General features: G+C 59.5%; 58 protein-coding genes and 1 tRNA gene (1 of these 59 running past the window's edge). 39 read left to right on the forward strand and 20 right to left on the reverse strand.

The window, feature by feature from the left end:
* Positions 1–610 (reverse strand): sugar phosphate nucleotidyltransferase (locus tag PMI16_RS20300; RefSeq protein ID WP_034381579.1); only part of this gene is annotated, 610 nt, incomplete at its 3' end.
* Between the two features lie 269 nt (positions 611–879).
* Between PMI16_RS20300 and PMI16_RS20305 the strand changes: the two genes are divergently transcribed.
* Both PMI16_RS20305 and PMI16_RS20310 read left to right on the forward strand, forming a co-directional pair.
* Entirely contained in the window at positions 880–1,938 is a 1,059-nt protein-coding gene (locus PMI16_RS20305; RefSeq protein ID WP_007883059.1) for a glycosyltransferase family 4 protein, read from the forward strand.
* A gap of 90 nt (positions 1,939–2,028) precedes the next feature.
* On the forward strand, positions 2,029–2,931 hold the full coding sequence (locus PMI16_RS20310; RefSeq protein ID WP_007883061.1) for a hypothetical protein: 903 nt from the start codon (positions 2,029–2,031) through the stop codon (positions 2,929–2,931).
* Positions 2,932–2,969: 38 nt separating this feature from the next.
* Here the strand turns inward: PMI16_RS20310 and PMI16_RS26540 are convergent, their stop codons facing one another.
* On the reverse strand, positions 2,970–4,925 hold the full coding sequence (locus PMI16_RS26540; protein WP_007883062.1) for a glycosyltransferase family protein: 1,956 nt from the start codon (positions 4,923–4,925) through the stop codon (positions 2,970–2,972).
* Positions 4,926–5,242: 317 nt separating this feature from the next.
* On the opposite strand from PMI16_RS26540, the gene rfbF reads away from it, so the two are divergent.
* The 4 genes from rfbF to PMI16_RS20340 all read left to right on the forward strand — a co-directional run bounded on the left by rfbF (position 5,243) and on the right by PMI16_RS20340 (position 9,540).
* Positions 5,243–6,019, forward strand: coding sequence for a glucose-1-phosphate cytidylyltransferase (gene rfbF / locus PMI16_RS20325; protein WP_034381587.1), 777 nt, complete (start codon positions 5,243–5,245; stop codon positions 6,017–6,019).
* 22 nt (positions 6,020–6,041) lie between these two features.
* The gene (locus PMI16_RS20330; protein ID WP_007883065.1) at positions 6,042–6,593 is read left to right on the forward strand and encodes a dTDP-4-dehydrorhamnose 3,5-epimerase family protein; all 552 of its coding nucleotides are present in this window, start codon (positions 6,042–6,044) and stop codon (positions 6,591–6,593) included.
* The gene (locus PMI16_RS20335) at positions 6,590–7,813 is read left to right on the forward strand and encodes a class I SAM-dependent methyltransferase (protein WP_007883066.1); all 1,224 of its coding nucleotides are present in this window, start codon (positions 6,590–6,592) and stop codon (positions 7,811–7,813) included. The genes PMI16_RS20330 and PMI16_RS20335 overlap by 4 nt, the downstream gene beginning before the upstream one ends.
* 62 nt (positions 7,814–7,875) lie before the next feature.
* Positions 7,876–9,540, forward strand: coding sequence for a hypothetical protein (locus tag PMI16_RS20340; protein ID WP_007883067.1), 1,665 nt, complete (start codon positions 7,876–7,878; stop codon positions 9,538–9,540).
* 48 nt (positions 9,541–9,588) lie between these two features.
* Here the strand turns inward: PMI16_RS20340 and rfbD are convergent, their stop codons facing one another.
* The 9 genes from rfbD to PMI16_RS20385 form a co-directional block, all read right to left on the reverse strand.
* Positions 9,589–10,536, reverse strand: a complete 948-nt coding sequence (gene rfbD / locus PMI16_RS20345; RefSeq protein WP_007883068.1) for a dTDP-4-dehydrorhamnose reductase — start codon at positions 10,534–10,536, stop codon at positions 9,589–9,591.
* On the reverse strand, positions 10,533–11,078 hold the full coding sequence (gene rfbC / locus PMI16_RS20350; protein ID WP_007883071.1) for a dTDP-4-dehydrorhamnose 3,5-epimerase: 546 nt from the start codon (positions 11,076–11,078) through the stop codon (positions 10,533–10,535). The genes rfbD and rfbC overlap by 4 nt, the downstream gene beginning before the upstream one ends.
* Positions 11,079–11,088: 10 nt before the next feature.
* A complete protein-coding gene (rfbA, locus tag PMI16_RS20355) occupies positions 11,089–11,994 on the reverse strand; it encodes a glucose-1-phosphate thymidylyltransferase RfbA (protein WP_007883072.1) in 906 nt (301 codons plus the stop codon).
* Positions 11,991–13,070 (reverse strand): dTDP-glucose 4,6-dehydratase, encoded by a 1,080-nt coding sequence (gene rfbB / locus PMI16_RS20360; RefSeq protein ID WP_007883073.1) that lies wholly within the window; start codon positions 13,068–13,070, stop codon positions 11,991–11,993. The genes rfbA and rfbB overlap by 4 nt, the downstream gene beginning before the upstream one ends.
* Positions 13,071–13,160: 90 nt before the next feature.
* On the reverse strand, positions 13,161–14,171 hold the full coding sequence (galE, locus tag PMI16_RS20365) for a UDP-glucose 4-epimerase GalE (RefSeq protein WP_007883074.1): 1,011 nt from the start codon (positions 14,169–14,171) through the stop codon (positions 13,161–13,163).
* A 32-nt stretch (positions 14,172–14,203) separates the two neighbouring features.
* Positions 14,204–15,283: a CDP-glucose 4,6-dehydratase gene (gene rfbG, locus PMI16_RS20370; protein WP_007883075.1), complete on the reverse strand. Its 1,080-nt coding sequence runs from the start codon at positions 15,281–15,283 to the stop codon at positions 14,204–14,206.
* A gap of 373 nt (positions 15,284–15,656) precedes the next feature.
* Positions 15,657–16,640 carry a tRNA 2-thiocytidine(32) synthetase TtcA gene (ttcA, locus tag PMI16_RS20375; RefSeq protein ID WP_007883076.1) on the reverse strand — a complete coding sequence of 328 codons (984 nt, stop codon included), beginning with the start codon at positions 16,638–16,640 and terminating at the stop codon, positions 15,657–15,659.
* 23 nt (positions 16,641–16,663) lie between these two features.
* Positions 16,664–17,059: a dihydroneopterin aldolase gene (locus tag PMI16_RS20380; RefSeq protein WP_007883077.1), complete on the reverse strand. Its 396-nt coding sequence runs from the start codon at positions 17,057–17,059 to the stop codon at positions 16,664–16,666.
* A gap of 67 nt (positions 17,060–17,126) precedes the next feature.
* Positions 17,127–17,891 carry an SDR family oxidoreductase gene (locus PMI16_RS20385; protein WP_034381590.1) on the reverse strand — a complete coding sequence of 255 codons (765 nt, stop codon included), beginning with the start codon at positions 17,889–17,891 and terminating at the stop codon, positions 17,127–17,129.
* A 165-nt stretch (positions 17,892–18,056) separates the two neighbouring features.
* Here PMI16_RS20385 and PMI16_RS20390 point away from each other — a divergent pair, with 165 nt between their 5' ends.
* The 5 genes from PMI16_RS20390 (at position 18,057) to PMI16_RS20410 (ending at position 22,942) form a co-directional block, all read left to right on the forward strand.
* A complete protein-coding gene (locus tag PMI16_RS20390) occupies positions 18,057–19,202 on the forward strand; it encodes a class I SAM-dependent methyltransferase (RefSeq protein WP_007883079.1) in 1,146 nt (381 codons plus the stop codon).
* 22 nt (positions 19,203–19,224) lie between these two features.
* Complete coding sequence (locus PMI16_RS20395) at positions 19,225–19,419, forward strand: DUF2905 domain-containing protein (protein WP_007883080.1); 195 nt, start codon at positions 19,225–19,227, stop codon at positions 19,417–19,419.
* Positions 19,420–19,428: 9 nt separating this feature from the next.
* Positions 19,429–20,085 (forward strand): response regulator, encoded by a 657-nt coding sequence (locus PMI16_RS20400; protein ID WP_007883082.1) that lies wholly within the window; start codon positions 19,429–19,431, stop codon positions 20,083–20,085.
* Positions 20,082–21,380: an ATP-binding protein gene (locus PMI16_RS20405; protein WP_007883083.1), complete on the forward strand. Its 1,299-nt coding sequence runs from the start codon at positions 20,082–20,084 to the stop codon at positions 21,378–21,380. Before PMI16_RS20400 ends, PMI16_RS20405 begins: the two co-directional genes overlap by 4 nt.
* Before the next feature lie 89 nt (positions 21,381–21,469).
* Positions 21,470–22,942, forward strand: coding sequence for a DegQ family serine endoprotease (locus PMI16_RS20410; protein WP_007883084.1), 1,473 nt, complete (start codon positions 21,470–21,472; stop codon positions 22,940–22,942).
* A 119-nt stretch (positions 22,943–23,061) separates the two neighbouring features.
* Here the strand turns inward: PMI16_RS20410 and kefC are convergent, their stop codons facing one another.
* Positions 23,062–24,861 carry a glutathione-regulated potassium-efflux system protein KefC gene (gene kefC, locus PMI16_RS20415; protein WP_007883086.1) on the reverse strand — a complete coding sequence of 600 codons (1,800 nt, stop codon included), beginning with the start codon at positions 24,859–24,861 and terminating at the stop codon, positions 23,062–23,064.
* A gap of 34 nt (positions 24,862–24,895) precedes the next feature.
* Entirely contained in the window at positions 24,896–25,453 is a 558-nt protein-coding gene (gene kefF, locus PMI16_RS20420; RefSeq protein WP_007883088.1) for a glutathione-regulated potassium-efflux system oxidoreductase KefF, read from the reverse strand.
* Between the two features lie 257 nt (positions 25,454–25,710).
* Between kefF and PMI16_RS20425 the strand changes: the two genes are divergently transcribed.
* From PMI16_RS20425 to PMI16_RS20450, 5 genes are all read left to right on the forward strand, one after another.
* A complete protein-coding gene (locus tag PMI16_RS20425) occupies positions 25,711–26,721 on the forward strand; it encodes a gamma-glutamyl-gamma-aminobutyrate hydrolase (RefSeq protein WP_007883090.1) in 1,011 nt (336 codons plus the stop codon).
* A gap of 241 nt (positions 26,722–26,962) precedes the next feature.
* Positions 26,963–27,268, forward strand: coding sequence for a DUF883 family protein (locus PMI16_RS20435; RefSeq protein WP_007883091.1), 306 nt, complete (start codon positions 26,963–26,965; stop codon positions 27,266–27,268).
* 23 nt (positions 27,269–27,291) lie between these two features.
* A complete protein-coding gene (locus PMI16_RS20440) occupies positions 27,292–27,684 on the forward strand; it encodes a phage holin family protein (protein ID WP_007883093.1) in 393 nt (130 codons plus the stop codon).
* Positions 27,685–27,693: 9 nt separating this feature from the next.
* Positions 27,694–28,110 carry a hypothetical protein gene (locus PMI16_RS20445; protein WP_007883095.1) on the forward strand — a complete coding sequence of 139 codons (417 nt, stop codon included), beginning with the start codon at positions 27,694–27,696 and terminating at the stop codon, positions 28,108–28,110.
* An 80-nt stretch (positions 28,111–28,190) separates the two neighbouring features.
* Positions 28,191–28,847 (forward strand): OmpA family protein, encoded by a 657-nt coding sequence (locus PMI16_RS20450; RefSeq protein WP_007883099.1) that lies wholly within the window; start codon positions 28,191–28,193, stop codon positions 28,845–28,847.
* Between the two features lie 128 nt (positions 28,848–28,975).
* Here PMI16_RS20450 and PMI16_RS20455 read toward each other — a convergent pair whose 3' ends face one another.
* Positions 28,976–29,542 carry a c-type cytochrome gene (locus tag PMI16_RS20455; protein WP_007883100.1) on the reverse strand — a complete coding sequence of 189 codons (567 nt, stop codon included), beginning with the start codon at positions 29,540–29,542 and terminating at the stop codon, positions 28,976–28,978.
* 207 nt (positions 29,543–29,749) lie between these two features.
* Here PMI16_RS20455 and PMI16_RS20460 point away from each other — a divergent pair.
* The 10 genes from PMI16_RS20460 (at position 29,750) to PMI16_RS20505 (ending at position 37,171) form a co-directional block, all read left to right on the forward strand.
* A tRNA-Arg gene (locus PMI16_RS20460) sits at positions 29,750–29,825 on the forward strand.
* Between the two features lie 331 nt (positions 29,826–30,156).
* On the forward strand, positions 30,157–30,501 hold the full coding sequence (locus PMI16_RS20465; protein WP_034381534.1) for an ATP synthase subunit I: 345 nt from the start codon (positions 30,157–30,159) through the stop codon (positions 30,499–30,501).
* Complete coding sequence (gene atpB, locus PMI16_RS20470; protein ID WP_007883102.1) at positions 30,498–31,313, forward strand: F0F1 ATP synthase subunit A; 816 nt, start codon at positions 30,498–30,500, stop codon at positions 31,311–31,313. Before PMI16_RS20465 ends, atpB begins: the two co-directional genes overlap by 4 nt.
* A gap of 78 nt (positions 31,314–31,391) precedes the next feature.
* Positions 31,392–31,637 carry a F0F1 ATP synthase subunit C gene (gene atpE / locus PMI16_RS20475; protein ID WP_006461334.1) on the forward strand — a complete coding sequence of 82 codons (246 nt, stop codon included), beginning with the start codon at positions 31,392–31,394 and terminating at the stop codon, positions 31,635–31,637.
* A 76-nt stretch (positions 31,638–31,713) separates the two neighbouring features.
* Positions 31,714–32,184 carry a F0F1 ATP synthase subunit B gene (locus tag PMI16_RS20480; RefSeq protein WP_007883107.1) on the forward strand — a complete coding sequence of 157 codons (471 nt, stop codon included), beginning with the start codon at positions 31,714–31,716 and terminating at the stop codon, positions 32,182–32,184.
* Position 32,185: 1 nt separating this feature from the next.
* The gene (locus tag PMI16_RS20485; RefSeq protein WP_007883108.1) at positions 32,186–32,719 is read left to right on the forward strand and encodes a F0F1 ATP synthase subunit delta; all 534 of its coding nucleotides are present in this window, start codon (positions 32,186–32,188) and stop codon (positions 32,717–32,719) included.
* Positions 32,720–32,778: 59 nt separating this feature from the next.
* Positions 32,779–34,320 (forward strand): F0F1 ATP synthase subunit alpha, encoded by a 1,542-nt coding sequence (atpA, locus tag PMI16_RS20490; RefSeq protein WP_007883109.1) that lies wholly within the window; start codon positions 32,779–32,781, stop codon positions 34,318–34,320.
* 30 nt (positions 34,321–34,350) lie between these two features.
* The gene (gene atpG, locus PMI16_RS20495; protein ID WP_007883111.1) at positions 34,351–35,220 is read left to right on the forward strand and encodes a F0F1 ATP synthase subunit gamma; all 870 of its coding nucleotides are present in this window, start codon (positions 34,351–34,353) and stop codon (positions 35,218–35,220) included.
* Positions 35,221–35,276: 56 nt separating this feature from the next.
* Entirely contained in the window at positions 35,277–36,677 is a 1,401-nt protein-coding gene (gene atpD / locus PMI16_RS20500) for a F0F1 ATP synthase subunit beta (RefSeq protein WP_007883113.1), read from the forward strand.
* 71 nt (positions 36,678–36,748) lie between these two features.
* A complete protein-coding gene (locus PMI16_RS20505; protein WP_007883114.1) occupies positions 36,749–37,171 on the forward strand; it encodes a F0F1 ATP synthase subunit epsilon in 423 nt (140 codons plus the stop codon).
* A gap of 28 nt (positions 37,172–37,199) precedes the next feature.
* Here the strand turns inward: PMI16_RS20505 and PMI16_RS20510 are convergent, their stop codons facing one another.
* Positions 37,200–37,496: a hypothetical protein gene (locus PMI16_RS20510; protein ID WP_034381537.1), complete on the reverse strand. Its 297-nt coding sequence runs from the start codon at positions 37,494–37,496 to the stop codon at positions 37,200–37,202.
* Between the two features lie 2 nt (positions 37,497–37,498).
* On the opposite strand from PMI16_RS20510, the gene PMI16_RS20515 reads away from it, so the two are divergent.
* Genes PMI16_RS20515 through PMI16_RS20525 form a run of 3 tightly spaced genes read left to right on the forward strand, consistent with a single transcriptional unit; the run spans position 37,499 to position 39,561 of the window.
* Complete coding sequence (locus PMI16_RS20515; protein ID WP_007883115.1) at positions 37,499–37,924, forward strand: CoA-binding protein; 426 nt, start codon at positions 37,499–37,501, stop codon at positions 37,922–37,924.
* 57 nt (positions 37,925–37,981) lie between these two features.
* On the forward strand, positions 37,982–38,788 hold the full coding sequence (locus PMI16_RS20520) for a PPK2 family polyphosphate kinase (protein ID WP_007883122.1): 807 nt from the start codon (positions 37,982–37,984) through the stop codon (positions 38,786–38,788).
* Positions 38,789–38,790: 2 nt separating this feature from the next.
* Positions 38,791–39,561, forward strand: a complete 771-nt coding sequence (locus tag PMI16_RS20525; RefSeq protein ID WP_007883124.1) for an SGNH/GDSL hydrolase family protein — start codon at positions 38,791–38,793, stop codon at positions 39,559–39,561.
* Between the two features lie 105 nt (positions 39,562–39,666).
* Here the strand turns inward: PMI16_RS20525 and PMI16_RS20530 are convergent, their stop codons facing one another.
* A complete protein-coding gene (locus tag PMI16_RS20530; protein ID WP_007883126.1) occupies positions 39,667–40,449 on the reverse strand; it encodes a transporter substrate-binding domain-containing protein in 783 nt (260 codons plus the stop codon).
* Positions 40,450–40,612: 163 nt separating this feature from the next.
* On the opposite strand from PMI16_RS20530, the gene hemE reads away from it, so the two are divergent.
* The 9 genes from hemE to PMI16_RS20575 all read left to right on the forward strand — a co-directional run bounded on the left by hemE (position 40,613) and on the right by PMI16_RS20575 (position 51,260).
* On the forward strand, positions 40,613–41,692 hold the full coding sequence (gene hemE, locus PMI16_RS20535) for a uroporphyrinogen decarboxylase (RefSeq protein WP_007883127.1): 1,080 nt from the start codon (positions 40,613–40,615) through the stop codon (positions 41,690–41,692).
* Between the two features lie 724 nt (positions 41,693–42,416).
* Positions 42,417–44,453, forward strand: coding sequence for a primosomal protein N' (locus PMI16_RS20540; protein WP_007883128.1), 2,037 nt, complete (start codon positions 42,417–42,419; stop codon positions 44,451–44,453).
* A gap of 136 nt (positions 44,454–44,589) precedes the next feature.
* A complete protein-coding gene (locus PMI16_RS20545; protein WP_007883132.1) occupies positions 44,590–45,108 on the forward strand; it encodes a DUF6622 family protein in 519 nt (172 codons plus the stop codon).
* 137 nt (positions 45,109–45,245) lie between these two features.
* Entirely contained in the window at positions 45,246–46,973 is a 1,728-nt protein-coding gene (argS, locus tag PMI16_RS20550) for an arginine--tRNA ligase (RefSeq protein WP_007883133.1), read from the forward strand.
* Between the two features lie 8 nt (positions 46,974–46,981).
* The gene (locus tag PMI16_RS20555) at positions 46,982–47,626 is read left to right on the forward strand and encodes an SPOR domain-containing protein (RefSeq protein ID WP_007883134.1); all 645 of its coding nucleotides are present in this window, start codon (positions 46,982–46,984) and stop codon (positions 47,624–47,626) included.
* 87 nt (positions 47,627–47,713) lie between these two features.
* The gene (locus PMI16_RS20560; RefSeq protein WP_007883137.1) at positions 47,714–48,424 is read left to right on the forward strand and encodes a thiol:disulfide interchange protein DsbA/DsbL; all 711 of its coding nucleotides are present in this window, start codon (positions 47,714–47,716) and stop codon (positions 48,422–48,424) included.
* A 135-nt stretch (positions 48,425–48,559) separates the two neighbouring features.
* The gene (locus PMI16_RS20565) at positions 48,560–49,333 is read left to right on the forward strand and encodes an SDR family oxidoreductase (RefSeq protein ID WP_007883138.1); all 774 of its coding nucleotides are present in this window, start codon (positions 48,560–48,562) and stop codon (positions 49,331–49,333) included.
* A 24-nt stretch (positions 49,334–49,357) separates the two neighbouring features.
* Positions 49,358–50,311 (forward strand): methionyl-tRNA formyltransferase, encoded by a 954-nt coding sequence (fmt, locus tag PMI16_RS20570; RefSeq protein ID WP_007883139.1) that lies wholly within the window; start codon positions 49,358–49,360, stop codon positions 50,309–50,311.
* A 43-nt stretch (positions 50,312–50,354) separates the two neighbouring features.
* Positions 50,355–51,260 carry a LysR family transcriptional regulator gene (locus tag PMI16_RS20575; protein ID WP_007883140.1) on the forward strand — a complete coding sequence of 302 codons (906 nt, stop codon included), beginning with the start codon at positions 50,355–50,357 and terminating at the stop codon, positions 51,258–51,260.
* A gap of 62 nt (positions 51,261–51,322) precedes the next feature.
* On the opposite strand, the gene PMI16_RS20580 is transcribed toward PMI16_RS20575, so the two are convergent.
* The 4 genes from PMI16_RS20580 to PMI16_RS20595 form a co-directional block, all read right to left on the reverse strand.
* Positions 51,323–51,772 (reverse strand): cupin domain-containing protein, encoded by a 450-nt coding sequence (locus PMI16_RS20580; RefSeq protein ID WP_007883143.1) that lies wholly within the window; start codon positions 51,770–51,772, stop codon positions 51,323–51,325.
* Between the two features lie 53 nt (positions 51,773–51,825).
* A complete protein-coding gene (locus tag PMI16_RS20585) occupies positions 51,826–52,437 on the reverse strand; it encodes a cysteine hydrolase family protein (protein ID WP_007883144.1) in 612 nt (203 codons plus the stop codon).
* A 193-nt stretch (positions 52,438–52,630) separates the two neighbouring features.
* The gene (locus PMI16_RS20590; protein WP_007883146.1) at positions 52,631–53,416 is read right to left on the reverse strand and encodes a glycosyltransferase family 2 protein; all 786 of its coding nucleotides are present in this window, start codon (positions 53,414–53,416) and stop codon (positions 52,631–52,633) included.
* Positions 53,417–53,559: 143 nt separating this feature from the next.
* Positions 53,560–54,123 carry a phosphorylase family protein gene (locus PMI16_RS20595; protein ID WP_007883148.1) on the reverse strand — a complete coding sequence of 188 codons (564 nt, stop codon included), beginning with the start codon at positions 54,121–54,123 and terminating at the stop codon, positions 53,560–53,562.
* A 162-nt stretch (positions 54,124–54,285) separates the two neighbouring features.
* On the opposite strand from PMI16_RS20595, the gene metH reads away from it, so the two are divergent.
* Positions 54,286–56,297, forward strand: the 5' portion of a protein-coding gene (metH, locus tag PMI16_RS20600; protein WP_007883154.1) for a methionine synthase. Its footprint extends 1,735 nt past the window's final position; the window shows 2,012 of its 3,747 coding nt (coding positions 1–2,012); the start codon lies at positions 54,286–54,288; the stop codon falls past the right edge of the window.

Consider the following 56,297-nt stretch of genomic DNA (forward strand, 5'->3'; position numbering starts at 1 on the left):
CGTCGGCGACCGCCGCTGCGATGACGTCGGTCAGGTAATACTCGCCCTGGGCGTTGTCGTTGGACAGCGCCCCCAGCCAGGCGCGCAGCTTGGCGGTCGGGGCCACGATGATGCCGGTGTTGACTTCCTGAATCGCGCGTTCGGCTTCGTTGGCGTCCTTTTGTTCAACGATGCGGGTGATCTTGCCATGTTCGCGCACGATGCGGCCGTAACCGGTCGGGTCCGCCACGGTCTCGGTCAGCACGGCCAGCTTGTCGTTGCCGGCGGCGGCCAGCAGGCGTTGCAGCGTCGCCGGCCTGGTCAGCGGCACGTCGCCGTACAACACCAGCGTGGCGGCGTTGTCGTCGATGAAAGGCAGCGCCTGTGCGACCGCGTGGCCGGTGCCGAGCTGGGGCTCCTGTTTGGCGAATGACAGCGCCTGGTCGGCAAAGCCGGACGGCACGGCGTCGCCGCCATGACCGTAGACCACGCACAGCGTGGACGGCGCGAGCGTCTTTGCGGTATCGACGACATGAGCCAGCAACGGCTTGCCGGCGAGGGGGTGGAGGACTTTCGGCAGCGCGGATTGCATGCGCTTGCCCATGCCGGCGGCGAGGATGACGACGTTCATACGTTCAGGAATGGTGGCGAAAAGTAAGCTGAAAGTGTAGCACGCGCCTGCCCCTGCGACGGTTGCGAAAGCTTGTCCAAATGCAAAGTTGAGGGTCATTTCCGCATGTTCTCGGCCCTTTGACTGCGACTGTTCTCATTAAGATGGTAGCCGCTGGATGGTGGCCGATGATGCTGCCGCTTGCGCACATGAAGATTCGCCCTCGCAGAAGAAAACGGACAAGCGGGCGGCATCAGATCGCTATCGAAAACAGCTTTTTAAGGTTGTGCATGAAGATTCTCCTCCTGAATGACGAGTTCTATACTACCGGCGCCAGCATCGCCATGTTGCGCCTGGCCGAGCGCCTGGTGCAGAACCATGAAGTCTCGGTCATGGCGCGCATCGACGGCGAAGGCGAGATCAAAAAGAAATTCGAAGCGCTCGGCATCCCCATCGTCAAGGACATCCAGGCGGGAGCGATCGATCTGCTGATCGCCAATACCCTGTTGTCCGGCGCCCATGTCGCCCAAGCCGCGCCGAAAGTCCCCGTCATCTGGTGGATCCACGAAGCCGAGATCGGCCGCGACATGTTGCTGCGCTTTCCGCAGCTCGCCGGCGGTTTCAAGCATGCTTCCCACATCGTGTTTCAGACCGAATTCCAGCGCATCGTGTACGGCAGCTTCCTGTTCGACAGCACGGCCACGGTGCATGTCATGCCGTTCTGGAACGACGCGATCTACCGTCAGGCCGACCTGCAACCCGAGGCGAAGCCGGCAAACAAGAAGCGTATTCTGTGCATCGGCACGATCGAGCCGCGCAAGCGCATCGCCGACACGATCATGGCGGTCGACAGCCTGGAAGCCGACGTGCGCAATCAGATCGAATGCATCTTCATCGGCAAGTACCTGCAATTGCCGGAAGGCGCGCGCAAGCTCGCGGACGCCTTCCCGGAGCGCTATCGCATGCTCGGCGAATTGCCCAACGAAGTGGCCCTGTCTTACATGGCTTCCGCGGACCTGTTCGTGCTGGCCAGCGACAGCGAGTCGCAGCCGCTGACGATCTGGGAAGCGTTCGAACTGGAGGTGCCGGTGTGTCTTTCCGATCTGGAAACCTATCGGCACATCGGCCTGCGCCATGCACGCAACGCCATGATGCATCCGGTCGGCAACATCGACATCCTGGCGACCAACATCCGCACGATGCTGACCAACGACAACCTGCGCAAGAGCATCACCTCCGCCGGCAAGAGCCTGTTGCTGAAGAACCTGACCGACGACTGGACCGACAGGTTTGAACGCCTGGTGTATCGCGTCAACACCGAGATGGAAATCAAAAAGCTCGGCTATTGATCCGGCAGTCGCGCCGGCCGCGATGCTTGCTTCAGTTACCGCTTCAGTTGCCGCCTCAATTGCCATTTCAATCACCTGAACGAGACAACGATGACTTTTAACCAACGCGCGACGACGCTGTTGCAGCTGCCCGTGTCGCCACTGACCTGGGACGGCATTCTGAAAGAATGCCAACGCCTGGAAGAAGATTTCCTGCAGATTCCTTCCGGCTACAAATGGGCGCTGGACTATAAGTGTTTTCAGGTCGAGCAGGCGCGCGGCAACACCGCCGCCTCGCTGGCTTACCTGAAGACGGCGATCGCCACCATGCCCTACAACAGCGACATCATCGGCGACTACAAGGGCGTCGTGAAGAAGGAGTCGGGCGTCAAGAACATGGTGATGATCGTCGCCAGCAAGAAGACGGAAGCAAAGGCCTTGCGTCTGGCGGCGCAGTTTGACAACGCCAACGTCGAATACATGATCGTCAGCGGCGCGGATGCGCCATCCATCAAGCACGTGCGCGCCTTGCAGGTGGATGCCTCGGACGCTTATGAAGGCTTGCCGAAAAAGGTCGCCGCGGCGCTGACCTGGGTGTATGAAAACATCGGCGGCAACGTCGGCGTGCTCAAGGTCGAGGACCGCATGATCCTGCGCGAACCGGAGAAGCTGCGTCAAAGCCTGTCCGCCCTGGCGCAGGAGAATGCCTATGCCGGCGTGCGCTCGGCCAACCTGGATCATGACCGCTGCCTGCACTGGGGCCAGTGCAAGGATCCGCTGCTGAACCGTCGCGTCTACGGCAAGCCGGTACTGCGCCCGTGGGCCAACGGCAGCGCCTATTATCTCGGCGCCGGACCGCTGGAAAAAGTCGTGCTGGCGCTGATTCGCTTCCCCGGTTTGTTCGACGGCGAATACTACGAAGACAAGCTGATCGGCGACGCGCTGGTGTTTGAAGCGGTAGAGCCGAAGTTCCTGAACAGCTACGCCGACTTCGGGCTGGCCGAGGGCATCTGACGGATGCCGCTGCTTCCCAGCAGGGAAGCAGCGACGAATCAGAAAAAGTCGGTCGGCTGCTCGGAAAAATATTCCGTATCGCAGCGTCGCAAAACATCATGCCGCAGGGCGCGGAAGCGTTGCAGGTAGGCGTTGTCTCTCGATTGCTGGTACGCCACCTTGAGTGCATCGAGCGTGACCATTTCGTCGCGGCACGGGTAAAACAGCGGATTGCCTATACGCATGACGCCGATGTTCAGGTTGACGACCTGCAGTTCCGGCATCAATGCCAGCACCAGCGAGGCGATGCGTTCCATGATGAATACCTTCATCTGCACGGTGCTCTTGCCGTAGTCGGTGATCTCGGTCAGCTTCCTGGCCAATGCGCTGTCGCCGGCTTCGGCGATCTCGAACATGCGCTCATTGATGGCAAACCATTTTTCCCAGAAGACCGGTTTGGCGACGATGTAGTTGCAGAACACCGTGGTGCGGAAATCGTTGATCAGATTCTGGATGTCGACTTCCAATCCCACGGCGCGCATCAGTTCGATGGTGATCGGCAGCAGTTCGGGATGGCGCCGGTTGCCTTGCTCAAACACGCTCAGATAGCACGCCGCATCGGACATCGTTGGTGAAAACGTGTAGACGTCCGCGCCGGGATTGGCGTCCATGAGCGCATGCACCTGATGCGCCTGCAGGCCGCTCTTGTTATGGAACTGCGGCGACAGGAAGCCGTAGTATTCGTCGGCGTTGAGCGCATTGCTCAGGAAGTAGTCGCGGATGGCCCAGAATTCGAACCAGTCGGGACGCGGATTGCCGACGACTTCCAGTGGAATGAAACCGGGATCCAGCGAGCGGCGGGTGGCTTCGTTGTAATGGATTTGCAGGATGTTCTTTTTCATGATGACGGCATCCGTTGTTGATGTTGCGGCGGCAGGAGCGGCAGGAGCGGCGGAAACCGCCGGGGTAGCCGGAGCAATGGATTCGCGCTTGTCGGTAAGGCTGCCGTAGACGGTGTCGTACAGCGTCGCCTTGGCGCGCAGGTCGAAATCTCTGCGGACTTCGTCCTGTCCTGCCTCAGCAATCGCCTTCCTCTTCTCCGGGGATTCGATCAACTGCGTAATCGTGTCCAGCCAGGCCTGATCGTCGTTGGGCAGCAGGAAACCGGTCCGGTCATGCGTGACGACCTGGTTGTAGACCGTGACGTCGCTGAAGACCGAGGCGATCCCCGCCGCCGAATAATCGAGCCACTTGATGTAGCTCTTGCATTGGTTGTATTCGTCGCTGGCCAGGGGGATGAGCGCGATGTTCCATGCCCATTGCTTGAGCTGCGCGGCGTAGTCGACGTATTCGTGGATAAAGCTCTGGAAGATGGCGTTGGGATGGTTTTCCCAGCCCTTGGGGCATTCCCATCCGACAAAATGGATTTTCAGCCGCGCGCCGTAACGTTCGCACAGCGCCTGCAGCGACTTGTTCACCAGCGCGAAATTGGACGGCTGGATCGACGAGCCGAGCAGGCCGATGGTGATCGTGTCGCCCGGCAGCGGCGCCGGCACCGGCCGGAAAAACAGGTCGAAGTCCAGGTAGTTCGGCAAGACATGGACCCGCGGATTGAGCGGACGGTATTTTTCCGCGAGGAATTCGGTCGACACGACAATCGCCCTGGCGCGGCGCGCGGTGTATTCGATGCCTTCTTTCCAGCTCGCGCCGGCGGCTGCTTCCGGGTGGTCGTGGGGGATGTCGTTGAGCAGGTCGTCGGACTCGTAGACCACCGGCTTGCCGAGGTTGAAAATGGCCTCCAGCGCCGAAATCGGCAGCAGGCCGGGCGTGAAGCGATGCATCAGTATCAGGTCTGCGCCGTCCACGGCGTCGGTCATGATGACGCCGTTGCGTATGCCCCAGATCAGTTCCCATTCATCTTCCAGATGCGCGAACGGACGGATCAGGCGGATTTGCGGGCAGGGGCTCCAGGTCGATTCGACGGTGTAGATCAGGATGCGTTTCTTGCGGGTCACAGCTGTTTTCCTCGTTGTTGTTGCTGCGCATGTCCGGAGCCGGCGCGATCGCGGTCATGATGTCCCGGACATGGCAAAACCCGGCTGATATGAAGCTCGCCGGCGGAGAAGCATTTTGCCAAAACACTGAATAGTCGTATGAAAACCAACGTTTTGCGGCGCTTTCGCCGCCAAATATAACGTACAATTTTCCACAGAGTCGCCCGCCGTCGCACTGAAAATGCAGCTGGAACGGGCTCTGCGTAAAACGAAAACCATATTATGCCGCCGTCGGCGTCGGCGCTATCCGTTGAAATGACCTATGTTTGGGGGTGTTTGTGAAAGTTGTGATTCTTGCAGGCGGTATGGGAACGCGTCTGGGCGAAGAAACCGATGTGCGTCCGAAACCGATGGTGGAAATCGGCGGCAAGCCCATCCTGTGGCACATCATGAAGAGCTATTCGCACTTCGGCTTCAATGAGTTCGTGATCCTGCTCGGGTACAAGGGCTTCCTGATCAAGGAATATTTCGCCAACTACTTCCTGCACCAGGGCGACGTCACCATCGACCTGGTCGACAACAAGGTGGAAGTGCACCGCAACAAATCCGAACCCTGGAAGATCACGCTGCTGGAAACCGGCCTGCACACCCAGACCGGCGGTCGCCTGCTGGCGGCGCGCGATTATCTTGGGGAGGAGGATTTCATGCTGACCTACGGCGACGGCGTCGCCGACGTCGACATCAAGGCGCTGGTGGCGCATCACGATCAGCACAAGGCGCTGGTCACCATGACCACGGTACAGCCGGAAGCGCGCTTCGGCATGGTCAACACCGATGAAAAAGGCTACATCAACGATTTTCGCGAAAAGCCGCCGGGAGACCTGGGCTGGATCAACGGCGGTTTCATGGTGTGCCGCGCCGGCGTGTTCGACTACCTGCAGGACGGCGAAGCCACCATTTTCGAGCGCGCGCCGCTGGAAAACATCGCGCGCGACGGCATGCTGCTGAACTGGCAGCATCAAGGTTTCTGGAAGTGCATGGACACGCTGCGCGACAAGATCCAGCTCAATCAATTGTGGGACAGCGGCGCGGCGCAATGGAAGAAATGGGCTTGAAAATGGAGCGAAATTCGCGCACATGAAGACCTTGCCCACAGACCTGCCCGGCGTACTGCTGATCGAAACGGATCGCCGCCGCGACGAGCGCGGCGGGTTTGCCCGCTGGTTCTGCGACGCCGACCTGGCCGACGCGCTGCAGGGCGCGACCATCCGTCAGATCAACCATTCCCACACGGTGCAACGCGGCAGCGTGCGCGGCATGCATTTTCAGCATGCGCCGCATGCCGAGAAAAAAATCATCCGTTGCCTGGCCGGGAAGATTTTCGACGTCGTCGTCGACCTGCGCCGCGGCTCGCCGACCTTTCTTGCCTGGCGCGGCTTCGAACTGGAGGCAGGCGACGACCGCGCCCTGCTGATTCCGGAGGGATACGCCCACGGTTTCCAGGCGCTGACCGATGAAGTGCAGATGCTGTACCTGCACACCGCGCCGTACACGCCGGCGGCCGAGGGCGCGTTGCGCTTCGACGATCCTCGGGTTGCCATTGCGTGGCCCTTGCCGCCACAGAATTTATCCGAACGCGACCTGCAGCATCCTTTGCTGGGCGCCGATTTTTCCGGGATCAGCTTATGAAATGCCGTCATTGCCAGACCGAGTTGCACGACACCTTTATCGACCTGGGTTTTTCGCCGCCGTCCAACGACTACCTGCGTCCGGAAGACCTGATGCGGCCGGAAACCTGCTATCCGCTGCGCGTGATGGTATGCCGTTCCTGCTGGCTGGTGCAGACGCAGGATTACGCGCACTATGACCAGTTGTTTGAGTCCGATTACGCGTATTTTTCGTCGACGTCGACCACCTGGTTGAAGCATGCCGCCGATTATGTCGAGATGATCACGGCGCGCCTGGCGCTGGACAAGAACTCCAAGGTGGTCGAGATCGCGGCCAACGATGGCTATCTTTTGCAATACGTGCAGCAGCGCGGCATTCCCTGCCTCGGCGTGGAGCCGACCACCAGCACCGCCGACGCCGCGCGCGCCAAGGGCATTCCCATCATCGAAGAATTCTTCGGCGTCAGGCTGGCGCAGGACATCGCGGCGCGCGACGGCAAGGCCGATCTGATCGCGGCCAACAACGTGCTGGCGCACGTGCCGGACATCAACGATTTCCTGGGCGGCATGGCGGTGCTGCTGAAGGATGAAGGCACCATCACGATTGAATTCCCGCACCTGCTGAACCTGATCGAACAGAGCCAGTTCGATACGATTTATCACGAACATTTTTCCTACCTGGCGCTCGGCAGCGTCGACCGCATGATGCACGCATTGGGTTTGCGCGTGTACGACGTGGACCAGATCCCTACGCACGGCGGCAGCCTGCGCGTATATGCCTGCCATGCGCAGGCCGCGCATCAGCCAACTGCGGCATTGCGCCGCGTGCAGCAACAGGAACTGGATTTCGGCCTGGAAAAGATCGACACGTATCAAGGCTTCCAGGCGCGCGCCGAAACAATCAAGCTGGACTTGCTGCAATTCCTGCTGGAGCAAAAGCGCCTGGGCAAAAAAGTCATGGCCTACGGCGCCGCCGCCAAGGGCAATACCTTGCTGAATTATTCCGGGGTGCATGCCGACCTGTTGCCGCTGGTGGCCGATGCCGCGGCATCCAAGCAGGGCAAGTACATGCCGGGCAGCCATGTGCCCATCGTCGCGCCGGCAGCCTTGCTTGCCGCGCGTCCCGATTACGTGCTGATCCTGCCGTGGAACCTGAAGGCCGAAGTGGAGGCGCAGCTCGCCGAAATCCGCGGCTGGGGCGGCCGCTTCGCGATTGCCGTGCCGCACATGCAGGTGTGGTAACGCCGAAGTTCCTGTAGCGCTCGCCCGGGCGCATGAATGCACTGACACGTACTGACCATTCCATGAACATTTACCTGTATCAGATAGCGCGCAACGCCGAAGCCGGCTTCATGGCTTTGCCTCGCGAGGGTCTCGAGGGGAGCGAGGACTGGGGCGACTATGCCGCCATTCGCGCCTATTTCACGAGCGAAGCCGTCGACGAAGAAGCCTTGTACGGTTTCGTTTCCGCAGATTTTATTCAGCGCACAGGTCTGAACGCCGATGATATTGCACGTTTCGTCGATCAGCAGCCCGACAACGAGGCGTATCTTTTCTTCCCGTTCGCCCGCGATGCGGCATGTTTTCTGAATGTGTTTGAAGAGGGCGAATTCCGTCATCCCGGTTTGCAGCAGCTTGCTCAGGACTATCTGGACGCAGTTGGTCTGTCGCTCGATCTGCGCGAGTTCGTCACGGATTTTCGCGCGGTTGCACATACCGGCTATGTCGTCGCAAAACCGCTGTTCTGGAAGACATGGTTCGATCTGACGGAGAAAGTCTTCGAGCTGGCGGAATCCGGCAACGATGCGTTGGCGGCGCGACTCAATGCAGCGTCTGCCGGCACGCCGCAAGTGACGATGAAGTCTCTGCTGACGGAGCGCATCGCGTCGCTGGTGCTGGCGCTGGATCAGCAATTGCATATCGCCGTGTTCGATCATACGAAGTTGCCGTTGGCCGATCTGGCATTGCTGACCTATCAGGACAAGTTGTCCGAGCTCGACGCCATGAAGCGGGATTATCTTGCGACAGGCGACATCACGCACATCGATAGGTTTCTGGTGCTGCGAAACAGCATTCTGCAGGTTAGCAAGCTGGAGAAAGCATCGACGCCGGAACCGGCAACGCCACAAGCCGTCGCCGGCGGGCATGATGCCGAACTGGTCTACGGATGCATCACGCACGTCGAATTGCCGATCCGTTTTCCCGATTTCGTCACGCCGATCTACCTCGGCGAATCGCAGGTGGAAGGTCGTCTCAATCTGCGCGAGCTGGCGCCGCAGTGGGTGCCTTACCACCCTATCGTCGGCGGCATGGTGGGCAACTTCGCCTTGCGCAATCACATCCTCAAGAACTACCCGAACGTCAAACGCATCGGTGTCTGCATGTACCGGAAATTCATCTCGCGCGATCGCATCAGCGGCGTGCCGGCGGAAGACAACTGGATGATGGACGTGGTGTCGAACAAGGACCTGGCGCAGCGGACTTTCGACAGCATGCTCGATCCCGGTTCAAGCGCGTTGCTGGTTGGAAAAACCTGCGGCTTTCTTGCCGATGGCCAGAGTGCGGGATATTTGAAGCACTATGCGCGCGCGCATCATGTGGAGGACATGCTGCGTTTTGCCGCGGAGGCGGTCGAGCTTGGCGTCCTGCACGGCAACGAGGTGGAACTCTTCTTCGATGAACGCGTGTTCTTCATGGGCGGCGTCGAACTGGGCGTGTTCCCGGCCGATTTCTGGCTCAAGAGCATTGCCGATATCGAAGCGGTGGCGTGGGCTTGCGTGCAGCGCTATCAGGTCAAGCGCGAGGGATACCAGTCGCGCGCCTGGGCGTTCTGTGCGGAGCGTCTTGGAAGCTATCTGTTGTTGCGTTACCTGCGATCGATTTGCGGCGGCGACAACTTTGAACAGTTCATGGGGCAACTGAACCTGATCACGCAAGGTGATCAGACGCTGTACGTGCCGAGCAACTGACATCATCACCCTGCCAAAAATTCTTCCGGCAGGCGTGTCTTTTTTCTCTTAAGCCAGCTTGCGCCCATCAGCCAGACTGTATTCGCGGACGATTTCGTCCAGGCAGGCTGCAACATCGGTCTGCCACTGCGGCATGGCCACGGCGAAGGTCGATTCCAGTTTTGCGCCGGACAAGCGGGAATTTTGAGGGCGATGCGGCGGCACCGGATAGGTGCTGGACGGCACCGGCGTAATGGCGCCGGCGCCACCGACTTTAATCGGCACGTTCAAGGCTTGCAAGCGATCGACGATAAATGAAGCATAGCCATGCCATGAAGTTTCGCCTGCGGCAGTGAGGTTGTAGATGCCGCTGGTGCGGCGCAGGTGATCGAGGTCAATCCGTGTGCCGGGCGTCGTTTGCTGATTGACCAGCAAGCGGCGCGTCACGTCGCTGATGGTTTTCGACCATGTCGGTGCGCCGAACTGGTCGCCGACGATGGTGAATTTTTCCTGCTCTTGCGCCAGCCGAATCACGGTCTTGAGGAAGTTGCCGCCGCCGACGCTGTAGACCCAGCTGGTGCGCAATATCCAATACGCTTCGCAGTGGCGCGCAATGGCTTCTTCGCCGGCGCATTTGCTCTGGCCGTAGACATTGATCGGATGCGTCGGCGCGGCCTCGTCGTAGGGCGTATCCCGCGTGCCGTCGAAGACATAGTCGGTCGAGTAGTGCACCATCGGCGCACCCAGACGCTGGGCTTCCTCCGCGATGACGCCGGGCGCTTCGCCGTTGATGCGCATGGCCAGTTCCGGCTCGCTCTCGGCCTTGACCACTGCAGTGTAGGCGGCCGGATTGACGATCAGGTCGGGGCGCGTGGCGCGGATGGCGTCGCGAATCTGGTCCAGGTCCGCCAGATCCATTTGCTGGCGCGAGAATGAAATGATTTCTCCGAGGCCTTGCAAACTCAGCGCCAGTTCATTGCCGATCTGGCCGCTCTGGCCGGTGAGCAGGATTTTCATGCAAATACCTCGGCGTTCGCCAGCAGGGTTCCGTTGACGTCCTTGGCCGACAATAAGGGAGCCGCTTCCGCGCGCCAGTCGATGCCGATTGCCGGATCGTTCCAGAGGATGCAACGTTCGTGCTCGGCCATCCAGTAGTCGGTGGTCTTGTAGAGAAACTCGGCATACTCGCTGCGCACCAGAAATCCATGGGCGAAGCCGGGCGGAATCCACATCTGCAGTTTATTTTCCGCCGACAGAATGGTGCCCGTCCATTTGCCGAAGGTCGGGGAGTTCTTGCGGATGTCGACGGCGATATCGAGCACTTCACCGACGGTAACGCGCACCAGTTTTCCTTGCGGGTGCTGGATCTGATAATGCAGTCCGCGCAAGACGTTGCGCGCCGAGCGCGAATGGTTGTCTTGTACGAAATTGGCCGTGATGCCGGTCAGTTCTGCAAAGCGGCGGGTATTGAAGCTTTCGAAGAAGAAGCCGCGGGCGTCGCCGAACACGGTCGGTTCGACAATCATGACGTCGGGAATTTCGGTGGGGATGATTTTCATGTCGGAAAGCTCAGTAACTCATGTCTGTCAGCAAGCGCAGCAGGTATTGACCGTATGCGTTCTTCTTCAACGGCGCGGCCAGTGCTTCCAGTTGCTCTGCATTGATGTAGCCGCGTCGATAAGCAATCTCTTCGGGGCAGGCAACCTTCAGGCCCTGGCGTTTTTCGATGGTGGCGATGAACTGGCCGGCTTCCAGCAGCGAGTCATGGGTGCCGGTATCCAGCCATGCGATGCCGCGCCCCATCAATTCCACTTGCAACTGGTTGCGTTCCAGATAGGTGCGATTGACGTCCGTGATTTCGAGTTCGCCGCGTGCCGATGGTTTGATGCTGTCGGCAATGTCGCAGACCTGGTTGTCATAGAAGTACAGGCCCGTCACCGCGTAATTCGATTTCGGTTCGACCGGTTTTTCGACGATGCCGATGGCGCGGCGCTGGCGATCGAATTCGACTACGCCATAACGCTCCGGGTCGGTCACGTGATAGGCGAAGACCGTCGCGCCATCTGGTGTTGCCGCTGCTGCGCGCAATTGGTTTTCAAAATCGCGGCCGTAAAAAATATTGTCGCCGAGGATCAGCGCCGACGGCGCATTGTCGATGAAACTGCGGCCGATGATGAAGGCTTGCGCCAGGCCGTCCGGCGACGGCTGCACCGCATAGCTGAGGTTCAGTCCCCACTGCGCGCCGTCGCCCAGCAGCTCGGCAAAGCGCGGCGTATCCTGCGGCGTCGAGATGATCAGGATGTCGCGGATGCCGGCCAGCATCAGGCTGGTCAGCGGGTAGTACACCATCGGCTTGTCGTAGATCGGCATGAGCTGCTTCGACATGACCGTCGTGGCAGGATACAGGCGCGTGCCGGATCCGCCGGCGAGGATGATGCCTTTGCGGTCCGGCATCGGGCGGGTGTTGGTGTTCATGCGTTCTCCTCGTCTGCATCCTCGGCGCCGTAGTGCAACTCCAGCCATTTCAGGTAACCGCCGGTGCGGATGTTGGCGACCCATTGCGGATGATCGAGATACCAGCGTACGGTCTTGGCGATGCCGGTCTCGAAGGTTTCCGCCGGCTTCCAGCCAAGTTCCCGCTCCAGTTTGCGGGCGTCGATGGCATAGCGGCGGTCGTGTCCGGGACGATCCTGCACGAAGGTGATCTGGTCGCGGTAGCTGCCGGCGGCTTTCGGTTTTTGCTGGTCGAGGATGTCGCACAATGTGTGGACGACGTCGAGGTTGGCCTTCTCGTTCCAGCCGCCGATGTTGTAGGTTTCGCCGACCTTGCCGCGCGCCAGCACCTGGCGGATCGCGGTGCAGTGATCGCTGACGAACAGCCAGTCGCGGATCTGCTGGCCGTCGCCGTAAATGGGCAGCGCCTTGCCGTCGAGCGCGTTGAGAATGACCAGCGGAATCAGCTTCTCGGGGAAATGATAGGGGCCGTAATTGTTGGAGCAGTTGGTGGTCAGCGTCGGCAAGCCGTAGGTATGGTGATAGGCGCGCACCAGATGGTCCGACGCCGCTTTGGAGGCGGAGTAGGGACTGTTGGGCGCGTAGGGCGTGGTTTCGCTGAACGGCGCATCGTCCGGTCCCAGCGTGCCGTAGACTTCGTCGGTCGATACGTGCAGGAAGCGGAACGTCTCCTTGTCTTCGGAACCGAGGCCGGACCAGTAGGCGCGCGCCGCTTCCAGCAGGCTGAACGTGCCGTTGACGTTGGTATGGATGAATTCGCCGGGACTATGGATCGAACGATCGACGTGGCTCTCCGCGGCGAAGTGAATGATCGCGCGCGGCCGGTGCTGCTCGAACAGCCGGGCGATTTTTTCGCGATCGGCGATATCGGCCTGCACGAAATGATAGCGTTCGTCGCCGTCGAGGCTGGTCAGGTTGTAGGGATTGCCGGCGTAGGTCAGTTTGTCGATATTGAGGACGTGCTCATCCTGGCCCGCCAGAAAATCGAGAATGAAATTGCTGCCGATGAATCCGGCGCCGCCTGTTACAAATATCATGGCCTAGTCCGTATTTTGTTCGTCTCGTGTTGATTTTCCACCCTGTTCACGCAGGCAGGGCATCCGCATGCGCCATGTGCACCGTGTGCATCATGCGCGAAAGCCGTTCGGATTGCCCATTTGCCAGCGCCAGCTGTCGGCGCACATGGTTTCCAGCGAACGTGTCGCTTCCCAGCCCAGCAAGGATTTCGCCAGCGTGACGTCGGCATGGTAAGCCGGCAGATCGCCGGAGCGACGCGGTCCGATGGTGTAGGGAATGTTCTTGCCGCTGGCTTTTTCGAATGCCTTGACGACGTCCAGTACGCTGTGGCCGCGGCCGCTGCCCAGATTGAGGGCAAAACATTGCGGCTGCCGGAGATATTCCAGCGCCTTGACGTGGCCGACCGCAAGGTCTTCCACGTGGATGTAGTCGCGCACGCCGGTGCCGTCGGGCGTATCGTAATCTCCGCCCCAGATGTTGAGCTTGTCGCGCTTGCCGATGGCGACCTGCGTGACAAAGGGCATCAGATTGTTTGGCGTACCCTGAGGGTCTTCTCCGATCAGGCCGCTTGCATGCGCGCCGACAGGATTGAAGTAGCGCAGCAGCGCGATGCGCGTATCCGGCTGGGCGACATGCAGGTCGCGCAGAATGTCTTCCGCCATGAGCTTGCAGCGTCCATAAGGGCTGGTGGACGACAGCGGATGATCTTCGGTATAGGGGAGAAATTGCGGGACGCCATAGACCGTCGCCGATGAACTGAAGACGATGGTCTTGACACCGCTTGCCTGCATCGCTTCCAGCAAGCGGACGGTGCCGACAACATTGTTGTCGTAATAGTCCAGCGGCTTGGAAACAGATTCGCCGACAGCCTTCAGGCCGGCGAAATGGATGACGGCGTCGCATCGATATTCGCGTAGCGCGTGCTCCAGTGCCGCACGGTCGCGGACGTCGCCTTCGATCAGCGTCAGCGTTTTGCCGGTGATCTTCTCGACGCGGCGTGTCGCTTCGGGGAAACTGTTGCAGAAATTGTCGAAAACCACGACCTGGTGTCCGGCGTTGAGCAACTCCACGCAAGTATGCGATCCGATATAACCTGCGCCGCCTGTGACGAGAATATTCATCTTCATTCCGACTTGATTGATATAGCCCGGAATTATGTCAGATTCTGGTAGAACTCAATCTGGCTTTCGCTCAGGTCGCGCATGTCCTCGTTGTTGATGTAACCGCTATACCATTGCGCGGTCAGTTCCAGGGCCGTATAGAGCTCCATCTTCGGAATCCAGTCCAGGCGCTGGCGCGCCTTGGAAATGTCCAGGCGCAGGAAGGCGGCTTCATGCGGTGCGTTGGCCTGGCTTTCGAGTCGTACTTCGACCGGCGTCACATCGTTCTTTTGCAGCGAATGGTTGAAGGTCGCACACAACTGGCTGACGGTTTGCAGGTCGGTGTCGGCCGGGCCGAAGTTCCAGCCCTCGGCAAACTGCTGTCCGGATTCGAACAGGCGCTGGGCCACGCACAGGTAACCCGACAGCGGCTCCAGCACGAACTGCCACGGGCGGATGGCGTGCGGGTTGCGGATGCTGACGGCTTCTTCTTTTTCCAGCGCGCGGATGAAGTCGGGAATCAGGCGATCATTGGCGAAATCGCCGCCGCCGATCACGTTGCCGGCACGCACGCTGGCGATGGCTGCCTGCGATTCCTTGCCATGCTGGAAATACGAGCGGCGATACGCCGAGGTCACCAGCTCCGCGGCGCCTTTGCTGCTGCTGTAGGGGTCATGGCCGCCCATCGGGTCGTCTTCGCGGTAGCCCCACAGCCATTCGCGGTTCTCATAGCATTTGTCGCTGGTGACGACCACCACCGAGCGCACGCTCGGCGTATGGCGCACGGCTTCGAGCACGTGCGCGGTGCCCATCACATTGATGGCGAAAGTGTCGATCGGTGAATTGTAGGAATCGCGCACCAGCGGTTGCGCCGCCAGGTGAAACACGACGTCCGGCTGCACCGCCGCCATGGTTTCGCTCAGGTGTTTCAGGTCGCGCACGTCGCCGGTGGTGGTTTGCACGCAATTCTGGATGCGCGCCAGATGGAACAGGCTCGGATTGGTCGGCGCCGGCAGCGAATAGCCATAGACCTTGGCGCCCCAGCGGTGCAGCCATAAAGTCAGCCAGCTACCTTTGAAGCCGGTGTGGCCGGTAATGAAGACGCGCTTGTCGCGCCAGAATTGTGCTGCCATCAAACTTCCTCATGCACGAAATAAGCAGTGTCGGGCATGTGCAGAGGTGTGGATGCTATCCATCACGGCGGAGGAAGTCCTGAATATCCGGCTTCCTTTTCTGAGGTTTGCTACCTCAGCCCCCTGCGGCTGTCGCGACTTTCTTGATTTGATTGATATCGTCGTCCGGGTACGCATTTCAAAAAATGATGCGAATTACGTATCCGACGAGCAAATTAAATCATGATGCTCAGTCGCTTCAAGCGATGATCAGGAGGGTATTTGGCATCTAATCCGTGCGACTATCGGCTTTGTAAATTTTATTTACATGTGTCGCCGGGAAAAAGCACGCGGGCTTGTCCCGCGTGGATTTGCGCGGCGAACTTAATCGGCATCAATCGGCGGGATGCAGCGAGATGACATTCTGCGCAGTAGGGTTGCTCGTGGCGCAAGGATCTTCATCGAAGGCGATATCGCCATCCGCATCGGCGATGCCGGTTGCTTTCAGATTGGCGAAATCGAACAAATTCCTGTCCATCAGATGGGATGGCGCCACGGTCGACAGCGAAGCAAAAATATTGTCGACGCGGCCCGGGAATTTCTTTTCCCATTCACGCATCAGGCCCTTGATCTGCTTGCGTTGCAGGTTTTCCTGGCTGCCGCACAGGTCGCACGGAATGATAGGGAATTCCTTGACCTCGGCATAGCGGGTCAGGTCGGCTTCCTTCACATAAGCCAAAGGGCGAATCACGATCTGCTTGCCGTCGTCGGACTGCAGTTTGGGCGGCATGCCCTTGAGTTTGCCGCCGAAGAACATGTTCAGGAAGAAGGTTTCCAGGATGTCGTCGCGATGATGTCCCAGGGCAATTTTCGTCGCGCCCAGTTCTGTTGCAACGCGGTATAAAATGCCGCGGCGCAGGCGCGAGCATAGCGCGCAGGTGGTCTTTCCTTCCGGCACGACGCGTTTGACGATGCTGTAGGTGTCCTGGTTTTCGATGTGATACGCCACGCCCAGTTTTTCCAGATAGGCGGGCAGCACGTCGGCCGGGAAATTCGGCTGCTTCTGGTCCAGGTTGACGGCGATGATGTCGAAATGGATGGGCGCGCGCTCGCGCAGGGTCAGCAGGATGTCGAGCAGGGCGTAGCTGTCCTTGCCGCCGGACAGGCAGACCATGATCTTGTCGCCGTCCTCGATCATGTTGTAGTCGCCGATGGCCTGGCCGGTCAGGCGGCACAGGCGCTTGTGCAGCTTGTTGTTTTCGTAGGCGATTTTCTCGGCCTGTTTGACCGACGTCGCGGTTGCCGGCGTTGCCGGCGTGGCGTCCGGGGCGACCGAAGCATCTTCGGCGAGTTTTGCGTGTTCGAGCAGATCGTTCATCTTGGGTCCTGCGAATAAAGTAGTCAGTTTGCTTCTTTGATGCGGAAGACTTCCACGCCGACCGAATCGCAATCCGGATAGACATCGGGTTTCTCCGTGGAAACGCGAACGGCGCGCACCTTGGGATGCGCCAGCATGGCCTTGATGACGTCGTCGCACAGCGTTTCCTGCAAATGGATATGGCCTTGCGCCATGCGATTGGCGATGGTGCTGCGGATGAAGTCGTAGTCGACGACTTCGTGCAACTGGTCTTTTTCCGGCGTCGACATGGCCAGTGGGATGAACAGGTCGACATTGACCAGGATGCGTTGTTCGCCTTTCTTTTCGAATTCATGCACGCCGATGTTGATCAGCACTTCATAGTTGCGCAGGAATAGGCGGCGGCAATCGTTTAAGGCTGGGTGATAGAGAGAGAACATAATTTCCGAAAAGAAAGGTAAAGACCGGTTTGCCGGCCTGTGCAAAATAATTGGGCAGCGGGCTTGGCTATTTGGCCAGGAACATCACATCGCGCTGCAGCGGTATCAGATGCTGGCCGCCGTCCACCAGAATCGTCGTGCCGGTAATGGCCGGCGCCACAGCGACAAAACAGACCGCGGCGGCGACGTCTTCCGGCGTGCTGCTTTTTCCCAGCGGCGTGACGCGATGCGCTTTTTCGAACTCCGCCGCACTCTGGTCGCCCGATGCCATGGTGATGCCGGGCGCCACGCCGACCACCCGGACGCGCGGCGCCAGCGCCTGCGCCAGCAAGGTGGTGGCGCTTTGCAGCGCCGCCTTGGACAAGGTGTAAGACAGGAAATCGGGATTGGGATTGTACAGCTTCTGGTCCAGCAGGTTCACCACCACGGCTTGCCCATCGGCGGGCGTCGCCTCGTACAAGGCTTGCGCCAGCAACACCGGTGCGCCGACATTGGCGCGCATGTGCAGGTCCAGCGCGTCCATGGTGAAACTGTCCGCCTGGTCGTTGCGGAACAGGGAGGCGTTGTTCACCACGCAAGCCACTGGTCCCAGCTGTTGCGCCTGAGCAATCAGCGAGCGTACCTCGGCTTCATCCGCCAATTCGCATTGCAGTGCAACGGCGCGGCGGCCCAGGGCGGTGATTTCATTGACGACCGCCAGCGCTTCATCGCGCGACTGGCCGTAGTGCACGGCGATATCCCAGCCGTCGCGCGCCAGCGCGAGCGCGATCACGCGACCGATGCGCCTGGCGGCGCCGGTGACGAGTGCGACTTGTTGGCGTGAGGAAGTCATGGCATTCATATCATCAGAAACAGATGGATCCGGGCCAGGCGGTTGGCCGATCCGTTGGCAAATCGTTCAGTAAATTCGGGCAAAACGGACAAAAGCGGACGAGCCGGCCGCCGCCGGGCGGACGCAGGAGCAAGGCTGCGACGTATTTCAAATACAATACCGCCCATGCAACTGCAATTACCCGAACCATCCGCCGACGCGCTTGCCGCTTCCCGCTCCCTCCAGCATCTGATCGCCGACGAGATCCGGCGCAGCGATGGCTGGGTTTCATTCGCACGCTACATGGAACTGGTGTTGTATGCGCCCGGACTGGGTTATTACAGCGGCGGCGCCGCCAAATTGGGCAAAGAGGGTGATTTTACAACCGCGCCGGAAATTTCGCCGCTTTTCGGCGCAACTTTGGCGCATTTGGCGACAGAATTGTTCGAGCAGACCGACGCCGCCATCATGGAGTTCGGCGCCGGCACCGGCAAACTGGCTTTCGACATCCTGAGCGAGTTGCGCACGGCAGGTCGTCTGCCGACCCATTATTTCATCGTTGAGATTTCGACACAGTTGCGCGCGCGACAACAGGAAACGCTGCGCGATTTCCCGCAAGTGCGCTGGCTCGACAGCCTGCCGGCATCGTTCTCCGGCGTGGTGATCGGCAACGAGGTGCTCGATGCCATGCCGGTGCAACTGGTCGTGCGCGGCGAGCACGGCTGGCTGGAGCGCGGTGTCGCGCTGGACGCCGCAGGCGCCTTCGCTTTTTCCGACCGCGCCTGCGACGCCGGCCTGGTGGCGCAGATTCCCGAGGCCGACGCGCTGCCTCCCGGCTACCTGAGCGAAGTGCATCCGATCGCCGCCGGTTTCATGCAATCGCTGGGCGCGATGTTGCAAGACGGAAAGGGCGCCGCCTTGCTGTTCGATTATGGATTCCCCGCGCATGAGTACTATCTGCATGAACGTGGTCAAGGCACGCTGATGTGCCATTACCGCCATCACGCGCATCCGGATCCCTTCTACCTGCCGGGTTTGCAGGACGTGACCGCGCACGTCGATTTCACCGCCATGGCGAAGGCGGCGATCGACGGCGGCTTGGATGTACTGGGATATACCAGCCAGGCGGCCTTCCTGCTCAGTGCCGGCATCGGCGATCTGCTGTTGCGCACGCCGCCCGAGCAGGCGCGCGCTTACCTGCCGCAGGCCAATGCGGTGCAAAAACTGATTTCTCCGGCCGAGATGGGCGAGTTGTTCAAGGTGCTGGCCGTGGGCAAACATATCGACTGGCCGCAGCGTCTGTACGCGCACGACCGCAGTCATCGTCTATGAACAAAACAACAAGAGTCCGCACATGATTCGTTGGGTCGTCGTCATTTTTCTCGCTGTCATCGTTTTTTCCAGTTTGTTGCCATGGCTGGAAAAACTCGGCATCGGCCGTCTTCCGGGCGATCTGCGCTTCAAGCTGTTCGGGCGCGTGTTCTCTCTGCCGTTTGCATCGACCATCCTGATCTCGCTGGTGGTGTTCTTGCTGGCGCGCTTCCTCTAGGAAACCGACATGCGCATCCTGCTGGTCGAAGACGATCTGATGGTGGGTGAGGCGGTGCGCAAGGGCCTGCGCCAGGACGGTTTTGCCATCGACTGGGTGCAGGACGGCAAAGCGGCCGAACTGGCTCTGGCGCAGGAGGAGTACGCCATGGTCCTGCTCGATCTCGGCCTGCCGCAAAAGAACGGCCTGGTGGTGCTGCAGACGCTGCGCGCCGGCGGCAACACTATTCCCGTCCTGATCACGACCGCGCGCGACGCCGTGGCCGATCGCGTTGCCGGGCTGGATGCCGGCGCCGACGACTATCTGATCAAACCTTACGACCTCGAAGAACTTTCGGCGCGCATGCGTGCCTTATTGCGCAGGCAGTCGGGCCGCGCCGACAGCCTGATCCAGGTGCGCGAAGTGACGCTGAATCCGGCCACGCATGAAGTGTTCCTGCAAGGACGGCCGGTGAACTTGTCGGCACGCGAATTCGCTTTGCTGCGCGCTTTCCTGGATCGTCCGGGCGTCGTTTTGTCGCGCGCGCAACTGGAAGAAAAACTGTACGGCTGGGAAGACAGCATCGACAGCAATGCCGTCGAAGTGCACATCCATGCATTGCGCAAAAAACTCGGCAGCGACTTCATCAAAAACGTGCGCGGCATTGGCTATCTGGTTCCCAAATGAATTCGATACGACGACAACTTTTGCTATGGCTCGCGGTCGGTCTGAGCGGCGGCATTTTGCTGGCAGGCATCGTGCTGTACTTTCAGGCGCGCGACGAAGCCAACGACATCTTCGATTACCAGATGCGCCAGATCGCCGCGTCGCTGCCGCGCCAGGCGTTTGCGCCGATTGCGCCGGGACAGGATTTGCCCGGCCTCGACGACGAAATCATGATGCAGATCTGGGACAGCACCGGCACCGTCATCTATCACTCGCACTCGCGCAGCGTCATGCCGCAGCAGGCCGAACTCGGTTTTGTCGACGTGCCGGGTCCGGGCGGCATGTGGCGCGTCTACAGTGCGCAGATCGGCAATACCGTGGTGCAGGTGTCGCAGCCGCAGAGCGCGCGCAAGGAGGTCGCCGCGCAGATGGCGGTGAAGACGGTGATGCCTTTGCTGTTGCTGTTTCCTTTTCTTGGAGCGCTGGTCTGGGTGGCGGTCGGCCATGGACTGGCGCCGGTACGGCGCGCGGCGGCCGACGTGCAGTCGCGCGACATGCACACGCTGACGCCGATTGCCGATCAAAGCCTGCCGCAGGAAATCCGTCCGCTGACGCAGGCATTCAACGATTTGCTCGATCGCCTGCAACAAGCGATGCAGGCGCAACGCGCGTTCGTCGCCGATGCCGCGCATGAGCTGCGCACGCCGTTGACGGCCTTGCGCTTGCAGGCGCAACTGGCGGAGCGTGCCGGCAACGATGACGAGCGCCGCGCTGCTTTCGCCGATCTGAAAAATGGCCTGGAGCGCGCCACCCATCTGGTGCATCAGTTGCTGACGCTGGCGCGCCAAGAGCCGGGCGTGCAGGAGCATGCGCCGGTCGAACTGGCGGCGCTGCTGCGCAGCGTCGTGCTCGATCTGTCGCCGTTGGCGGAACACAAAGGCATCGATCTCGGCATCGTCGAAGAGATCGGCGGCAAGGTCGCCGGCAATGCCGACGCCTTGCGCGTCCTGTTCGGCAATCTGCTGTCGAACGCCGTGCAATACAGTCCGTCCGGCGGTACCGTCGACGTTTCCATGCAGGCGCAGGACGATAGTGTGACGGTGACGATTCAGGATAGCGGCCCGGGGATTCCGGAGAAGGATCTGGCGCGCGTATTCGATCGTTTTTATCGCGCCGACAACGTTCAATTGACGGTGCTCGGCAGCGGCCTCGGCCTGGCCATCGTCAGGCAGATTGCCGATTTGCACGACGCCACGGTGTCGCTGCAAAACACCGCCAAGGGTTTGCAGGCGCAAGTCGTCATGCGACTCTTGTAACAATTTGTTTCCTTAAGTCTGTCTTAATTTTCGCGATCTACGATGCATTCCATCGGGTGAGAGGTTACCCATACTGCAAGGAGTGCTCCATGAATCGCCGTACCGTCTTTGTTCGCAATACGCTCGCCGTCATGCTGGCCGCTATCGTCGGCGGCAGTTATGTGTATTTCCGCGGCGCCGACATTCCTGCCGCACAGGCTGCCAATTTACCGGCGCAGGCTGCCGCGCCGCTGGCGGCGGCAACTTCCTCGCTGGCGACGCCGACCGATTTCTCCGGCATCGTCGAGCGCGCCGGTCCTGCCGTGGTGAACATCAGCGTCACCGGCAAGGCGCAACGCAATACCGATCAGGCTGCCGAGATCGATCCCAATGATCCGTTCTACGAATTCTTCAAACGTTTCGGACCGCAGTTCCAGCAGCAACCGCGTAGTCCGCAAATCATGCGCGGCCTGGGTTCCGGTTTCATCATCAATTCCGACGGTTTGATTCTGACCAATGCCCACGTCGTTGACGGCGCGCAGGAAGTGACGGTCAAGCTGACCGACCGTCGCGAATTCAAGGCCAAGGTGCTGGGCGTGGACAAGCAGAGCGACATCGCCGTGATCCGCATTGCGGCCAAGGATTTGCCGACGGTGCAGATCGGCAATCCGGCACTGATGAAAGTCGGCGAGCCGGTGCTGGCGATCGGTTCGCCCTACGGTTTCGACAACACCGCGACCGCCGGCATCGTCAGCGCCAAGTCGCGCAGCCTGCCGGACGACAACTACGTGCCGTTCATCCAGACCGACGTCGCGGTCAACCCCGGTAACTCGGGAGGACCGCTGTTCAATCTGAAGGGGCAAGTGGTCGGCATCAATTCGCAGATCTACAGCCAGACCGGCGGCTACCAGGGTTTGTCGTTCTCGATTCCTATCGACGTGGCGATGAAAGTGGAGCAGCAGCTGGTCCAGCACGGCAAGGTAACGCGCGGCCGTCTCGGCGTCTCGGTGCAGGAAGTGAATCAGGCCTTGGCGGAGTCCTTCGGACTGAAGAAATCCGAGGGTGCGCTGGTGAGTTCGGTCGAGAAGGGCAGTCCCGCCGAGAGAGCCGGCGTGCAACCGGGCGACGTGATCCTGCGCTTCAACAACCAGCCTATCGATCATTCGGTCGACTTGCCGACACTGGTCGCCGATGCGACGCCGGGCACGACGCAAAAGATGGACGTCATGCGCAATGGTTCGATCAAATCGCTGAACGTGGTGGTGGGCGAGATGAAGGTGGCGAAAGATACTTCAGGTAAAAACGGCGCCGAGCAGCAAGGTCGCCTGGGGCTGGCGGTGCGTCCGCTGGACAAGGACGAGCAACAGCAGATCGGCGTGCATGGCGGCCTCGTGGTGGAAGACGTCAACGGTCCGGCAGCGATTGCCGGCATCCAGAGCGGCGACGTGATCCTGTCGCTCAACGGCAATGCCGTGACCAGCGTCGAACAGTTGCGCAGCCTGGTGAGCAAGGCCGGCAAGAGCGTTGCCTTGCTGGTGGAACGCGGCGACGACAAGATCTTCGTGCCGGTGTATCTGAATTAAACGGTGTTTCTCGTGGGTGTAGTGGCAGTTGCAGTAAGCAAGTGTAGTAAGTGCAGTAAATAAGTGAAGTGGGCAGGACGGCCGGACAGAAGTTTTGTCCGGCCTTTTTTATTTCAGCATCAATCCCAGCGATGTTTGTCGCCGCTGGCGATGGCGTCCTTGTCGCTGGCGAACATGGCTTCCAGTTCTTCGCGCGCCTGCACCGCCATCGACACCAGCTGCTGCTGGTCCTTGTAGTGCGGATACAGCTTGTTGAGCGTCTCGATATTGTGGGCGCGGAATTTCATCGCGGCACGATGCGCGCGGTAGGCGCCGAAGTCGAGCTGGCGCAGGACCTGGCGTCCCATTTGCAGGGCGCTTTCGAAGGTTTCGCGTTCCAGCACGGTGACGCCGCGATCCATCAGGTCGTACAGGTGGGTGACGTTGCGCGCGCGTGCTGCGATCTTCAGATGCGGGAAGGCGCGTTGTACCGCTTCCACCAGTTGCAGGCTGGCGGGCGCGTCGTCGATGGCAATCAGCAGCAGCCGCGCCTTGTCGGCGCCGGCAGTGCGCAGCAGGTCGATGCGTGTGGCGTCGCCATAGAACACTTTGAAGCCGAACTTGCGCAGCGATTCGATCTGGTCCGGATCATGATCGAGAATTGTCAGGCCGATGCCGTTGGCGTGCAACAGGCGGCCGACGATCTGGCCGAAGCGGCCGAAGCCGGCGATGATCACGGGATTGTCTTGCGGTTCTATCTCGTCTTCGGCGCGTTTGCCTTTGGCCAGCAGACGCGGCAGCAGCACGCGGTCATGCAGCAAGAGCAGCAATGGCGTGATCACCATCGACAGCGCGACGACCACGACCAGGATCGATGAGATGCGCGGCGTCAGCACCTGCGCCGTGGCGGCGGCGCCGAACACCACAAAGGCGAATTCACCGCCTTGCGACAACAGGAAGGAAAAAAATACCTGCTGGTCGCGCGGGATGCGGAAGGCCTTGGCCAGGCCGAACAGCACCGCGATCTTGATGACGAGGAAGCCGACAACGAGGCCGAGGATCAGCCACGGCTGTTCAAGGAAAATACCGAAGTCGACCGACATGCCGACGGCGATGAAGAACAGGCCGAGCAGCAGGCCCTTGAACGGTTCCAGGTCGCTTTCCAGCGCGTGGCGATATTCCGAATCGGCCAGCAGCACGCCGGCCAGGAAGGTGCCGAGCGCCATCGACATGCCGACCGATTGCATCAACAGGCAGGTGGCGATCACCAGCAACAGCGCGAAGGCGGTGAAGATTTCGCGCATGTCGGTCTTGGCGATGATGCGCAGGATGGGACGGATCAGGAAGCGACCGCCGAAGATCAGCAGCGCGATCACGGCAACCACTTGTCCGGTGTGCAGCCAGCCTTGCCCGCTGCCTTGCGCGACGGCCACGCCAAGCAGCGGCACCGCCGCCATCATCGGGATCGCGGCGATATCCTGGAACAGCAAAATCGCAAAGCCGGCCGAGCCTGCCGGTGTCGCGCTCAGCTTGCGCTCGCCCAGCGTCGCCAGCGCAATCGCGGTGGACGACAGCGACATGCCGAGCGCGCCGATCAGCGCGACGCGCCAGTCGATGCCGCAGGCCAGCGCCGCGCCGAACAGCGCCAGGCTGACCAGTACGACTTGCGCGCCGCCCCAGCCGAAGATGCGTTGGCGCAGCGACCACAGGCGTTTCGGATCGAGTTCCAGTCCGATCAGGAAGAGCAGCAGCACCACGCCGAATTCGGAGAAGTGCAGGATGTCTTCGACCTCGCTGATCAGACCAAGCCCCCATGGACCGATGGCGATGCCTGCGAGCAGGTAGCCGAGCACGGCGCCGAGTCCCAACTTCTTGGCAATCGGTACGGCGATGACGGCCGCCAGCAGGTAGATCAGCGGATTGAGCAGATGTTGTTCCATGGTGTCGTTGTATGGTTGATCTTGGTCGGTGGCTTTATTGGGAAGCGGCGGCAGGCCAGTCGGGATAGCTGTCGAGCAGGGCGCGGTAGTTGGCGGCATGCATGGTCAACGCCTCCTTGCTCCGATGGTGGGCGCCATGCAGGATGTTCGGTTCCAGCCAGCGCATGCCGCACAGGCGCGCGGTCTGCTGGTAAGGCGGCAGGAAATCGGCAAACGGATGGCCGTGCCGTCCGCTTTCCTGATAGGCGTCGGCATCGCCGCCGGTGGTCGCGACCAGCCAGAAATCCTTGCCGCGCAAGGCATCGCCGCCGGGGCCGAAAGCCCATCCGCGTTGCAGCACCAGATCGATCCATTCCTTTTGCAGCGCCGGCATGCTGTACCAGTGAATCGGATGGTGCAGTACGACCAGGTCGGCTTCACGCAACTGGGCCTGTTCGTATTCGACGTCGATATGGAAGTCGGGATAGCACTCGTACAGATCGTGGATGCGCACCTGCGGCAAGCTGCGGGCCGCTTCGATCATGAGGCGGTTGGTGTAGGAGTGCTCGCCGCCCGGATGCGCGTAGAGGATAAGGATGCGTGAAGTGGTCATGGTGGAGCATGCCTGAGGATGAAAGAAGTCAGGGGAGATTGGAACATATATTGCGTCTTTGCTGTCTGGATTCATGGAGATAAAAGCAGGAGCAGAAACGAAAGCAAAGACAGGAGTAATCACTGCGCTGCTCCATGCATTCCATGAAGCGGGCATCGCCAAGGTGCCAAAATCAAATCAATGCGCTTATACTTTGGCAATCCTGTTCGCGGGTGTTGCATCTGGACCGCCATTGATTTCAACTCTACATAGCCGCCATGTCCGATATTAGCGATTCCGAAGCCAATCAGTCGAGTGCTCCCCCACCGCCGCGCCAGGGCGCGGCACAGCCTGGCGCTCAGTCAACGCCTCAGCCTGCAGCGCAGGCGACACCGCAGCAACCACATTACCCGTCATTCTCCCCGCCGCCATTGGAAACGCCCTGGGCGCAAACCTGGAAGCTGCTGGCGGCGCGTTTCAAGGCGATGTCGGACAAGGCCGGTCGCCGCATCATGCAGCGCACGCTCAAGATCGGCATCTCGGCCCGCATCTTCCATCCGGAAACCGGCGCCAAGGGTTTGCGCGGCAAGACCCTGCAATATCTTGAAGAATCGATCGCGCAATGGGTGATGTCGCGCGACGTGCTGGTGTTCATGATCCCGACCGTCAATACCAACGGCCTGGTCCATCCCAGCAATATCCGCCTGCGCGATTATGCCAAGCATCTGGACGGACTGGTGTTGCAGGGCGGCGCCGACGTATCGCCGCAAAGCTATGCCGAGGCGGCAACCCGGCCCGAATGGAACGGCGACCGCGTGCGCGACATGTACGAACTGGAGCTGCTGCACGAATTCATCGAAGCCGGCAAGCCGGTGCTGGGGATTTGCCGTGGTTGCCAGTTGATCAATGTCGCTTTCGGCGGCACGCTGTATCAGGACATCGCGACCGACGTGCCGACGGCGATCGCCCACGTCAACGATTTGTACGACAGCAATTACCATGAGCTGACTTTCCCGGCCGGCTCGACGCTGGCATCGCTGGTGAATACGCAAAGCGCACTGGTCAATTCCATTCACCATCAGGCGGTCAAGGACCTCGGACGCGACCTTTCGGTAGAGGCCGTATCGGGCAACGACAACATCGTGGAAGCGATCCGCTATCGCAAGGCGCCGTTTGTCATGGGCTTGCAGTGGCATCCGGAGTTCCACCGCGCCGGCGGCTCCGAATTGCTGGATTGCATGCCCATCCTCGACAGCTTCCTGCGGACGGCGCGCGAGACGCGCTTCTGATATTGGCGGAATTGAACGTTTATAGAGAGAAGCTATCAAAAGAGCCTGCGTTGCTGAGTTTTTTACCGGTGTTGCGGATGAAATCGGAGGGCCGGACAGCACGCAATGTCGTCAACGTAGTCGTATCGGCGTTATTTTTCCGTAACGCCATGCTTGGGATGACGCTATACCGGTTGGCCGTCAAGTCGGTCGCATGCATCGCTTTCACCCGCCTGAGCATTTCAAAAAAGGAGAATTCCCCATGACAAAGTCTGCCTATAAAACAGTGAGAAACGATATGAAAACTCTGGTCAAAGATGCGCAAGAACTGTTCCGCGAAGCTGCCTCCGCCACCGGCGACAAAGCCGATGAGCTGCGAAGCAAGGGTTTGACCATGCTGGAGGCCGCTGTCGAGGCTGCCCAGAATGCACAGGCGGTAGCCATCGAAAAAGGCAAGGAAGTCGCCGCCCGCACCGACGACTACGTCCACGAAAACCCATGGCGCGCCGTGGCGATTTCAGCCGGCGTCGGTTTGCTGGTCGGCCTGGTCATCGGTCGCAGCAAATAAACGCCGCCCGCATCGGAACCGACATGGATCACAAACACGAGCAGGCTCAACCGGCCAATTCCGGATTGACGGCCGGATTGCTGGGCATCGCCAGGAATCTTCTTGGTCTGATTATCAACCGCATCGAACTGGCTTCCCTTGAGCTGTCCGAGATCGGCGGCAATCTGATCAGGTTCCTGACGCTGTTCACGCTCGCAGCGATTGCTTTGTGGTTCGCGGTGGCGTTCTGGACGGTGCTGGCGGTCTACCTTGCCTGGGATTCCTGGGGCTGGAAGGTGCTCATTGCATTCGGCATCTTCTTCACCGCGCTGACCGCCGTCATCATCTGGTACGCCTATACCATTCTGCGCCAGGGCAAGTTGTCCCTGCCCGCCACCATGGCCGAGCTGCGCAAAGACCGCGACGCCTTGCTATAAAGGGAAATCATGGCGCAAACCGATTGGAAACCCGATGTCCCGCTGGAAGAACGCAAGCGCAGATTGCTTGCGGAAGGCGCGTTGTTCCGTATCGGCATCCTGGAAGGGCGCAGCACCGTGCGCGCCAACCTGAATGCCGAATCGCTGGCCAAGGGCGCGCTCAATCGCATCGTCGGCGCGGTGTCGTCGACCCTCGCCGGCGCATTTTCCGGCAAGGGCGGCGGCAACCTGCAATCCTTGTCGCCGTTGCTGATCGGCGGTATTTCGCTGATCTCCAAGCGCTATCTGCGCAAGCCGCTGTTGTACGGCACCGTCATCAGCGCCGGTGCGGCCTTCGCCTATTATCTGACGCGCAGGCAGGACAGGGCGCGCAGTGCGGAAGCGACCCCGGACTCTCGGGAGGCTTCCACGCCGGATGGCGAATAATCGCATCGAAAGTGCATGATCTCCGGCGACGAACATCCGTGCTTGTCGCCAATAAATAAAGAAGAAAGAAGGAAACGAATATGCGTAAATTGACTATCGGAGCATTGGCGCTGACCCTTGCTGCAACCGGTTGCGCCGACATGTCGGCCACTCAGCGCGGCACGGCGACCGGCGCCGGCGTAGGTGCAGGTCTCGGCGGCATCCTCGGAGCGGCCACTGGCGGCGGTGGCGGCGGCCGTACTGTTGCCGGTGCAGCTATCGGCGCCGGGCTTGGCGCGGTGATCGGTAATGTCTGGTCGACGCACATGGAAAATCAAAAGCGCGCCATGGAGCAGGCAACCCAGGGTACCGGCGTGCAGGTCACGCAGACCCAGGATAATCGTCTGAAGCTGGAAATCCCGAGCGACATTTCTTTCAATACCGGTCGCGCAGACATTCAGCCTAACTTCCGTTCCGTGCTGGACAAGTTTGCCGCCACGCTGAACGAAAACCAGGCGACAACAGTGACCATCATCGGCCACACCGACAACACCGGCAGCGACGCCATCAACAATCCCCTGTCGATGGAACGCGCTGCCCGTACGCGAGATTACCTGACCGCGCGCGGCGTCTCGCCGGGACGTTTCAATATCGATGGCCGCGGCTCGCATGAGCCGTTGGTGGCAAACACCACGGAAGCCAATCGCGCCAGAAACCGTCGCGTTGAAATCTTCGTCGCGGAGCCGCAGCAGCGTTGATCGGACCTGGCTGCTGATTGAGTCTTTCAAGACGATTTCAGCGACAGCAATAAAAAGCCCCGCATTGCGGGGCTTTTTTTGATGCCGACATCAGCGCGATCTGGCCGCGCAAGATGAGCGACGACCGATTATTTCTTTGGTTCTGTTGCCGGTGCTGCTGCAGCATCCGCTGCCGGGGCAGCAGGAGCCGGGGTGGCAGGTTCTTTGAATTGGGCGCCGGATTGATTGGCCATGTAGACCACGGTGCGGGCGATTTCGACATCATCCAGATCAGGATTGCCGCCTTTGGCTGGCATCGCGTTGAGGCCGTTGAGCGCATGCGACAGCAGTTTTTCGTAACCTTCGCCGATGCGTGCTTTCCATGCAGCCGGATCGCCAACCTTGGGGGCGCCGGCAATACCTGCGGCATGGCAGGCGGCGCAGGTGGATTTGAATACTTCTTCGCCGCTCAGCAGTTGTTTCGGTGCGCTGGCGTCGCGGAAGGTGAATCCATCGTCGGCCACCGGCTTGATGCGGGCAGCGACCATCTCAGGCGTCTGACTGGCCGAACCGGCGCCGGTCTTTTGAGCGTTCGTTACATATTGCACCAGGAGTACGATGCAGACGATGGGGACCAGAAAACCGGCCAATACAGCGGCAATCAGTTGTTTTGGCGTCTTGATTGCGGATTCGTGTTCTTGATGTGCGTCGCTCATAGTTCCCTCAGTGCAATATTCTTCGAAAGCGTTATCCTGATTTTGTGCTGCAAATCAGTGTCTATTACTGTTTAGAGAAGCGTTGTCTCGCCCAACCTTAGATTATAGACACAATGTAATTCGTTGGGAACGGAAAATAGTTGCCATGCGTGGACGCGCAAGGGGAAAAACTGTATCCTTCATCCCTCTTCGACGTTCGCGTCCGATGCGGCTGTAGCTCAGTGGATAGAGTATTGGCCTCCGAAGCCAAGGGTCGTGGGTTCGATCCCCGCCAGCCGCGCCAACCTGACGTGTTGCGATTCAAACAATGGTCTCGTCTGTATTTTAGTTATCGTTTTTCTTGCCGAATGATCGCGTTTTTGTCAGTCGGGTGTCAGATTATTCGGTGATCTTCGTAGTCGTCCGCATTACCTTGCAGGTAATCGCGATTTCCCCAATTTTGCCCCATTGTGCAGCTGTGTGTTAAAGCTCACATCTGACATGCAACTTGACGATATAACGCCTTGATCGTGCGTTAAAAGTTTGACGAATCCTGACGCAAGCAATTATAATCGCCGGGCTTCTAAACCGCCGTCTGCTCATAATGAGTGCGGCTTGCACGATATTGGATATATATGCTGCGCATCATCCTTCTGCAGCTTGTGGCCATGGTCGTCGCTGCATGTACAGCTGGTTTGTTGGGCGGCGTATCTGCGTTGTGGTCGGCACTGCTGGGAGGAACTTGCTGTTTCGTTCCCAATGCTTTGTTCGCCCTTCGTCTCTATACAAGTGCTCGCAAACCTGGTGGGGCTGACCCGATGACGTTTTTGTTCGGGGAATTTATCAAGATTGCTACGACTCTTGCGCTCATGGGCGCAGTTGTTTGGTTGTATCGCGATGTGAATTGGCTCGCATTTGTGCTGAGCTTCATCGTGGTGCTTAAAAGTTACTTAATTTTACTGTTTAGACATCGACCATGACCGCAGCCGATCACGCGCCCACAGCTTCAGAATACATCGTCCACCATCTCGGACATTTCTCTTCGCAACACCAAAGCAAGATCGTCGATTTCTCTATCGTCAACATGGACACCATTTTCTGGTCGGTGTTCTGTGGCGTGCTCGGTTGCCTGTTGATGTATCTGGCTGCGCGCAAGGCGACTTCGGGCGTGCCCGGCCGCTTCCAGGCATTCGTCGAAATGGTCGTCGAAATGGTCGAGGACCAATCCAAGGCCATCGTGCACGGCGACCGTACTTTCATCGCCCCGCTCGCATTGACCGTGTTCGTCTGGGTGGCCCTGATGAACTCGCTGGACTTTCTGCCGGTCGACCTGGTGTCGGGCGCCATGCGTCTGTTCGGCATGGAAGAAATCCATCACCGCATCGTTCCTACCGCCGACCTGAATGGTACGCTGGGCATCGCACTGGGCGTGCTGGCGCTGATGCTGTATTACAGCGTCAAGATCAAGGGCGCGGGCGGCTTTGTCCACGAATTGTTTGCTGCGCCGTTCGGCATCTGGCTGGCGCCTTTCAATCTGCTGCTGAATATTATCGAATTTGCTGCAAAAACCGTGTCGCTGGGCATGCGGTTGTTCGGCAACATGTATGCGGGTGAGCTGTTGTTCTTGCTGATCGCATTGCTGGGTTCGGCTGCTACGGCGTTCGGCTTTGTCGGCCACGTCATCGCAGGTTCGATCTGGGCAATTTTCCACATTCTGATCGTGTTGCTGCAAGCATTCATTTTCATGATGTTGACACTGGTTTACCTCGGCCAGGCGCATGAGGCGCATTAACAAGGCTGCTGTACGGTTTTAGCTTTTCGGTTTGTTTTTTGATTTTTGTATTAACTTTTAACTTTCTAAGGAATTGTCATGACTGATGTCTCTTTCGTTGCTTTGGCTTGCGGTTTGATCATTGGCCTGGGTGCTATCGGTGCTTGTATCGGTATCGCTATCATGGGCGGTAAGTACCTCGAAGCATCTGCACGTCAGCCAGAACTGATGAACACACTGCAAACCAAGATGTTCCTGCTGGCCGGTCTGATCGACGCCGCGTTCCTGATCGGTGTTGGTATCGCCATGTTGTTCGCATTTGCAAATCCTTTCATCGCGAAGTAATTCGGGCGGCATAGCCGATTCTCACTTTTGCCGGATTGCTTGATTCGGCACACGATATTCTGAGAAGGAAATTACCGTGAACTTAAATGCAACATTGTTTGCGCAGTTCGTGGTCTTCTTCATCCTCGCCGGCTTTACGATGAAATTCGTTTGGCCGCCGTTGATCAAGGCGCTCGACGAGCGCGCGAAGAAGATTGCGGACGGCTTGGCTGCGGCTGACCGCGGCAAGGCTGACCTGGCTGCCGCTGAAAAGCGCGTTCAGGCAGAGCTGGCGACAGCACGCGACGAAGGCCAGAAACGTATCGGTGACGCTGAAAAGCGTGCTCAGCTGATTATTGAAGAAGCAAAGAAGACCGCTTCCGAAGAAGCAGCGCGCATCATCGCCAACGCCAAGGCGGATGCGGAGCAGCAAGTGACCAAAGCGCGTGAAGGCTTGCGCGGCGAAGTTGCGACCCTCGCGGTCAAAGGCGCCGAGCAGATCCTCAAGCGTGAAGTCAATGCAGCGGCGCATGCCGAATTGCTGAACCAACTGAAAACAGAGCTGTAATATGGCCGAACTCGCAACGATTGCTCGCCCTTATGCAGAAGCCCTGTTCCGCGTGGCCAAAGCCGGCAGCCTGTCGGCCTGGGCCGATCTCGTTTCCGAGATGGCACAAGCTGCAGCGCATCCGGACGTGAAAGCAATTGCGCAAAACCCGGCACTGTCGGATGCGCAGGTTGTTTCCACGTTTGCAGCCGTTCTGAAAACACCATTGAGCGTCGAAGCGCAAAACTTCGTCGGCGCACTGGTGGCGAACGGCCGTCTGACGCTGTTGCCCGAAATCGCCACACAATTCCATACGCTGAAAAACGCACAGGAAGGCGCCGCTGATGCAGAAATCACCAGCGCGTTTGAATTGTCCGATGCGCAGCTGAAGGATGTGGTCGCCACGCTGGAAAAGAAATTCGGTCGCAAGCTGACGCCAACCGTCAAGGTGGACAATGCTTTGATCGGCGGGGTGCGCGTAGTGGTCGGTGACGAAGTATTCGATACCTCGGTGCGCGCGAAGCTGCAACAGTTACATGTTGCTTTGGCTGCGTAATTAATTGCCAGGGCCTTGGCGTAACAGCCTAAGCGATAGAAAAATTTTTAGGAGTTAGTATGCAACTCAACGCATCTGAAATCAGCGAGCTGATCAAGAGCCGGATTCAAGGCCTTGGCGATACCGCTGAGATTCGCAATCAAGGCACGGTTATTTCCGTGTCCGACGGTATCTGCCGTATCCATGGTCTGTCTGACGTGATGCAAGGTGAGATGCTGGAATTCCCGGGCAACACTTTCGGTCTGGCGCTGAACCTCGAGCGCGATTCCGTTGGCGCCGTTATCCTGGGCGAGTACGAACACATTTCCGAAGGCGACACTGTCAAGTGCACAGGCCGTATTCTGGAAGTGCCTATCGGTCCCGAACTGCGCGGCCGCGTGGTCAATGCGCTGGGTCAGCCGATCGACGGCAAGGGTCCGGTCAACGCCAAGCTGACAGCCCCGATCGAAAAAATCGCTCCTGGCGTTATCGCGCGTCAATCGGTTTCCGAGCCAATGCAAACCGGCCTGAAGTCGATCGATTCGATGGTGCCTATCGGCCGCGGTCAACGCGAACTGATCATCGGCGACCGTCAAACCGGCAAGACCGCTGTTGCGATTGATGCGATCATCAATCAAAAGGGCCAGAACGTGACATGTATCTACGTCGCGATCGGTCAAAAAGCATCGTCGATCAAGAACATCGTGCGTTCGCTGGAAGCGCACGGCGCGATGGATTACACCATCGTCGTGGCGGCTTCGGCTTCCGAATCGGCAGCGATGCAATACGTGTCGGCCTACTCCGGCTGCGCAATGGGCGAGTACTTCCGCGATCGCGGTCAAGACGCGCTGATCGTGTATGACGATCTGTCCAAGCAAGCGGTTGCCTACCGTCAGGTTTCCCTGCTGCTGCGCCGTCCGCCAGGCCGTGAAGCATACCCAGGCGACGTGTTCTATCTCCACAGCCGTCTGCTCGAGCGCGCAGCACGCGTCAACCCCGACTACGTTGAGAAGTTCACCAACGGCGAAGTCAAGGGCAAGACCGGTTCGCTGACGGCGCTGCCGATCATTGAAACACAAGCCGGCGACGTGTCCGCATTCGTTCCGACCAACGTGATTTCGATTACCGACGGTCAGATCTTCCTGGAAACATCGTTGTTCAACGCCGGTATCCGTCCTGCGATCAACGCCGGTATTTCGGTGTCGCGCGTCGGTGGCGCTGCTCAAACCAAGGTCATCAAGGGCCTGTCCGGCGGTATTCGTACCGACCTGGCGCAGTACCGTGAACTGGCTGCGTTCGCGCAGTTCGCTTCCGACCTGGACGAAGCAACCCGCAAGCAGCTGGACCGCGGCGCCCGCGTGACCGAATTGTTGAAGCAGTCGCAATACTCGCCGCTGTCGATTTCCCTGATGGCCGTGACATTGTTCGCCGTCAACAAGGGTTACCTGGACGACGTCGACGTCAAGAAGGTGCTGGCATTCGAAGCAGGCGTTCACAGCTTCATGAAGACCAGCCACGCTGCCCTGCTGCAAAAGATCGAAGACACCAAGCAACTCGATAAAGATGCTGAAGCGGCATTGGCTGCTGCGATTGCCGATTTCAAAAAATCCGGCGCGTACTAATCTCAACTGAAGCTATAAGGAGTCAATCTCATGGCTACAGGTAAAGAGATACGTGGCAAGATCAAGAGCGTAGAAAATACGAAGAAGATCACCAAGGCGATGGAAATGGTCGCTGCATCCAAAATGCGCAAGGCGCAGGACCGGATGCATGCGGCACGTCCCTACAGTGACAAGATTCGTAATATCGCTTCCAATCTGTCGCGGGCCAATCCGGAGTATACGCATCCGTTCATGGTCAAGCAGGACAGCGCCAAGAAGGTGGGTTTCATCATCGTCACGACCGACAAGGGTCTGTGCGGCGGCATGAACACCAACTCCCTGCGTCTGACCACTGCGAAGATCCGTGAACTGGAAGCGCAAGGCAATGCAGTCGAAACCGTTGCGATCGGCAACAAGGGTTTCGGTTTCCTGAACCGTATCGGCGCCAAGGTGGTGTCGCATGTGGTTCAGGTCGGCGATACGCCGCATCTGGAAAAGCTGATCGGCCCCGTCAAGGTGCTGCTCGATGCTTACCAGGAAGGCAAGCTGGATGCGGTCTATTTGGTCTACACCAAATTCATCAACACGATGCGCCAGGAACCAACCTTGCAGCAACTGTTGCCGCTCTCGAGCGACCAGTTGCAGGCAGACGAAGGCGCGCATTCGTGGGACTACATCTACGAACCCGACGTGCAAAGCGTGGTGGACGAGTTGCTGGTGCGTTATGTCGAAGCACTGATCTACCAGGCGGTGGCTGAAAATATGGCGTCCGAACAATCGGCCCGTATGGTGGCGATGAAGGCAGCAAGCGATAACGCCGGTAACGTGATCGGCGAGTTGAAGTTGGTGTACAACAAGACTCGTCAGGCAGCGATTACCAAGGAACTGTCCGAAATCGTCGCCGGTGCGGCAGCGGTCTAACGACGTAATGCAGAGATGCGTAACAGTATTTAATTTTATATATTGAAGGAACGAAAATGGCTGATGGCAAAATCGTTCAGTGTATCGGCGCTGTTGTGGACGTTGAATTTCCACGCGACGCGATGCCTAAGATTTACGACGCCTTGAAGATGGACGGCTCGGAACTGACGCTGGAAGTGCAGCAACAGCTCGGCGATGGTGTCGTTCGTACCATTGCACTGGGTACTTCGGATGGTCTGCGTCGCGGCATGACAATCAAGAACACCGGCAAGGGCATCACCGTGCCGGTCGGTAAGGCCACGCTGGGCCGTATCATGGACGTGCTGGGCAACCCGATCGACGAATGCGGTCCGGTAAGCCACGAGCACACGGCAACGATCCACCGCAAGGCTCCTGCATACGACGAACTGTCGCCATCGCAAGAACTGCTGGAAACCGGCATCAAGGTGATTGACCTGGTTTGCCCGTTCGCCAAGGGCGGTAAAGTTGGTCTGTTCGGCGGCGCGGGTGTGGGCAAGACCGTGAACATGATGGAACTGATCAACAACATCGCCAAGGCGCACAGCGGCTTGTCCGTGTTTGCCGGTGTCGGTGAGCGTACCCGTGAAGGTAACGACTTCTATCACGAAATGGCCGACGCCAAGGTCGTGGATCTGGAAAACCCGGAAAACTCCAAGGTTGCCATGGTCTACGGTCAGATGAACGAACCGCCGGGCAACCGTCTGCGCGTGGCGCTGACCGGTCTGACGATCGCCGAAGGTTTCCGTGATGAAGGCAAGGACGTTCTGTTCTTCGTCGACAACATCTACCGTTACACACTGGCCGGTACCGAAGTGTCCGCGCTGCTGGGTCGTATGCCTTCCGCCGTGGGTTACCAACCGACGCTGGCTGAAGAAATGGGCCGTCTGCAAGAGCGTATTACATCGACCAAGACCGGTTCGATCACGTCGATCCAGGCCGTCTACGTTCCAGCGGATGACTTGACCGATCCGTCGCCTGCCACCACGTTTGCCCACTTGGATTCGACCGTCGTTCTGTCGCGTGACATCGCTTCGCTGGGTATCTACCCTGCGGTCGATCCACTCGATTCGACATCGCGCCAGCTGGATCCGCAAGTCGTTGGCCAGGAGCACTACGAAACAGCCCGTGCTGTTCAAGGTACTCTGCAACGCTACAAGGAATTGCGCGACATTATCGCGATTCTGGGTATGGACGAACTGGCTCCGGAAGACAAGCTCATCGTTGCCCGCGCACGTAAGATGCAACGTTTCCTGTCGCAACCGTTCCACGTTGCTGAAGTGTTCACCGGTTCCCCAGGTAAATACGTTTCGCTGAAAGACACGATCAAGGGCTTCAAGATGATCGCTAGCGGCGAACTCGATCACCTGCCGGAACAAGCGTTCTACATGGTTGGCACGATCGAAGAAGCAATCGAAAAGGCCAAGAAGATCAACTAAGATCTCTTGATTCTCGTGATGTCGTCCTTGCCTGAAATCCGGGCGGGGCGGCTGAACGGATAGGAAACGACATGGCACATACTATTCACGTTGACGTAGTCTCCGCCGAAGAAGAAATCTTCTCCGGCGAGGCGGAATTCGTCGCGTTGCCGGGTGAAGCGGGTGAGCTGGGGATTTATCCTCGCCACACTCCCTTGATCACGCGCATCAAGCCAGGTGCGGTACGCATCAAGATTCCTGGCCAGGCGCAAGACGAATTCGTTTTCGTCGCCGGCGGTTTGCTGGAAGTGCAACCTGACACCGTGACCGTTCTGGCCGATACCGCAATCCGCGGTTCGGATCTGGACGAAGCCAAGGCAAGCGCTGCGAAGAAACTCGCGGAAGAAGCACTGGCAAATCGCGATTCCAAGATCGATTACGCAGCAGCACAAGCCGAACTGGCGACTGCGGTGGCGCAATTGGCAGCGATTCAACGTCTGCGTCAGAAGCGTTAATTCGCCAGGCACTGCAAGCATTTCGCGATCAGTCATCAGCATCAATGAAAAGGGCAGCTTCGGCTGCCTTTTTTATTTCCGGCGGCCACGCCAGGCTTTTCACCAAACACATTCGTCTCTTCGGATACCTCTCCATGCAGCCTTTTCTTTGCGCGTACGCCAGGCGCGCAAGAGAAGTCAGGCGACAGCACAGCAAGCTCATTGTTGATGAGGTAAAGTGGAACACCGGAGTGCGCGCATCGGGCCAATGCACAGGCTTGTGCAAGATCAGCGTCGATTCAGATGCTCCCTTCGCTCCGCCCATGATCAGGAAGAAAGCCGTCATCCATGCATGCAAGCACCACATCCAAGCCCATCATCGCCGTCGTCGGGCTCTCGAATCGCCCGGATCGCCCCAGCCATGACGTCAGCGCCTACATGCAGCATCAGGGTTACCGCATCGTCGCCGTCAATCCCATGTACGCCGGCACGCAGATACTGGGCGAATATTGCCATGCGAATTTGCAGGAGGCAGCTCAGGCGCTTGCCGGCGCCGGCCTGAAAATCGACATCGTCGATTGCTTCCGCAAATCGGCCGACATCCCGCCTATCGTCGACGAGGCGATCGCCATCGGCGCCGGCTGCGTCTGGATGCAGCAGGGGATCGTCAACGAAGCCGCAGCAGCCAAGGCGCAGGCGGCAGGGCTGGTCGTCGTCATGGACCGCTGCATCAAGATCGATCATGCAATGGGAGTGACACACGGCGTGTTGTAGTCCAAGAACTGCCAAAGTTGGAATGACCCGAATTCACCCGCAATCAAGGAGACAAGTGTGAGCATCCGCGAGCAATTCAGAGCGACGACGAAAATCGACATCAAGGACGAGAACGCCGCCCTCAAACCCTTGTCCAGCGGCGACAAGGCCGCCGACAAATTGCAGGTCCAGGGCATCGCCGCACAGATCGGCGAATTGCAGGCCACGCTGTACGCCGCCAACGACAGAAAAGTGCTGGTAGTGTTGCAAGGGATGGACACCAGCGGCAAGGATGGCGCCGTCAACGGCGTGTTCGGCGGCGTCAATCCGCAAGGGATACGCGTTGTCAGCTACAAGGCGCCCAGCACACTGGAAAAGCAGCACGACTATCTCTGGCGCATCCACCAGCAAGTGCCGAAACAGGGCGAGCTCACCGTCTTCAACCGCAGCCATTACGAAGACGTGCTGATCACGCGCGTGCACGACTGGATCGACGCCGCGGAATGCAAGCGCCGCTACGCGCACATCAACGACTTCGAGCGCATGCTCAGCGAGACCGGCACGGTCATCATGAAGTTCTTCCTGCACATCTCGAAAGAAGAGCAGCGCCTGCGCCTGCAGGAACGCGTCGACGACCCGACCAAGCACTGGAAATTCGAGATCCAGGACCTGGAGGAGCGCAAGAGCTGGGACGACTATCAGAAGGTCTACAGCCAGGCGATCCAGGCCACCGACGCCGACCACGCGCCGTGGTACGTGATCCCGGCGAATTCCAAGACGCATCGCAACCTGGCGATTGCAAACATCGTGCTGGAGACGCTGCAAGACATGAAGCTGGCCTATCCGCCGGCCAAGGAAGAACTCACCGGCCTCAAGGTCAAGTAAGCATGCGACGCTGGCTGCCGGAGCTTCTTGCGCTGCCCTTGTTGCCCTGGCTGCTGGCGCAGGGCAGGCACACACGGCGCGTTACGCCGCGCATGCCGGAAGCGGCAGGCGAACGTCATGGCATTTGTAGGCCTTCGCACATCGCATCGCCTGAAGCGCTTCCTTTTACGCTGCTCGCCATCGGCGAATCACCGGTCGCAGGTGTCGGCGTCGAGACGCAGGACCAGGCAATTACCGCGCAACTGGCGCACAAGCTGGCGACGCGATGGCAGCGCCCGGTAAGCTGGGCGGCTTTCGGCAAGAACGGCGCGACGGTGTCGGACGCCCTTCGCGACGTGGCGCCGCAATTGCCGGACGAGAAAGTGAATGTGGTGCTGATCGCTTTTGGAGTGAACGACAGTACGGCTTTCCGCAGCAGCGCCCGCTATCGGCAGGATCTGGAGACGCTGGCGGATCAGGTGCGGCAGCGGCTGCGACCCGACTTGCTGGTGATCGCCGGCGTGCCGCCGCTGCATTTGTTCCCGGCCTTGCCGCAACCGTTGCGGCATGTCCTGGGGCTGAAGGCGAGCACGCTGAGTGCGGCGGCACAAGCGCTGGCGTCGACGACGCCGCAGACGATTTTCGTGCCGGTGCACAGCAATGCGCGCGACCGCTCCCTGATGGCCGTCGATGGATACCATCCGTCGGCGTCGGGCGTGGTTCTGTGGGCGGAGCAATTGGTTGCCGCCATCGATGATGGCTTGGACGGAAAAATCCATCGCAGGACAAACTGACAGGCGGTTTTGCAGAAGCCGCCCGGCGTCAGGCGGCTCCGTTGGCCCCGTTTGCGACGAAGCGGCGAATGATCCTTCACTCACCGCAACCGACTCAATATCAACTCAATGCAGCCACTTGTTGACCATGCGATCATAATCGCCGGTCGCTTTCAGCATGTGCATCCAGGCGTCGACGAATTCCTTGAACGCGACATCCGCGCGCGGCAGCATGAAGGCTTTCTCGGCAAACTGCAGGGGTTTGTCCGGATTGATCGGGCAAAGTTCTGGATGCAGCTTGGCCTGCCACAGTACTTCGCTGGCGTCGGTCACCATCACGTCGGCCTTGCCGTCGACAATCTGCTGGAAGATCGTCACGTTGTCCGGATGCAAGACCAGTTGCGCCTGCTTGAAGTTGGCGCGCGCAAAACGTTCGTTGGTGCCACCCGGATTGAAGATCGCGCGCGTGGCCGGCTTGTCGATCATCTCCAGCGTCTGGAATTTGGCCGCATCCGCGCAGCGCACGATAGGCGCCTTGCCGTCCACCATGTGCGACACGGCAAACGAAGCCTTCTTCAGCCGATCCATCGTGACCGAGACGCCGCCCATGGCGATGTCGCATTTGGCGAGGAAGTCGTTCATCAGCGTCGGCCAGCCGGTCTTGACGAACTGCACTTCGACGCCGAGCGCCTTGCCCAGCGACTGCGCCAGATCGACGTCGATGCCTTCAAAGCTGTTGTCTGTCCTGAAATAAGTGAACGGCTTGTAATCGCCGGTCATGCACACGCGCAGCTTGCCGTTCTTGAGCACCTCGTCCAGGCGGCTGCTTTCCACAACTTGCGCAGCTTGCGTTACGTGAACAGACAGGCAAGCGCACAGCAAGCCAAATGCAATCAACCATTTCTTCATGTCATCCTCCTGATTATTTTATTGAGCGAAGACGATATCACGCAGGTTTCCCGCCATCAATCCACCGCGCCGAAATGATTGCGTCGGCGGGCGGTACGGAACATCTGATTTCCGGTTTGGGTGCGATAATAGCGGATTGCCGACTTGCTCCACACGATCGCTCATGTCTCAATTTGCTCCGCTGAAAAACGATACCTTCCTGCGCGCCTTGCTGCGTCAGCCTACCGATTACACGCCGCTGTGGCTGATGCGCCAGGCCGGCCGTTATTTGCCCGAGTACCGGGCCACGCGCGCGCGCGCCGGTTCGTTCCTGGGACTGGCGAAGAATCCCGACTACGCCACCGAGGTCACGCTGCAACCGCTGGAGCGCTATCCGCTGGATGCGGCCATCCTGTTCTCGGACATCCTGACCGTGCCGGATGCCATGGGGCTGGGCTTGTACTTCGCCGATGGCGAAGGTCCCAAGTTCGAGCGTCCGTTGCGTGACGAAAAAGCGGTCATGGCTTTGCAGGCGCCGCAGCTGGACAGCTTGCAGTACGTCTTCGATGCGGTGACGCAAATTCGTACCGAGCTCAATGGTCGCGTGCCGCTGATCGGCTTCTCCGGCAGCCCCTGGACGCTGGCGTGCTACATGGTGGAAGGCGGCGGCTCGGACGACTTCCGCACCGTCAAGACCATGCTCTACGATCGTCCGGATCTGATGCGTCACATCCTCAGGACCAACGCTGCCGCGGTGGCGGCCTATCTGAATGCCCAGATCGACGCCGGTGCGCAGGCAGTGATGATCTTCGACACGTGGGGCGGTGCGTTGGCCGATGGCATTTACCAGGAATTTTCCCTGCAATACATGGCCGACGTCATGCGCCAGCTCAAGCGCGAGAAGGATGGCGTCGCCATTCCCGCGATCGTCTTTACCAAGGGCGGCGGCCTGTGGCTGGAACAGATCGCCGCGATCGGCGCCGATGCCGTCGGTCTCGACTGGACGGTCAATCTGGCCGATGCGCGCCGCCGGGTCGGCGACAAGGTTGCCTTGCAAGGCAACCTCGATCCCAACGTCCTGTTTGCCGGTCATGCGCAGATCGAGGCGGAAGTGCGCAAGTTGCTGACTTCGTTCGGCAAGCCGGCGGCCGGCAATGGCCATGTCTTCAACCTCGGGCACGGTATTTCGCAATTCACGCCGCCCGAAGCCGTGACCGTGCTGGTGGACGCTGTCCACAGTATCAGTCGGGAATTGCGCCAATAAGGTGAAGATTCCTGCGGGAAGCGGGAAATCTACCCGGGCGCATGCAAAAAGAGCGAATTTTAATAATTTGCCATCACTTATGCACAAAGCAGGCGCTTTTTTTAGTAGGAATCATTCATATCCATATTTATAATTTGATGGATTTTGATTTCTCTCAAGTCATTGATTTTAAATGTGTTTATTTCTTGCATCGGTTTTGTGCAAACTATCGAGACCCGCATGAAATGTGGGCCGCGGGGCTGTCAAGAGGGACTTGCCCACAAAGTTATCCACAGGATTTGTGGATAGTTGAAAAAGCACTTATGAAACCGTGAGTTACGCATACTTTTCAAGTTCTACTTGAGAAACATTCTAGAATTCCTGCGACCGTGTCAGGAGTTGCCTGACAAATTTTTCTTGACAGAAACTGGTGCGAACGATCTCGCTGCGATGCCGTTTCGGTGCGAAATATCGGGACTTATGCACAAAATTGCTTTTGTGCGCGGCAATAATAAAAAATTAAAATTTTTTTTCAGGTTCTCGCCTGGCTTTTATAAGTCTTTGATTTTAAACAAACTAAATTTTGCTTTTGATTTAGGCAATTTATTGAAACCCGCGTCCAGACTGGCGAAAAACTTGTCAAGGCCGAGTTGTGCACAAAGTTATCCACAGCTTATGTGGATAGCTGAAAAAGTAGTTATGAAACCGTTAGTTAGGTCACCTTTTCAGGAATTACATTAAGTTCGTGGAACAACGCATACTTCAGATCGCACTCGATACCCCGCTTGACAGGATTTTCGACTATCGCTGGCGCGCCGGTGCTGACGAGGCCGAGCCGCAAGTCGGGCAACTGGCGATCGTGCCTTTCGGCCGGCGCGAAGTGGCGGGGTTGATCGTCGGGATGGCCGATCAGACCGATGTGCCGGCGGACAAACTCAAGGATGTCATCGCCGTGCGCAGCCAGCTGTCGCCGTTGTCGGCGCAATGGCGGGCGTTGTGCAGTTTCGCCGCCGATTATTACCAGCGTCCTCTGGGCGAGGTCGCGCTTCCGGGCCTGCCCAAGAATCTGCGCATGCTCACCACGACCGCATTGGATCGGGCCCTGAAAAAGCTGGGCAAGCTGAGCGCCGGCCATGACGGCAGCCCCGTCAATACGCCGCAACTGAAACCCGAGCAGCAAGAGGCGGTCGACGCCATCGCCACGGCGCAGGGTTTTGCGCCGCTGCTGCTGTATGGCGTCACCGGCAGCGGCAAGACCGAGGTCTACCTGCAGGCGGCCGCGCGCATTCTGGCGCAAAGCGAAGCTGTCGGCGAGGTTGCACAGATCCTCGTGCTGGTGCCGGAAATCAACCTGACGCCGCAGCTTGAATCGAATATCCGCGCGCGTTTTCCCGGCGTGCACGTGGTCAGCCTGCACAGCGGCCTGGCCGAAGGCGAGCGCACGCTCAACTGGCTGGCGGCGCATCAGGGCCAGGCGCGCATCGTGCTCGGCACGCGCCTGGCGATCCTGTCCTCGCTGCCGCATCTCAAGCTGATCGTCATCGACGAAGAGCACGACCCGTCCTACAAGCAGCAGGAGGGCTTGCGCTATTCCGCGCGCGACCTGGCGGTGTGGCGCGCGCATCAACTGGGGATTCCGGTAGTGCTGGGCTCGGCCACGCCGTCGCTGGAAACCTGGCAGCACACGCAAGCCGGGCGCTATCGCAAACTGCAGCTGCGCGAACGCGCAGTGCGCGACGCCGTGCTGCCCACCGTGAAGATGATCGACATGGAGCGCGACCGCCCCAACGACGGCCTGACCTCTACGCTGGTCGCGGCGCTGAAGCTGCGCCTGGAGCGCGGCGAGCAGTCGCTGCTGTTCCTCAACCGGCGCGGCTATGCGCCGGTGCTCAATTGCGACGCCTGCGGCTGGATCAGCAACTGCATGCGCTGCACCTCGTTCATGGTGCTGCACAAACCGGAGCGGCGCCTGCGTTGCCACCATTGCAGCCTGGAACTGTATATTCCAAAAGCTTGTCCGACCTGCGGCAACGTTGACCTGCAGCCGCTGGGTCGCGGCACCCAGCGCGTCGAGGAAGGCTTGCAGGCGATGTTCCCCGAGGCGCGCGTCTTGCGCATCGATGCCGATTCGACCCGACTCAAGGGCGCGGCGCAGAACGCTTTCGACAGCGTGCATCGCGGCGAGGTGGACATCCTGATCGGCACGCAGATGGTCGCCAAGGGGCACGACTTCAAACGCCTGACCCTGGTCGGCGTGATGAATCCGGACACGGCGTTGTTTTCGCATGACTACCGCGCCAGCGAGCGCCTGTTCGCGCAGCTCATGCAGGTTGCGGGCCGGGCCGGCCGCGCCGGGCAAAAAGAGGGCGGTTCTCCCAGCGAAGTGCTGATCCAGAGTCGCTATCCGCATCATCCCTTGTACGGCGCGGTGGCGGCGCACGACTATGACGGCTTTGCCACCCAGTTGCTGGAAGAACGCCAGCAGGCAGCGTTGCCGCCATTCATCTATCAGGCGCTGTTACGTGCCGAAGCCGCCGAAATCGATACCGCCCTGACCTTCCTGAAGGACGCGGCCGGTTGTCTGGAACATCCCGGCATCACCATCAACGATCCGATTCCCATGACCATGACGCGCGTGGCCAATGTGGAACGCGCGCAATTGCTGATCGAATGCGCCTCGCGGCCGGCGCTGCAAGCCTTTCTGCGCGACTGGCTGGATGTGTTGCGGCAGATGAAGACGCGCGCCAAATGGTCGCTGGAAGTCGATCCAGTCGATATTTGAGCTGCTCCTCAACGCTCGTTCATCGCGCAAAACCCGCCGTATTTCCCGCAATCCCGCCGTTCGTCGCATGGCAATGGAAACGGCCGCCTGCGTTGCCTAGCATGGCGCCATTCCTTTCAATTCTTCAGGAGTTGCCATGCCGTATCAAATCATCGTTCATACGCCCCTGTGGGTCTGGGCCATGCTGGCCTTTCTGGTCTATCGCGGCTGGTCGGCTGCCTCGGATCGCGAAGCGGCGATCATCAAGGTCGCGACGGTTCCGCTGCTGATGCTCGGCTTGTCGGGGCTCGGACTGTACGAGCTGGCGCATGCCGATGCACTGGCATTGGGCGCGGCTTTGCTGGCTGCCGTCGCCAGCGGTGCCGGCAGCTGGCGCGCCGCCGGCAAGGCCGGCACGGTCGCTTATCCGGAGCGTGGCACGGTCTTCATGCGCGGCAGCTGGTTTCCGATGCTGATGATGGTGGGCGTTTTTGTCGTCAAATATGCAATGGGCGTGTTGCGGGCGATGCATTCGCCGTACGTGCAGGACGCATCGGTGGTCGTCGTGGTCAGCCTGCTTTACGGCCTGTTTATCGGCGTTTCGGCAGGACGCATGTTGCGAATCTTGCATCTTTACCGGCAGGCGCAACTGCCGGCGGCGCGGTTAAGCGCATGATCGCTTGCGTTTCCCTTTCGCCTTCCCTGAATACGCCTTCAATCTGAGCACGGCAAGCCGGTATAATCCGGGGTTTATATATTCATCAATGTGCGGTGAGTGTGCTGTCAGCCTCGCCGCCGACCCCATCTGTTCCCATGCTTGCTCAACAAAAACAACGCATCACCGAATTATTCCAGGCCGCGCTGGCGCCGCTGATCGCCGGCACCGACCTGACGCCGACCGTCACGCTGGAGCGTCCGCGCGACCCGTCGCACGGCGACATCGCCTGCAACCTGGCCATGCAACTGGCCAAACCGCTCAAGAAAAATCCGCGCGAACTGGCGCAGGCGCTGGTCGACGGCGTGCTGTCCCAGCCTGGCCGTGAAGAGCTGATTTCGTCGGCCGACATCGCCGGCCCCGGTTTCATCAACCTGCGCGTGGCCGACGCCGCCAAGCAGGCCGTCGTCAAGACCATCCTGGCCGAGGGCGCCGAATACGGCAAAAGCAAGGCCGGCGCCGGCAAGAAGGTGCTGGTCGAATTCGTCTCCGCCAATCCGACCGGCCCGCTGCACGTCGGCCACGGCCGCCAGGGCGCGCTCGGCGACGCCATGTCGGCGCTGCTGCAATCGCAGGGCTACGACGTCTTGCGCGAGTTCTACTACAACGACGCCGGCGTGCAGATCGCCACGCTGGCCACGTCCGTGCAGGCGCGCGCCAAGGGCTTCAAGCCGGGCGACGCCGAGTGGCCGGAATCGGCCTACAACGGCGACTACATCGCCGACATCGCAGACGACTTCAAGGCAAAGAAAACGGTTTCCGCCAGCGATGGCGAACCGGCCACCGCCAGCGGCGACGTCGAGGATATCGAATCGATCCGTCGTTTTGCCGTGGCCTATCTGCGCCGCGAGCAGGATCTGGATTTGCAGGCCTTCGGCGTCAAGTTCGACAACTACTATCTGGAATCTTCGCTCTACACCGAGGGCAAGGTGACTGCCGCCGTCGAGGCGCTGATCAAGGCCGGCAAGACGTATGAGCTGGACGGCGCGCTGTGGCTCAGGACCACCGACTACGGCGACGACAAAGACCGCGTCATGAAAAAGACCGACGGCACCTACACCTATTTCGTGCCCGACGTCGCCTATCACATCACCAAATGGCAGCGCGGCTACGGCAAGGTCATCAACGTCCAGGGCAGCGATCACCACGGCACCATCGCGCGCGTGCGCGCCGGCCTGCAGGCGGCCAATGTCGGCATTCCGCAAGGCTATCCCGACTACGTGCTGCACAAGATGGTGACCGTGATGAAGAACGGCGAAGAGGTGAAGATCTCCAAGCGCGCCGGTTCTTACGTCACCTTGCGCGACCTGATCGAATGGTCGAACGGTAGCGAAGCCGAGGCCGGCGATCTGACCCGCGGAAGAGACGCCGTGCGCTTTTTCCTGATCTCGCGCAAGGCCGACAGCGAATTCGTGTTCGACGTCGACGTCGCGCTGACCCGTAACGACGAAAACCCGGTCTACTACGTCCAGTACGCGCATGCGCGCATCTGCTCGGTGCTGGCGCAATGGGCCGGCGACGAAAGCACGCTGGACCAGGTCTCCGACCTGTCGCCGCTGACCGCTCCGCGCGAAGTCAGCCTGTTGGCCAAGCTGGCCGAATATCCGGAAGCGCTGGCGCATGCCCTGCAAGAGCTGGGGCCGCATCAGGTGGCTTTCTACCTGCGCGATCTGGCAGGCGAGTTGCATAGCTACTACAATGCAGAACGCGTGCTGGTCGACGACGTCCCCACCAAGATGGCGCGTCTGGCATTGATGAGCGCCACGCGCCAGGTGTTGCGCAATGGTCTGGCGCTGATCGGCGTATCCGCTCCGTCAAGAATGTAACCCTGCAGATGAATACACAAGTGAAACAACACCAACCGAATCTTCGCAAGCAAGCCGGCGGCACCTTTCTCGGTCTCATTCTCGGTCTCATCGTCGGCCTCGGCATTGCCGTCGTGGTGGCGCTGATGATCACCAAGTCGCCGATCCCCTTCGTCAACAAGGTGACCAAGCAGGAACGCACCGAACTGTCGCCGGGCCAGGCCGCCGATCCGAACAAGCCGCTCTACGGCAACAAGGACGTCGCCAAGGAAGCGCCGCCGGCGCCGAAGGATCCGGATCAGAAGCCTGCTCCCGACGCCAAGAAGCCGGACACGCCGGCAGCGCCGCCAAAGACTGCCGACGTGCCGAAAGACAAGGACAAGCTGGCCGCCATCACCAAGGATCAACCTGCCAAATCCGAGAACGCCGCCGACGACAAGTGGACCTATTTCCTGCAGACCGGCGCCTTCCGCGAGCAGGCCGACGCCGAGAATGCGCGCGCCAAGCTGGCGCTGCTGGGATTCGAAGCCAAGGTCAGCGAACGTCCGTCCGACAACGGTACCTTGTACCGTGTGCGTATCGGCCCCATCGGACAATCGGAAACAGTGAACCGGATGCGCAGCAAGTTGTCTGACAGCGGCATCGATGCCGCCATCGTGCGCATTCCAAAATAATTTTTATTGATCGTTTATTTGCGCTTCGCCACTGTCGTTTTTGTTTGTTTCGACAGCGGCTGCGCACCTTGAGAAGGGGTTAAGTTCATGCGTTTGTTCCGTCATGCTCTCGCTGCCATCAGCCTGGGTTTGCTGGCCGTTTCGGCCGGCGCGTCTCCTGCCAATCCGCAAAACGGCACCGATTATCGTACGCTGGAGCAAGCCCAGCCGACCGATTCCGGCAAGAAGATCGAAGTCACCGAATTCTTCTGGTACAGCTGCCCGCACTGCGCGGCCTTTGATCCGTCGCTGAGCGCCTGGGTCAAAAAGCAGGGCGACAAGATTGTCTTCAAGCAAGTGCCGGTGGCCTTCCGCGAGTCTTTCATCCCTCAGCAAAAGCTCTACTACACGCTGGAAGCCATGGGCAAGACTGCTGAAATGAATCCAAAGATTTTCCAAGCCATCCACGTCGATCATCAGCGCGTCGACACCGACAAGACCATCCTGGAATTCATCGAAAAACAAGGCATCGACAAGCAGAAGTTCCTCGATTTGTACAACTCCTTCGGCATCCAGACCAAGATTCGCCGTGCGTCCCAGTTGCAGGAAGCCTACAAGATCGACGGCGTGCCGACGATTGCCATCGACGGCCGTTTCCTGACCTCGCCTTCGATTGCCGGTTCCTCGATGGCCAATCAGCCGGAATCGATGCAGCAGGCCGCCTCCCTGCAAGTCATGGATCATCTGGTGGCCAAGCTGATTGCAGAAAAGGGCAGCGAAAAAGCCGCCGAGCCGGCCAAGGCCAGCAAGAAGAAGTAAGCTTCAACGTACCGAACACGGTCCGTCGCTCGCGAGAGGACGGGCCGTTTTTATTGGCGTCGCCGTCGTATGATCGTCTCGCCCGCATCATTGCAGTGTTGCATCGTTGTGAACTGTCAAACTGAGAGGAATTCCATGCAGCGTGTCTTCATCACCGGCGCATCCAGCGGCATCGGCGCCGCATTGGCGAAAGCCTACGCGCAGCAGGGCGCCGTGCTCGGCCTGGTCGCGCGGCGCAAGGAAACGCTGGAGCAGATCCGCGCCGGCCTGGCCAATGCCGAACGCCATCATCTCTACGCGTTGGATGTCACCGATCACGCCGCTTTGCACCGGGCCGCGCAGGACTTCATCAGCGCAACGGGCGGCGCCGACGTGGTGATCGCCAACGCCGGCATTTCGCAGGGCACGCTGACCGAATACGTCGAAGACATTCCCGTCTTCGAACGCATCATCGCCACCAACGTGACCGCCACCGTCGCCACCTTCCATCCCTTCATCGCCGCCATGAAAGCCTCGCCGCAGCCGCAGCAATGCCGGCTGGTCGGCATCGGCAGCGTCGCCGGCATTCGCGGCCTGCCCGGCGCGGAGGCGTATAGTGCATCGAAGGCGGCGGTGATCAGCTATTGCGAATCGCTGCGCGTCGAATTGCGCGCCAGCGGCATCAAGGTCGTGACGATTGCGCCGGGTTACATCGACACGCCGATGACGCAGGTCAATCACTACCGCATGCCTTTCCTGATGCCGGTGGAAAAATTCGCCGCGCGGGCATTGGCGACCATCGCGGCAGGCGACAGCTATCGCGTGATCCCGTGGCAAATGGGCGTGGTCGCCAAAATGCTGCGCCTGTTGCCCAATAGCGTCTACGACTTTGCGTTTTCCAAGGCGCCGCACAAGAAACGCCATCTTTGAACGACTCTGAACGATCAACAAGCCATGAAAATCATCTACGCCGGAACTCCCGAATTCGCCGCCGCCGCGCTGGAAGCGCTGTACGCAGCAGGCCACGACATCACGCTGGTCCTGACCCAGCCTGATCGCCCTGCCGGCCGCGGCATGCAACTGCATGCTTCGCCGGTCAAGCAATGCGCCGTCGCGCACGGCACGCCGGTGGCGCAGCCGGTATCGCTGCGCCTGGACGGAAAATATCCCGAGGTCGCGCGCGAGGCGCATGAGCTGCTGCGCAATACACCGCACGACGTCATGATCGTCGCTGCCTACGGCTTGATTCTGCCGCGCAGCGTGCTGGATATTCCGCGCCTGGGCTGCATCAATATCCATGGTTCCCTGCTGCCGCGCTGGCGCGGCGCCGCGCCTATCCATCGCGCCATCGAAGCCGGCGACAGCGAAACCGGCATCACCATCATGCAAATGGAAGAGGGGCTGGACACCGGTCCCATGCTGCTCATCGAATCCCTGCCGATTGCCGTGACCGACACCACCGGCAGCCTGCACGACAAGCTCGCCGCATTGGGCGCGAAGATGATCGTCGATGCCGTTCAAAAGCTGGAGCAGGGCCAATTGCCGGCAACGCCGCAACCGGAAGAAGGCGCCAACTACGCCGCCAAGATCAGCAAGGAAGAAGCCGCGCTCGACTTCACCCAGACGGCGCCAGTGCTGGCGCGCAAGATTCGTGCGTTCAATCCCTTCCCCGGCGCTTCGGCGCAGTGCGGCGACGTCACGGTCAAGCTGTGGCAGGCGCAAGCCATCGACGAAACGACCTCGGCCGCGCCGGGCAGCATCCTCGCCGCCAATGCCCATGACGGCGTTAAAGTCGCCTGCGGCGCCGGCGTGCTGCAGGTCACGGAATTGCAAAAACCTGGCGGCAAGCGTTTGCCCGCAGCGGAATTCCTCAAGGGATTTCCACTGGCGGACGGCGTATTTCGATAGATAGCCGAGGCGACCGATAAATGTTACGGTGAAAGGGGGACTCATGGATCAACTGGCGGCAATGCGCATCTTCAGGCGCGTGGTCGAAAGCGGCGGTTTTTCCGCGGCGGCCGATGCACTGGATATTTCTCATACGGTCGTCTCGCGCCAGGTGCGCCAGCTGGAAGACCTGCTCGGCGCACAGTTGCTCAACCGGACCACGCGGCGCTTTTCCCTGACCGAGGTCGGGCAGTTGTACTACCAGCGCTGCGTCGACATCATCGATCAGGTGGAAGACGCCACGCGCGTCGTTTCTCATCATCAGGCACGCCCTGCAGGCGTGTTGCGCATCAACGCGCCGATGGTGTTCGGCACGCTGGAGGTGCCGAACTGGCTGCCGCAATTCATGCAGGCTTATCCGGAACTGAAGGTGGACCTGGTGTGTAACGATCGCTTCGTCGATCTCATCAGCGAAGAATTCGACGTCGGCCTGCGCATCACGCACAGCCTGCCCGATTCGACGCTGGTCGCCAAGCGGCTGGCGATCAGCGACATGGCCCTGGTCGCCTCGCCGGCCTATCTGAAAAAGCACGGCGTGCCGCGCGAACCCGGAGATCTGTTGCAGCACAACTACCTGGCGTATTCGCTGGCGCTGCAGACCACCGAACTGGTGTTCGTCGGACCTGACGGCAAAGAGCAGCTGGTGAGCCTGGGCGGCAACGTACAAGCCAATACAGGCCTGATCGTCTGCGCGGCGGCGCGCGCCGGCATGGGCTTGACGGCATCGGCGACGTTCGTCGTGCATGAGGATATCAAGCGCGGCGACCTGGTGGAAGTCATGCCTGAATATCGTTTGAAGTCGCGCGATCTTTACGTGTTGTATCCGCAGAATCACCATCTCTCGCCGAAGGTGCGCGCTTTTGTCGATTTTTTGACGGTTTATTACGCGACGCCGCGCTGGGAATTCTGAACCGCCGGAAAGAAAAAAGGCTGCACCCGAAAAGGTGCAGCCTTTTTTATGACAATGCGAACTTACTTCTTTTCAACCGGCACCAGGTCGAAATGATCGTCCTGGTATTGGAACAACAGGCAGTCTTCGGCCTTGGTGCAACCGCTGTAGTGCGGCATGTTCGCAGGCAGGTTATAGAAAGAACCGGCCGGGTACTCAATGCGCTTGCCGTCGATGACCGCATAGAAAGTGCCCTTGAGCACGACGGTCGGCAGATTGCGTGTATGCAGGTGATATGGATTGTCCTTGCCGGCGGGGAAAATCACGAAGGCGTCATAAGGCCCCTTGCCGGTGATGCTGCCGCGCAGGTCTGCAACCTTGATGCCGCCGGTGCCTGGCAACTCACGCCACTTCAGGTCGGTCGTCGGGAATGAGGCCAGCGGCTGCGGCACGGCCTTGGTCGTTTTTGCCACGCCGGTTGTTGCGATGCCGGCCGCGGCCAGGAGCAGGAGTGCTGTTGCGAGATGTTTCATGGTGATTATCCTTAAGTAAGAGTGGGCAAACCGGCGTTGCCGCCGGGTTTGTCTTATTGCACTGCCAATTCCAGAACGGCATTGGTGCTCAGGACATCGCCGAAGGTATCGGCAACCGTTGTCAGTGCGGTGCGATGCAGGACGTCATGGGCAATCACGCCGCCGCCAGGCGCGTCGATGTCGCGCGTTGCCGAGGCATCGGACACGACAATCACGTCGTAACCGGCAGGGGAAGCATCGCGGGCGGCGCCGGCGACGCAAGCGTGCGTCATCAGGCCGCTGATGATCAGCGTCTTGATGCCGGCGGCTTTCAGGCTCGCATCGATATCGGTGGTAGGGAACACGCTGACCGAGCTTTTTTGCACCAAGGTATGGTGGGCTGCAGGCTGGATGTCCTTGTGGATGGCAACCGTGTCGCCGTCAATGGCAAAGACCGGTGTGCCGGCTGGCGTGACGTGCTGTACGTGAAACACAGGCATCTTGTGCCGGTCGGCGAAAGCGATCAGACGTTTGGCGTTGTTCAGTGCAGCGATGCCGTCGGGAATCGGCATCTTGCCGGTGAAGTATTCGTTCTGGAAATCGATCACCAGCAGCGCGGTGCTGGCAGCTTGCAGTGCGGCCGGCGCGGAAGCGCCGGCGATGGTGCGAATGGTGGGATGCGACATGTTTTCTTCTCCTGTGGTGATAAGCGACAGGACGAAGAATAGGCGGGATGTTGCGCGGCCGACAGTAGCGCGGCGTCACAAGATATGTGCGCAATCGGCACATATGGGCGTCACCGTTTTTCCGCGATTGTTCCGGCGGGGACAGGCTTGCATGTCGTTGAGGATGGTGTCCGCAGCAAGGAGGATGGGTTTGTCAGAGTAATTCTTGCGGCAAATCGAATCCAAGCTGCCTCAGCATGTCTTTCCTGCGGGCTTTGATGGTGTCGTCCGGGATAGGCCATTTCCGATAAATCGATACAAAGTCGAGTGCAATCGATCCGCTCGATTTGGCGTCGTTGTTTCTGCTTTCGCCTTCGTTGATATGCACGACCGGACCGGAAATATTGAGATGGTTGAAGTCGTGTTTCAGCACCAGCGATAGCAGATAGTCCCAGTCTTCATGGCTGTTCAGATTTGCATCGACGCGATGCATTTTAGCCATTGCCGCAGGCAAGATGATCGCATTGTTGGGGATGAAATTGCAGACCAGCAGCGAACCGATCTCGGTGTCGCCGAGGTTCATTTCGGTGGAGGAGATCGTCTGGATTTCTTGCGGCGAACGGAGCTCTTTCAACTGCGTGTAGTTGACGTAATTGACGGCGTCGTTGCGGAAACCCACGGTATCGGCGATATCGGCGAGATAGTTCTCGCGAAAGCTGTCGTCGTCGTCCAGATAGAGGATGTAGCTGCCTTTGGCGTGGTAGACGCCGGCATTGCGGGTCTCCGCCGGACCCTTGACATGGGGCAGGACCAGGAAAATATCGTCTTCGCGCAGAAAGCGGGCGGCCGTTTCTTTGGTTTCCAGGCTGCCTTCGTCGGCCACCAGGACGATTTCGAAATCGGTGAATGTCTGGGCGAGCAAGGATCTCAGCGCTCGCGTCAGTGTTTGCGGTCTTTTGTGCGTGGTGACCACAATGGAAAACAAAGGTGTTTTATTCATGACTCAGTCGGGTTGATTTCTGCGAGATCGTACAATGGCGAGAATCCAGTTTCTCACGGCTTCCCCCTCTGAATCCTTGCGATTTCAGGGGAAAAGCCGCTGTATTCATGGTTTTGCACGCTTTTGCGAAACTCTTTTGCGTATCAATCCGCAAGAATCCGGTCCAAGGTCCGCCAAAACAGCTCCGCGCCACGATGCACGTTGTCGTTCCAGTGATCGGCTGCATCCTCATCGGCGGAATCGGTGATGAACTTGAATGCACGCCAAGGCACCCCATATCGATGGCAGGTGTGAGCGATGGCGAATAGTTCCATGTCGACAACATCCACGCCTTGTTCGACCAGCCATGGATCGCTGGCGGTGACGAAGCTGTCGCCGGTTCCGCAAATGGCGTTGCCGTGGCCCGAGGCGTAACTGTTCGGTTCGTCAGACAACGGCGTGACGCCGCGCGCGGCCAGTGGGATCGCCAGCATGTCGCGCTGGATGACGCTGGCGATGTCCAGAAGGCCGTCCACTGCGGGATTGATCTTGCCGGCGGTACCAAAGTTGACAATCAGCTGCGGCTGGCGCTGCAGGATGGCGGCGGTGGCCGTCGCGGCGGCGTTGATCTTGCCGACCCCGGTATAGATGACTTCAACGCCGTCGGGAGCATCGGCGGCGTTCAGTTCGGAGGCGAGGGCGGTCAGGATCAGGATTTTCTGGGTCATGGTTCTATAAAAAGGTAACGGTAGATTGGGTCAAGTCAGCAGGGGCCGGCCGGGCGTTTCACGTATAATTTCAAGACTTTACCGATTGAACGAACCCGGCATGCTGCGTGACCGGGTTTTTGCATTGGGTTATTGCATTATTTCATACTGAAGAACCGAGCCATGAAGCCAAACGATCTGTGCCAAACCGAACTGCTGTTGCGCGACCTGATGTCGCAGCGCATCCTTATTCTGGATGGCGCGATGGGCACCATGATCCAGCAATACAAGCTGACGGAAGAGGACTATCGCGGCGAGCGCTTCAAGGACTTCAGCGTGCCGGGAAAGGAGTTGTTCGTCAAGGGTAACAATGAGTTGCTGAGCCTGACCCGGCCGCACATCATCCAGGAAATTCACGAGAAATACCTGGCGGCCGGCGCGGACCTGATCGAGACCAATACCTTCGGCGCCACCGGCGTCGCGCAGGATGACTACCACATGGCGCATCTCGTCTACGAGATGAACGTGCAATCGGCCAAGCTGGCGCGCGCCGCCTGCGACAAGTATTCAACGCCCGACAAGCCGCGCTTTGTCGCCGGCGCGCTCGGCCCGACGCCGAAGACCGCCTCGATTTCTCCGGACGTCAACGATCCCGCCGCGCGCAACGTCACCTTCGATCAACTGGTGACGTCGTATCTGGAGCAGACGCGCGCGCTGGTCGAAGGCGGCGCCGACGTGCTGCTGGTCGAAACCATTTTCGACACGCTCAACTGCAAAGCGGCGTTGTTTGCGATCGACATGTTCTTTGAAGAGTCAGGCAAGCGTCTGCCGATCATGATTTCCGGCACAGTCACCGACGCGTCGGGGCGCATCCTGTCCGGCCAGACCGTGCCGGCCTTCTGGCATTCGATCCGCCACGCGCGGCCACTGACCGTCGGCCTGAACTGCGCACTGGGCGCAGCGCTGATGCGTCCTTATGCCGAAGAGTTGTCCAAGATCGCCGACACCTTCGTCTGTATTTATCCGAACGCGGGTTTGCCCAATCCGATGAGCGATACCGGTTTCGACGAGACCCCGGACGTCACGTCCTCGTTGCTTAAGGACTTCGCCGAAAGCGGCTTCGTCAATGTCGCCGGCGGCTGCTGCGGCACCACGCCCGCGCACATCAAGGCGATTGCCGACACGGTGGCAACGATTGCGCCGCGCAAGGTCCCGGAAGGCAAGCACGAAATGCTGCTGTCGGGTCTGGAACCCTTCATCATCAACGAAGACTCCCTGTATGTGAACGTCGGCGAGCGCACCAATGTCACCGGTTCCAAGGCGTTCGCGCGCCTGATTCTCAATGAGCAGTACGACGAAGCGCTGGCCGTCGCGCGCCAGCAGGTTGAGAACGGCGCGCAGATCATCGACATCAACATGGACGAAGCGATGCTCGATTCGCAGGCGGCCATGACGCGCTTCCTCAACCTGATCGCTTCCGAGCCGGACATCGCGCGCGTGCCGATCATGATCGACTCGTCCAAGTGGTCGGTCATCGAAGCCGGGCTCAAGTGCGTGCAGGGCAAGGCCATCGTCAATTCGATTTCGATGAAGGAAGGCGAAGAGAAATTCCTGCACGAAGCCAAGCTGTGCCGTCGCTACGGCGCAGCCGTGATCGTCATGGCCTTCGACGAAGTCGGCCAGGCCGACACCTTCGAACGCAAGATTGAAATCTGCGAGCGCGCCTATCGCCTGCTGGTCGACAAGGTCGGTTTCCCGCCGGAAGATATCGTGTTCGATCCGAACATTTTTGCCGTCGCGACCGGTATCGAAGAACACAACAACTACGCCGTCGACTTCATCGAAGCGACGCGCTGGATCCACCAGAACCTGCCCTACGCCAAGATCAGCGGCGGCGTGTCCAACGTCAGCTTCAGCTTCCGCGGCAACGACCCGGCGCGTGAAGCGATTCACACGGTGTTCCTGTATCACGCGATCCAGGCCGGCATGACCATGGGCATCGTCAATGCCGGCATGATCGGTGTCTACGACGACCTGCCTGCCGAGTTGCGCGACGCCGTCGAAGACGTGGTGCTGAACCGCCGTCCGGATGCGACCGAACGCATGATCGAGATCGCCGCTACCCTGAAAGCCGGCGACAAGAAGGAAGAAGCCACGCTGGAATGGCGCGGCGAACCGGTCGAAAAACGTCTCGC

It is taken from the genome of Herbaspirillum sp. CF444 (assembly GCF_000282135.1).
Classification (GTDB): domain Bacteria; phylum Pseudomonadota; class Gammaproteobacteria; order Burkholderiales; family Burkholderiaceae_D; genus Herbaspirillum.

Bases quoted from the DNA above. Each gene is read 5' to 3' on its own strand.
- PMI16_RS20305 (WP_007883059.1), top strand. From the start codon at position 880: ATGAAGATTCTCCTCCTGAATGACGAGTTCTATACTACCGGCGCCAGC.
- PMI16_RS20310 (WP_007883061.1), top strand. From the start codon at position 2,029: ATGACTTTTAACCAACGCGCGACGACGCTGTTGCAGCTGCCCGTGTCG.
- PMI16_RS20330 (WP_007883065.1), top strand. From the start codon at position 6,042: ATGAAGACCTTGCCCACAGACCTGCCCGGCGTACTGCTGATCGAAACG.
- PMI16_RS20335 (WP_007883066.1), top strand. From the start codon at position 6,590: ATGAAATGCCGTCATTGCCAGACCGAGTTGCACGACACCTTTATCGAC.
- PMI16_RS20340 (WP_007883067.1), top strand. From the start codon at position 7,876: ATGAACATTTACCTGTATCAGATAGCGCGCAACGCCGAAGCCGGCTTC.
- rfbD (WP_007883068.1), bottom strand. From the start codon at position 10,536: ATGAAAATCCTGCTCACCGGCCAGAGCGGCCAGATCGGCAATGAACTG.
- rfbC (WP_007883071.1), bottom strand. From the start codon at position 11,078: ATGAAAATCATCCCCACCGAAATTCCCGACGTCATGATTGTCGAACCG.
- rfbA (WP_007883072.1), bottom strand. From the start codon at position 11,994: ATGAACACCAACACCCGCCCGATGCCGGACCGCAAAGGCATCATCCTC.
- rfbB (WP_007883073.1), bottom strand. From the start codon at position 13,070: ATGATATTTGTAACAGGCGGCGCCGGATTCATCGGCAGCAATTTCATT.
- galE (WP_007883074.1), bottom strand. From the start codon at position 14,171: ATGAATATTCTCGTCACAGGCGGCGCAGGTTATATCGGATCGCATACT.
- rfbG (WP_007883075.1), bottom strand. From the start codon at position 15,283: ATGGCAGCACAATTCTGGCGCGACAAGCGCGTCTTCATTACCGGCCAC.
- ttcA (WP_007883076.1), bottom strand. From the start codon at position 16,640: ATGAACGATCTGCTCGAACACGCAAAACTCGCCGAAGATGCTTCGGTC.
- PMI16_RS20380 (WP_007883077.1), bottom strand. From the start codon at position 17,059: ATGTTCTCTCTCTATCACCCAGCCTTAAACGATTGCCGCCGCCTATTC.
- PMI16_RS20385 (WP_034381590.1), bottom strand. From the start codon at position 17,891: ATGACTTCCTCACGCCAACAAGTCGCACTCGTCACCGGCGCCGCCAGG.
- PMI16_RS20390 (WP_007883079.1), top strand. From the start codon at position 18,057: ATGCAACTGCAATTACCCGAACCATCCGCCGACGCGCTTGCCGCTTCC.
- PMI16_RS20395 (WP_007883080.1), top strand. From the start codon at position 19,225: ATGATTCGTTGGGTCGTCGTCATTTTTCTCGCTGTCATCGTTTTTTCC.
- PMI16_RS20400 (WP_007883082.1), top strand. From the start codon at position 19,429: ATGCGCATCCTGCTGGTCGAAGACGATCTGATGGTGGGTGAGGCGGTG.
- PMI16_RS20405 (WP_007883083.1), top strand. From the start codon at position 20,082: ATGAATTCGATACGACGACAACTTTTGCTATGGCTCGCGGTCGGTCTG.
- PMI16_RS20410 (WP_007883084.1), top strand. From the start codon at position 21,470: ATGAATCGCCGTACCGTCTTTGTTCGCAATACGCTCGCCGTCATGCTG.
- kefC (WP_007883086.1), bottom strand. From the start codon at position 24,861: ATGGAACAACATCTGCTCAATCCGCTGATCTACCTGCTGGCGGCCGTC.
- kefF (WP_007883088.1), bottom strand. From the start codon at position 25,453: ATGACCACTTCACGCATCCTTATCCTCTACGCGCATCCGGGCGGCGAG.
- PMI16_RS20425 (WP_007883090.1), top strand. From the start codon at position 25,711: ATGTCCGATATTAGCGATTCCGAAGCCAATCAGTCGAGTGCTCCCCCA.
- PMI16_RS20435 (WP_007883091.1), top strand. From the start codon at position 26,963: ATGACAAAGTCTGCCTATAAAACAGTGAGAAACGATATGAAAACTCTG.
- PMI16_RS20440 (WP_007883093.1), top strand. From the start codon at position 27,292: ATGGATCACAAACACGAGCAGGCTCAACCGGCCAATTCCGGATTGACG.
- PMI16_RS20445 (WP_007883095.1), top strand. From the start codon at position 27,694: ATGGCGCAAACCGATTGGAAACCCGATGTCCCGCTGGAAGAACGCAAG.
- PMI16_RS20450 (WP_007883099.1), top strand. From the start codon at position 28,191: ATGCGTAAATTGACTATCGGAGCATTGGCGCTGACCCTTGCTGCAACC.
- PMI16_RS20455 (WP_007883100.1), bottom strand. From the start codon at position 29,542: ATGAGCGACGCACATCAAGAACACGAATCCGCAATCAAGACGCCAAAA.
- PMI16_RS20465 (WP_034381534.1), top strand. From the start codon at position 30,157: ATGCTGCGCATCATCCTTCTGCAGCTTGTGGCCATGGTCGTCGCTGCA.
- atpB (WP_007883102.1), top strand. From the start codon at position 30,498: ATGACCGCAGCCGATCACGCGCCCACAGCTTCAGAATACATCGTCCAC.
- atpE (WP_006461334.1), top strand. From the start codon at position 31,392: ATGACTGATGTCTCTTTCGTTGCTTTGGCTTGCGGTTTGATCATTGGC.
- PMI16_RS20485 (WP_007883108.1), top strand. From the start codon at position 32,186: ATGGCCGAACTCGCAACGATTGCTCGCCCTTATGCAGAAGCCCTGTTC.
- atpA (WP_007883109.1), top strand. From the start codon at position 32,779: ATGCAACTCAACGCATCTGAAATCAGCGAGCTGATCAAGAGCCGGATT.
- atpG (WP_007883111.1), top strand. From the start codon at position 34,351: ATGGCTACAGGTAAAGAGATACGTGGCAAGATCAAGAGCGTAGAAAAT.
- atpD (WP_007883113.1), top strand. From the start codon at position 35,277: ATGGCTGATGGCAAAATCGTTCAGTGTATCGGCGCTGTTGTGGACGTT.
- PMI16_RS20505 (WP_007883114.1), top strand. From the start codon at position 36,749: ATGGCACATACTATTCACGTTGACGTAGTCTCCGCCGAAGAAGAAATC.
- PMI16_RS20510 (WP_034381537.1), bottom strand. From the start codon at position 37,496: ATGACGGCTTTCTTCCTGATCATGGGCGGAGCGAAGGGAGCATCTGAA.
- PMI16_RS20515 (WP_007883115.1), top strand. From the start codon at position 37,499: ATGCATGCAAGCACCACATCCAAGCCCATCATCGCCGTCGTCGGGCTC.
- PMI16_RS20525 (WP_007883124.1), top strand. From the start codon at position 38,791: ATGCGACGCTGGCTGCCGGAGCTTCTTGCGCTGCCCTTGTTGCCCTGG.
- PMI16_RS20530 (WP_007883126.1), bottom strand. From the start codon at position 40,449: ATGAAGAAATGGTTGATTGCATTTGGCTTGCTGTGCGCTTGCCTGTCT.
- hemE (WP_007883127.1), top strand. From the start codon at position 40,613: ATGTCTCAATTTGCTCCGCTGAAAAACGATACCTTCCTGCGCGCCTTG.
- PMI16_RS20545 (WP_007883132.1), top strand. From the start codon at position 44,590: ATGCCGTATCAAATCATCGTTCATACGCCCCTGTGGGTCTGGGCCATG.
- argS (WP_007883133.1), top strand. From the start codon at position 45,246: ATGCTTGCTCAACAAAAACAACGCATCACCGAATTATTCCAGGCCGCG.
- PMI16_RS20555 (WP_007883134.1), top strand. From the start codon at position 46,982: ATGAATACACAAGTGAAACAACACCAACCGAATCTTCGCAAGCAAGCC.
- PMI16_RS20560 (WP_007883137.1), top strand. From the start codon at position 47,714: ATGCGTTTGTTCCGTCATGCTCTCGCTGCCATCAGCCTGGGTTTGCTG.
- PMI16_RS20565 (WP_007883138.1), top strand. From the start codon at position 48,560: ATGCAGCGTGTCTTCATCACCGGCGCATCCAGCGGCATCGGCGCCGCA.
- fmt (WP_007883139.1), top strand. From the start codon at position 49,358: ATGAAAATCATCTACGCCGGAACTCCCGAATTCGCCGCCGCCGCGCTG.
- PMI16_RS20575 (WP_007883140.1), top strand. From the start codon at position 50,355: ATGGATCAACTGGCGGCAATGCGCATCTTCAGGCGCGTGGTCGAAAGC.
- PMI16_RS20580 (WP_007883143.1), bottom strand. From the start codon at position 51,772: ATGAAACATCTCGCAACAGCACTCCTGCTCCTGGCCGCGGCCGGCATC.
- PMI16_RS20585 (WP_007883144.1), bottom strand. From the start codon at position 52,437: ATGTCGCATCCCACCATTCGCACCATCGCCGGCGCTTCCGCGCCGGCC.
- PMI16_RS20590 (WP_007883146.1), bottom strand. From the start codon at position 53,416: ATGAATAAAACACCTTTGTTTTCCATTGTGGTCACCACGCACAAAAGA.
- PMI16_RS20595 (WP_007883148.1), bottom strand. From the start codon at position 54,123: ATGACCCAGAAAATCCTGATCCTGACCGCCCTCGCCTCCGAACTGAAC.